Annotated in this window: 48 protein-coding genes (1 of these 48 running past the window's edge); 14 read left to right on the plus strand and 34 right to left on the minus strand. The window is 72.3% G+C overall.

What is annotated here, in order from left to right; genetic code table 11:
- The first annotated feature begins 50 nt into the window (after positions 1–50).
- A protein-coding gene (locus tag ASE25_RS22595) for an IS5 family transposase (RefSeq protein ID WP_369793443.1) occupies positions 51–966 on the plus strand; the annotation gives its coding sequence in 2 pieces (ribosomal slippage) (positions 51–400 and positions 399–966; 918 coding nt in all).
- 96 nt (positions 967–1,062) lie between these two features.
- On the opposite strand, the gene ASE25_RS00015 is transcribed toward ASE25_RS22595, so the two are convergent.
- Both ASE25_RS00015 and ASE25_RS00020 read right to left on the minus strand, forming a co-directional pair.
- Positions 1,063–4,563, minus strand: a complete 3,501-nt coding sequence (locus tag ASE25_RS00015; RefSeq protein ID WP_056821885.1) for an ATP-dependent helicase — start codon at positions 4,561–4,563, stop codon at positions 1,063–1,065.
- The gene (locus tag ASE25_RS00020) at positions 4,560–7,796 is read right to left on the minus strand and encodes an ATP-dependent DNA helicase (RefSeq protein WP_056821888.1); all 3,237 of its coding nucleotides are present in this window, start codon (positions 7,794–7,796) and stop codon (positions 4,560–4,562) included. The genes ASE25_RS00015 and ASE25_RS00020 overlap by 4 nt, the downstream gene beginning before the upstream one ends.
- Here ASE25_RS00020 and ASE25_RS22600 point away from each other — a divergent pair.
- A complete protein-coding gene (locus ASE25_RS22600; RefSeq protein WP_157623272.1) occupies positions 7,789–8,016 on the plus strand; it encodes a hypothetical protein in 228 nt (75 codons plus the stop codon). The two genes, ASE25_RS00020 and ASE25_RS22600, sit on opposite strands and share 8 nt — an antisense overlap.
- Here ASE25_RS22600 and katG read toward each other — a convergent pair.
- The 5 genes from katG to moeB form a co-directional block, all read right to left on the minus strand.
- Positions 8,009–10,192 (minus strand): catalase/peroxidase HPI, encoded by a 2,184-nt coding sequence (gene katG, locus ASE25_RS00025; protein WP_235508555.1) that lies wholly within the window; start codon positions 10,190–10,192, stop codon positions 8,009–8,011. The two genes, ASE25_RS22600 and katG, sit on opposite strands and share 8 nt — an antisense overlap.
- Positions 10,193–10,264: 72 nt before the next feature.
- Positions 10,265–10,693 (minus strand): Fur family transcriptional regulator, encoded by a 429-nt coding sequence (locus ASE25_RS00030; RefSeq protein ID WP_056770740.1) that lies wholly within the window; start codon positions 10,691–10,693, stop codon positions 10,265–10,267.
- A gap of 31 nt (positions 10,694–10,724) precedes the next feature.
- Positions 10,725–11,468, minus strand: a complete 744-nt coding sequence (locus ASE25_RS00035; protein ID WP_056821895.1) for a DUF4386 family protein — start codon at positions 11,466–11,468, stop codon at positions 10,725–10,727.
- 169 nt (positions 11,469–11,637) lie between these two features.
- Complete coding sequence (locus ASE25_RS22135; protein ID WP_082622614.1) at positions 11,638–12,378, minus strand: MGMT family protein; 741 nt, start codon at positions 12,376–12,378, stop codon at positions 11,638–11,640.
- A 10-nt stretch (positions 12,379–12,388) separates the two neighbouring features.
- A complete protein-coding gene (gene moeB, locus ASE25_RS00045) occupies positions 12,389–13,567 on the minus strand; it encodes a molybdopterin-synthase adenylyltransferase MoeB (RefSeq protein WP_056821898.1) in 1,179 nt (392 codons plus the stop codon).
- Between the two features lie 102 nt (positions 13,568–13,669).
- Here moeB and ASE25_RS00050 point away from each other — a divergent pair, with 102 nt between their 5' ends.
- From ASE25_RS00050 to ASE25_RS00065, 4 genes are all read left to right on the plus strand, one after another.
- A complete protein-coding gene (locus ASE25_RS00050) occupies positions 13,670–14,362 on the plus strand; it encodes a TetR/AcrR family transcriptional regulator (protein ID WP_056770750.1) in 693 nt (230 codons plus the stop codon).
- 56 nt (positions 14,363–14,418) lie between these two features.
- The gene (locus tag ASE25_RS00055; protein WP_026864027.1) at positions 14,419–14,640 is read left to right on the plus strand and encodes a DUF3107 domain-containing protein; all 222 of its coding nucleotides are present in this window, start codon (positions 14,419–14,421) and stop codon (positions 14,638–14,640) included.
- Positions 14,641–14,923: 283 nt separating this feature from the next.
- A complete protein-coding gene (locus tag ASE25_RS00060) occupies positions 14,924–15,196 on the plus strand; it encodes a GlsB/YeaQ/YmgE family stress response membrane protein (protein WP_056770754.1) in 273 nt (90 codons plus the stop codon).
- Between the two features lie 192 nt (positions 15,197–15,388).
- Positions 15,389–15,652 carry a GlsB/YeaQ/YmgE family stress response membrane protein gene (locus tag ASE25_RS00065; RefSeq protein ID WP_056770758.1) on the plus strand — a complete coding sequence of 88 codons (264 nt, stop codon included), beginning with the start codon at positions 15,389–15,391 and terminating at the stop codon, positions 15,650–15,652.
- 138 nt (positions 15,653–15,790) lie between these two features.
- On the opposite strand, the gene ASE25_RS00070 is transcribed toward ASE25_RS00065, so the two are convergent.
- Positions 15,791–16,519, minus strand: a complete 729-nt coding sequence (locus tag ASE25_RS00070) for a ferritin-like fold-containing protein (RefSeq protein WP_056821907.1) — start codon at positions 16,517–16,519, stop codon at positions 15,791–15,793.
- A 250-nt stretch (positions 16,520–16,769) separates the two neighbouring features.
- Here ASE25_RS00070 and ASE25_RS00075 point away from each other — a divergent pair, with 250 nt between their 5' ends.
- Both ASE25_RS00075 and ASE25_RS00080 read left to right on the plus strand, forming a co-directional pair.
- Positions 16,770–18,653 (plus strand): DEAD/DEAH box helicase, encoded by a 1,884-nt coding sequence (locus ASE25_RS00075; protein WP_056821910.1) that lies wholly within the window; start codon positions 16,770–16,772, stop codon positions 18,651–18,653.
- A 204-nt stretch (positions 18,654–18,857) separates the two neighbouring features.
- The gene (locus tag ASE25_RS00080; RefSeq protein ID WP_056770772.1) at positions 18,858–19,430 is read left to right on the plus strand and encodes a pyridoxamine 5'-phosphate oxidase family protein; all 573 of its coding nucleotides are present in this window, start codon (positions 18,858–18,860) and stop codon (positions 19,428–19,430) included.
- A gap of 108 nt (positions 19,431–19,538) precedes the next feature.
- On the opposite strand, the gene ASE25_RS00085 is transcribed toward ASE25_RS00080, so the two are convergent.
- The 10 genes from ASE25_RS00085 to ASE25_RS00130 all read right to left on the minus strand — a co-directional run bounded on the left by ASE25_RS00085 (position 19,539) and on the right by ASE25_RS00130 (position 30,705).
- Positions 19,539–20,585, minus strand: coding sequence for an NAD(P)-dependent alcohol dehydrogenase (locus ASE25_RS00085; protein ID WP_056821915.1), 1,047 nt, complete (start codon positions 20,583–20,585; stop codon positions 19,539–19,541).
- A 103-nt stretch (positions 20,586–20,688) separates the two neighbouring features.
- Complete coding sequence (locus ASE25_RS00090; RefSeq protein ID WP_056770777.1) at positions 20,689–21,483, minus strand: ParA family protein; 795 nt, start codon at positions 21,481–21,483, stop codon at positions 20,689–20,691.
- Between the two features lie 13 nt (positions 21,484–21,496).
- On the minus strand, positions 21,497–22,222 hold the full coding sequence (locus ASE25_RS00095; RefSeq protein WP_056821918.1) for an FkbM family methyltransferase: 726 nt from the start codon (positions 22,220–22,222) through the stop codon (positions 21,497–21,499).
- A 241-nt stretch (positions 22,223–22,463) separates the two neighbouring features.
- A complete protein-coding gene (locus ASE25_RS00100; RefSeq protein ID WP_056821921.1) occupies positions 22,464–23,141 on the minus strand; it encodes a maleylpyruvate isomerase N-terminal domain-containing protein in 678 nt (225 codons plus the stop codon).
- Complete coding sequence (locus tag ASE25_RS00105) at positions 23,134–24,018, minus strand: PD-(D/E)XK nuclease family protein (protein ID WP_235508477.1); 885 nt, start codon at positions 24,016–24,018, stop codon at positions 23,134–23,136. The genes ASE25_RS00100 and ASE25_RS00105 overlap by 8 nt, the downstream gene beginning before the upstream one ends.
- 55 nt (positions 24,019–24,073) lie before the next feature.
- The gene (locus ASE25_RS00110) at positions 24,074–25,012 is read right to left on the minus strand and encodes a nitronate monooxygenase family protein (protein ID WP_056770789.1); all 939 of its coding nucleotides are present in this window, start codon (positions 25,010–25,012) and stop codon (positions 24,074–24,076) included.
- Complete coding sequence (locus ASE25_RS00115) at positions 25,009–26,784, minus strand: class I adenylate-forming enzyme family protein (protein ID WP_056821925.1); 1,776 nt, start codon at positions 26,782–26,784, stop codon at positions 25,009–25,011. Before ASE25_RS00115 ends, ASE25_RS00110 begins: the two co-directional genes overlap by 4 nt.
- A gap of 115 nt (positions 26,785–26,899) precedes the next feature.
- Positions 26,900–27,904 carry a helix-turn-helix domain-containing protein gene (locus ASE25_RS00120; protein WP_056821927.1) on the minus strand — a complete coding sequence of 335 codons (1,005 nt, stop codon included), beginning with the start codon at positions 27,902–27,904 and terminating at the stop codon, positions 26,900–26,902.
- On the minus strand, positions 27,888–29,405 hold the full coding sequence (locus ASE25_RS00125) for a carotenoid oxygenase family protein (RefSeq protein ID WP_056821930.1): 1,518 nt from the start codon (positions 29,403–29,405) through the stop codon (positions 27,888–27,890). The genes ASE25_RS00120 and ASE25_RS00125 overlap by 17 nt, the downstream gene beginning before the upstream one ends.
- A 49-nt stretch (positions 29,406–29,454) precedes the next feature.
- Positions 29,455–30,705 carry an acetyl-CoA acetyltransferase gene (locus ASE25_RS00130; RefSeq protein WP_056821933.1) on the minus strand — a complete coding sequence of 417 codons (1,251 nt, stop codon included), beginning with the start codon at positions 30,703–30,705 and terminating at the stop codon, positions 29,455–29,457.
- Positions 30,706–30,875: 170 nt separating this feature from the next.
- Here ASE25_RS00130 and ASE25_RS00135 point away from each other — a divergent pair, with 170 nt between their 5' ends.
- Complete coding sequence (locus ASE25_RS00135; protein ID WP_056821941.1) at positions 30,876–32,105, plus strand: acetyl-CoA C-acyltransferase; 1,230 nt, start codon at positions 30,876–30,878, stop codon at positions 32,103–32,105.
- 20 nt (positions 32,106–32,125) lie between these two features.
- On the opposite strand, the gene ASE25_RS00140 is transcribed toward ASE25_RS00135, so the two are convergent.
- The 5 genes from ASE25_RS00140 to ASE25_RS00160 form a co-directional block, all read right to left on the minus strand.
- Positions 32,126–32,740, minus strand: a complete 615-nt coding sequence (locus ASE25_RS00140; protein ID WP_056821943.1) for a MarC family protein — start codon at positions 32,738–32,740, stop codon at positions 32,126–32,128.
- Positions 32,737–33,627, minus strand: coding sequence for a PHP domain-containing protein (locus ASE25_RS00145; protein WP_056821945.1), 891 nt, complete (start codon positions 33,625–33,627; stop codon positions 32,737–32,739). The genes ASE25_RS00140 and ASE25_RS00145 overlap by 4 nt, the downstream gene beginning before the upstream one ends.
- A gap of 147 nt (positions 33,628–33,774) precedes the next feature.
- Positions 33,775–34,728: a type IV toxin-antitoxin system AbiEi family antitoxin domain-containing protein gene (locus ASE25_RS00150; RefSeq protein WP_056821948.1), complete on the minus strand. Its 954-nt coding sequence runs from the start codon at positions 34,726–34,728 to the stop codon at positions 33,775–33,777.
- A gap of 188 nt (positions 34,729–34,916) precedes the next feature.
- Positions 34,917–35,546 carry a MaoC family dehydratase gene (locus ASE25_RS00155; protein WP_327191906.1) on the minus strand — a complete coding sequence of 210 codons (630 nt, stop codon included), beginning with the start codon at positions 35,544–35,546 and terminating at the stop codon, positions 34,917–34,919.
- Between the two features lie 29 nt (positions 35,547–35,575).
- The gene (locus ASE25_RS00160) at positions 35,576–37,120 is read right to left on the minus strand and encodes a threonine/serine exporter ThrE family protein (RefSeq protein ID WP_235508478.1); all 1,545 of its coding nucleotides are present in this window, start codon (positions 37,118–37,120) and stop codon (positions 35,576–35,578) included.
- A 135-nt stretch (positions 37,121–37,255) separates the two neighbouring features.
- Between ASE25_RS00160 and ASE25_RS00170 the strand changes: the two genes are divergently transcribed.
- A complete protein-coding gene (locus ASE25_RS00170; protein WP_056823679.1) occupies positions 37,256–38,800 on the plus strand; it encodes an aminopeptidase P family protein in 1,545 nt (514 codons plus the stop codon).
- A 98-nt stretch (positions 38,801–38,898) separates the two neighbouring features.
- On the opposite strand, the gene ASE25_RS00175 is transcribed toward ASE25_RS00170, so the two are convergent.
- The 5 genes from ASE25_RS00175 to ASE25_RS00195 form a co-directional block, all read right to left on the minus strand.
- Entirely contained in the window at positions 38,899–39,957 is a 1,059-nt protein-coding gene (locus tag ASE25_RS00175) for a hypothetical protein (protein WP_056770821.1), read from the minus strand.
- Positions 39,958–40,026: 69 nt separating this feature from the next.
- Positions 40,027–40,629, minus strand: a complete 603-nt coding sequence (locus ASE25_RS00180; protein WP_235508479.1) for a general stress protein — start codon at positions 40,627–40,629, stop codon at positions 40,027–40,029.
- Between the two features lie 40 nt (positions 40,630–40,669).
- Positions 40,670–41,869 (minus strand): acyl-CoA dehydrogenase family protein, encoded by a 1,200-nt coding sequence (locus ASE25_RS00185; protein WP_056770827.1) that lies wholly within the window; start codon positions 41,867–41,869, stop codon positions 40,670–40,672.
- Between the two features lie 139 nt (positions 41,870–42,008).
- Positions 42,009–42,884: a caspase family protein gene (locus ASE25_RS00190; RefSeq protein ID WP_056821953.1), complete on the minus strand. Its 876-nt coding sequence runs from the start codon at positions 42,882–42,884 to the stop codon at positions 42,009–42,011.
- Between the two features lie 61 nt (positions 42,885–42,945).
- Positions 42,946–46,398: a CHAT domain-containing protein gene (locus ASE25_RS00195; protein WP_056821956.1), complete on the minus strand. Its 3,453-nt coding sequence runs from the start codon at positions 46,396–46,398 to the stop codon at positions 42,946–42,948.
- A 250-nt stretch (positions 46,399–46,648) separates the two neighbouring features.
- Between ASE25_RS00195 and ASE25_RS00200 the strand changes: the two genes are divergently transcribed.
- Complete coding sequence (locus tag ASE25_RS00200; RefSeq protein WP_082622617.1) at positions 46,649–47,557, plus strand: serine protein kinase RIO; 909 nt, start codon at positions 46,649–46,651, stop codon at positions 47,555–47,557.
- 90 nt (positions 47,558–47,647) lie between these two features.
- Here ASE25_RS00200 and ASE25_RS00205 read toward each other — a convergent pair whose 3' ends face one another.
- From ASE25_RS00205 to ASE25_RS00215, 3 genes are all read right to left on the minus strand, one after another.
- Positions 47,648–48,313 (minus strand): nitroreductase family protein, encoded by a 666-nt coding sequence (locus tag ASE25_RS00205; protein WP_156415381.1) that lies wholly within the window; start codon positions 48,311–48,313, stop codon positions 47,648–47,650.
- Positions 48,314–48,424: 111 nt separating this feature from the next.
- Positions 48,425–49,834: a proline--tRNA ligase gene (gene proS, locus ASE25_RS00210; RefSeq protein ID WP_056821959.1), complete on the minus strand. Its 1,410-nt coding sequence runs from the start codon at positions 49,832–49,834 to the stop codon at positions 48,425–48,427.
- 49 nt (positions 49,835–49,883) lie between these two features.
- Positions 49,884–50,786 (minus strand): extensin family protein, encoded by a 903-nt coding sequence (locus tag ASE25_RS00215; RefSeq protein WP_056821962.1) that lies wholly within the window; start codon positions 50,784–50,786, stop codon positions 49,884–49,886.
- Between the two features lie 152 nt (positions 50,787–50,938).
- Here ASE25_RS00215 and ASE25_RS00220 point away from each other — a divergent pair, with 152 nt between their 5' ends.
- The gene (locus ASE25_RS00220) at positions 50,939–53,374 is read left to right on the plus strand and encodes an FdhF/YdeP family oxidoreductase (protein ID WP_157623275.1); all 2,436 of its coding nucleotides are present in this window, start codon (positions 50,939–50,941) and stop codon (positions 53,372–53,374) included.
- Positions 53,375–53,563: 189 nt separating this feature from the next.
- A complete protein-coding gene (locus ASE25_RS00225) occupies positions 53,564–54,349 on the plus strand; it encodes an alpha/beta hydrolase-fold protein (protein ID WP_056821966.1) in 786 nt (261 codons plus the stop codon).
- A 9-nt stretch (positions 54,350–54,358) separates the two neighbouring features.
- Here the strand turns inward: ASE25_RS00225 and ASE25_RS00230 are convergent, their stop codons facing one another.
- The 3 genes from ASE25_RS00230 to ASE25_RS00240 all read right to left on the minus strand — a co-directional run bounded on the left by ASE25_RS00230 (position 54,359) and on the right by ASE25_RS00240 (position 57,286).
- On the minus strand, positions 54,359–55,237 hold the full coding sequence (locus ASE25_RS00230) for a GNAT family N-acetyltransferase (RefSeq protein ID WP_056821968.1): 879 nt from the start codon (positions 55,235–55,237) through the stop codon (positions 54,359–54,361).
- A gap of 88 nt (positions 55,238–55,325) precedes the next feature.
- Positions 55,326–56,207 carry a CoA ester lyase gene (locus ASE25_RS00235; protein WP_157623276.1) on the minus strand — a complete coding sequence of 294 codons (882 nt, stop codon included), beginning with the start codon at positions 56,205–56,207 and terminating at the stop codon, positions 55,326–55,328.
- Positions 56,208–56,212: 5 nt separating this feature from the next.
- Positions 56,213–57,286: a CoA ester lyase gene (locus tag ASE25_RS00240; RefSeq protein ID WP_056821970.1), complete on the minus strand. Its 1,074-nt coding sequence runs from the start codon at positions 57,284–57,286 to the stop codon at positions 56,213–56,215.
- 89 nt (positions 57,287–57,375) lie between these two features.
- On the opposite strand from ASE25_RS00240, the gene ASE25_RS23105 reads away from it, so the two are divergent.
- Positions 57,376–57,671, plus strand: the start of a protein-coding gene (locus tag ASE25_RS23105; protein ID WP_200958929.1) for a hypothetical protein. The gene runs 469 nt beyond the window's last position; 296 of the gene's 765 nt are visible here — the first part of the coding sequence; the start codon lies at positions 57,376–57,378; the stop codon falls past the right edge of the window.

Below are 57,671 nucleotides of genomic sequence, written 5' to 3' on the forward strand. Positions count from 1 at the left end.
CTAGGGCGTGTCTCCTGAATGTGGGCACGGTCGGCTGTGATGGTTGATGCATGTCGCGTTCTGCCGTGCTGACCGATGCTCAGTGGGAGCTGATCGAACCGTTGATGCCGTCCTCGGATGGCAAGCGCGGCAACCGATTTCGTGACCACCGCACGATCGTGGAGGCCGTGGTGTACCGGTTCCGGACCGGGATCGCGTGGCGTGACCTGCCGGAGCGGTTCGGGCCCTGGCAGACGGTCTGGAAACGCCACCGCCGGTTCTCCGGGGACGGCACATGGGACCGGATCCACACCGCGCTGCTCGCGCACGCCGACGCGGTCGGGGAGATCGACTGGAACGTGAGCGTGGACTCCACGATCAACCGGGCCCACCAGCACGGCACGAACCTGACCCGCGTGACCCCGGCCATCGGGAGCACAGGGGGCTCTGTCGAATCACAAGAATCTGCTGCTCGAGCCGGCTGACCACGCGGTCGGCCGCTCCCGTGGCGGACTGAGCACGAAGATCCACCACCTCTGTGACGGCAACGGCCGCCCGCTCGTGCTGCTCCTGGGCCCCGGTCAAGCGAACGACTCGCCCATGTTTCCGAACCTGCTCAATGCGATTCGGGTGCCGCGCCTGGGCCCGGGACGGCCGCGGACCCGGCCCGACGCGGTGCTGGGCGACAAGGCGTACTCCTCGCGTGGCAACCGAGCTCTGCTTCGCTCGCGCGGCATCACGGCGGTCATCGCCGAACCGTCCGACCAGGTCGGGAACCGCAAACGCAAAGGGTCCAAGGGCGGCCGGCCTCCGGGCTTCGACGCTGAGGCGTACAAGGGCCGCAACGTCATCGAGCGCTCCTTCAACGTCCTCAAGCAGTGGCGCGGCCTGGCCACCAGGTACGACAAGCTCGCCCTGACCTACCGGGGCGGGGTCGTCCTCGGCGCGATTGTCACCTGGCTACGCGAACTGGGAGACACGCCCTAGNCTGGCCACCAGGTACGACAAGCTCGCCCTGACCTACCGGGGCGGGGTCGTCCTCGGCGCGATTGTCACCTGGCTACGCGAACTGGGAGACACGCCCTAGTCGGGGAGGGTGCGGAGCAGGTCGACGAGGGCGGCCTCGCCCGGGAGGTCGGGACGCACCGTGACACCTTCGCCCGCGTAGTAGAACGCCGCGTCGACGAGCGACGGGTCGACGCCGCGCAGCCGGGCGAAGGCGACGGCATACGCCGCGAGCTGGAGCGCGCGGACGGTTGCGTCGCGCCCGGTCGGCCTGGCACCCGTCTTCCAGTCGACGACCGTCCAACCGCCGTCGTCGCGAGGGAAGACGGCGTCGACCCGGCCGCGGACGGCGATCCCGTCGATGACCGTCTCGATCGACATCTCGATCTCCTCGGGGATGCGGTCGGCCCACTCGCTGGCGAGGAAGCGCTCCTTCATCCCGTCCAGGTCGCCGTCGTCGGCCGCCCCCTCGTCGGCGCTGCCCGGGAGGTCGAGCAGGTCGACGAACGCGGCGCGAGCGTAGTGCTCCTCGATCCACGCGTGGAAGGCCGTGCCCTGCCGCGCGGCGACGGCCGGCGGGCTCGGCATCGGACGGCGGAGGGACATCGCGAACGCCTCCGCGTCCCGGGCCAGCGAGACGACCGCGGACGCCGAGAGGTGGCGCGGGACGTCGACGACGGACTCATCACGAGACCGCCGGGCCGCCTGCTCGGCGAGCAGGATGCGGAGGTCGTCGACGCGCGGATCCCCTTGCGGCACGGTGGGACCCGCGTCGACGAGGGCGGCGATCCGTCGGTGCGCGTCGAGCAGGCCTGCGCGCCTCGCCCCCATCGGGTCGTGGGGCCACAGCTGTGAGATCGGGACGGCGAGGTGCGGGTTGGTCGGCGCCGACGCCTTGCCCTTGTCGTCGAGGACCGGCTCGGGGTCCGGCGCCCAGGCGGTGCGCACGACGGACCCGGGCAGGGTCTCCTCGACCTCGGTCAGGAAGCGCGACGGCACCGACAGGGTCTTCTTCGTGGCACCCCAGAGGTGGGTCGTCAGGAGCATCGAGGCGCGTGCGCGGGTCAGCGCGACGTAGGCGAGGCGCCGCTCCTCGGCCACGGCATGCCGCCCGCCGTCGAGGACGAACGCGTCGATGGCAGCGCTGAGCGCCTTGCGGTCGGGCACCCCGCGCCAGTCGAGGTGCGGCAGGCCGGCTCGGTCGCCGCGCAGGTCGTAGGGCAGCGAGTCGAGCCCGATGAGCCAGCCCTTGTCCTTGACGTCACCCGAGCAGGAGTATGCCGTGGGCTCGCTCTCGGCGACGGGCGCCACCGCGGTCGCGCCGTGCGCCGGGAAGACTCCCTCGACGAGGGTCGGGATGGCGACGACGTCCCACTCGAGCCCCTTGGCCGCGTGCACGGTCAGGACCTGGACGGCGTCGGCGTCGGACTCGGTGTGCCCGGCGTCGAGGCCGCGCTCCTGGTCGCGGGCGGCGTCGAGCCAGCTGAGGAAGCCGGACAGGGTGGGTCGATCGGCAGTCGTGGCATAGCGCGCCGCGACGTCGGCGAAGGCGTCGAGGTGCACGCGGGCGGTCGAGGCCGTGTGCTCGGGCCGCGAGAGCACCTCGATGTCGAGCCCGATGGCGACCTCGGCCTCGGCGACGAGGTCGACGAGGGGCAGCGCCGTGAGCCGACGGAGCCGCCGCACGACGTCGCCGAGGTCGTGCAGCCGGGCCAGCGCCTCGTCGCCGATGCGGGCGCCGTCGCGTCCGGTCCACCCGGCGCGAGGCAGGTCGTCGAGGGCCTCGACGAGCGTGGCGGTGTCGGCGCTGTCGGCCGCGAGGTCGGAGCCCCGGCGGTCATCGGCTGATGCCGTGCCGCCATCGGCACCCGCCACCTCCGCCACGACGCCGTCCGCCGGGGCGCCGTCGCCCGTGGGTGGCCGGCCTCCGGAGGGCCCGGATCCCGGGCTCCGCTGCGCGGCGACTGCGCCGGGGCTGCCGGCCGCCGGCTGGTCGGGTGCGGTCGAGGTGGCGGCCCCGACGCGGGGCGTTCGCCGGTGCAGCTCACGCGCCCACGCCCACAGCCCGGCCAGGTCGGCCGCGCCGAGGCGGACGACGGGCCCGGTCAGCAGGCGCATCAGCTGGTCGCCGCGGCTGGGGTCCTGCACCACCCAGAGGGCGGCGACGAGGTCGCTGACCTCGGGGGTGACGAGCAGGCCACCGAGGCCGACGACCTCGACGGGCAGCTGGTGGCGGCGCAGCGCCTCGAGGACGACGGGGAAGGTCGAGCGTCGCCGGCACAGCACGGCCGCGCTGCGGCCGGTGCGCCGGCCGCTCGGGCTGAACCAGTGCGCGGCGATCCAGGCGGCGAGGTGGTCGGCCTCCTCCTCGGCGGTCCCGAGCCGGGCCACCTCGATCGTCCCCACCCCGGCGCCCGGCCGAGGCCGCAGCGGCTGCACGTGCTCGGTCGCGAGCGGCGCGGCCACGGCGTTGGCCGCATCGAGGATGAGCGAGTCGTTGCGCCAGCTCGTCGACAGCGGCAGGACGTCGGCGGGGCCCTCGTCGCCGCCGAACTCGGACGGGAAGCGCAGCAGGGTGGTGGCGCTCGCGCCACGCCAGCCGTAGATCGACTGGTTGGGGTCGCCGACGGCGGTCAGCGCCACCCCGGGGTGGTGGAAGAGCGAGCGGAGCAGCTCGAGCTGCGCCTCGGACGTGTCCTGGAACTCGTCGAGCAGCACGGCCCGGAACCGCTCGCGCTCGATCTCGCCGACGGCCGGCACCGAACGGGTGAGCCGGGCCGCGATGGCCATCTGGTCGGCGAAGTCGAGGGACTCGCGCTCGCGCTTGAGCGCGAGGAAGGCCTCGACGATCGGCAGGACCGTGCGGCGCTCGCGCAGGACGGCGACCGCGTCTCGCGCGGCGGTGAGCGACCCACGGCCTTCGCCGTCGGGCAGGGCGTCGAGGCGCGCGAGCACGGCGTCGAGGTGGTCCATCACGTCGACGGGCGTGCGCACGTGCTCGGCCATCTCGCCGGCGAGCGCCATGACGGCCTGGATGACGGTCGCCTCGCTCTTGACGACGTCGTCCATCGGGCCGTCCCAGCGCGACACCGCCTCGGCAGCCAGCTGCCACGCCCCGGCCTCGGTGAGGATGCGGAACTCCGGCTCGATGCCCACCCGGAGGGCGTGCTCGCGGACGAGCCGGCCGGCATACGCGTGGTAGGTGGAGACGGTCGGCGTGCCGCCGAGCACCTCGGCGCCCGTGCCGTCGTCGGCGGGCGGCGTCCAGATGCCGGCCCGCTCGAGGCCTCGCAGGCGCTTGGCGATGCGCTGGGAGAGCTCGGCCGCGGCCTTGCGGGTGAAAGTCAGGCCGAGCACCTGGTCGGGGTCGACGAGGCCGTTGGCGACGAGCCACACGACGCGCGCCGCCATCGTCTCGGTCTTGCCCGAGCCCGCGCCGGCGACGACGAGCAGCGGGCGGGCACCCGCCTCGATGACGGCGGCCTGCTCGGCCGTGGGCGGCGGCATCTCGAGCGCCGTCGCGATGTCGAACGCACTGTGCGCCACCGTCGTCGCGGGGCGCGCCTCGGTCGTCGTCACAGGGCGTCTCCCTCGGGCTGGACGGGGCACGACGACCGCACCGGGCAGGTCTCGCAGGCCTTGCCCTGCGCAGCCCGGAACTCGGCCGCCCCCATCCCCTCGGCGGTCTGCTGCACGAGCGTCCGTGCCCACGTCGGGTCGTCGCTGCTCGCGAGCGGTGGCTGTGGCAGCAGGCTCGGCTTGAGCCCGGAGAGCCCTCCCTTGCCGATGAAGGCGAGCGCCGCCCCGGCACTGCGGTCTCCGAGCGCGGGGAACCCGCCTTCCTCGACGGCCACCTGGTAGGCCCCGAGCTGGCCGTGCTGGGCCAGCTCGGCCTTGGTCGGCTTGGTCTTGCCGGTCTTGAGGTCGACGATGCGCAGGCGACCCTCGGCGTCGCGCTCGATGCGGTCGACGCGCCCGGCCACGACGGCGCGCCCCACCTCGACCCGGAAGTCGGACTCGATCCCGACGCGCTCCCAGTCGCGCTCGGCGGCGGACCGGTAGGCCACGAACCGCGCCACCATGTCGTGCGCCTCCTGGTGGGTGCGGTCGGTGACCCAGCCGGGCTTGAGCCCCAGGCGTCCCCACCGTGCGTCGACCTCGTGCTTCAGCACCTCGAGCGGCGCGTCGGGCAGCTCGGCGACGATGTCGTGGACGAAGGTGCCGACGGAGGCTGCGCCGAGGGAGACGCCCTCGCCACCGACCGACGTGAGGAACCAGCGCAGCCCGCACTCGGCGAAGTAGGTGACCTTCGACGGCGACACGGGCACCGGCTCGTCGGGTCGGCGCACGGGACGCTCGCTCGTGACCGACCGGAGCGCCCACCACGAGGTCGGGTCGGCCCCGCGCACGCCCTCGCGCGCCGCGGCTGCGAGCAGGTTGAGGGCCGGCTCGGCGACGCCCGGGTCGGGGCTGACGGCCTCGCGCCTCAGCTCTCCGACGAGCCCCGGCAGGGTCATGGTGCGCGCCACCTCGGAGTGCGGGCGCACCTCGTCGGCCAGACGCGTCGTGGCAGGCGGGTCGACGAGGTCGAGGTAGACCGACGGCTGCTCGTCCTCGTTGCCGACGGCGGTGACGAGCAGCCGCTCGGTGGCGCGGGTGACGGCGACGAGGAAGAGGCGCGTCTCGTCGTAGCGCACCGCGGCCTGGGCGGCGCGGAAGCCGAGCGGCCGCTGGGCGACGACGTCGACGAGGTCCTCGGACCCGAGGACCGAGCCGCGCAGGCGCAGGTCGGGCCACACGCCCTCCTGGACCCCCGCGACGACGACGATGCGCCACTGCCGGCCGGCGGCGGTCTGCGGCGTCAGCAGCGCGACCCGGCCCCCGGACTGACCGCCGACGAGCAGGGTGTCGCCGGGGACGTCCTGACCCTGGATGTGCTCGAGGAACTTGTCGGGGCCGGCGGTCGGCAGCCGGTCGACGAACGCGCCCGCCGCGTCGAAGAGCGCGAGCACGGCGTCGAGATCGCGGTCGGCCCGCTCGCCCGACGTGCCTCCGGAGAGCGCCTGTCGCCGCCACCCGTCGGCGACCCCCGCGCCCTGCCAGATGGCCCAGAGCACGGACTCGGCCGTGACCCCGCGCGCCCACCGGCCGTCGTCGGCGACGCGCGCCGCCGCGGCGCCGGCGGCGAGCGCCGTCGCGATGCGTTCGGCGGGCCGGGCGGTCGACCCGAGCATCCGGGCGCGGGGCTGCGACTGGAGCAGCTCGGCGAGCAGCTCGTCGCTGGACCGCCCACCGCCAGAGGCGAGCTCGTCCTGTCGGAGCAGCCGTCGCAGTCGTCGCAGCCCGACGGTGTCGCTCCCCCCGACGGGGGACAGCACGAGGTCGGCGGCCCGCACGGGGTCGATGACGTGGGTGTGGCCGCGGTGCTCGGCGCGAGCGATGGCGATGCTCTCGTCGAGCAGGTGCAGCAGCGGGCGCACCGCGCTCTCGTCGCGGACCGGAGTCTCGGCGCTGCCGGCCTGGACCGGCACCCCGGCCTGCCCGAGCAGGCGACGCATCGCGTCGGCGCGGCCCGATCCGCGCACGATGACGGCCATGTCGGTCCAGGGCACGCCCTCGACGAGGTGCGCCCGGCGCAGCAGGGCCGCGACGTGAGCCGTCTCCTGGGCGGCGGAGCGCAGCAGGGCCACCTCGACGGTGCCCCGCGACGGGTCGCCGGTCGCCGACGACATCCGGCGCTGCTCGCCGCCGCCGAGCGCCCCGATGCGCCGCGAGACCCGGTCGGCCACCCCCACCATGGCCGCGCCGAGCCGGTGGGTCCGGTCAAGGACGACGGTCTCGCTCGCACCGTCACCGGCGTCGTCGATGAGGTCGAAGAGCCCGCCGACGAAGCGGGGGTCGCGCCCGCTCCCCGCGAGGTCGGTCCAGCCGTCGGCGAGGAAGCGCGGGTCGGCGCCGCGGAAGGTCTGGACGGCGACGTCGGGATCGCCGAGGAGGACCACCCGAGGGCCACCGGCGCGGGCGACGACGCGCAGCAGCCGCGCCGCTGCCGACGTCAGCTCCTGAGCGTCGTCGACGACGACGAGGCGGATGCGCTCGTGCAGCCGGTCGAGTGCCGACGGGTCGTCGTCGAGCAGCTCGGCCACCGCGGTGAGCACCCACGCGGGGTCGTAGGAGCCGTGCCGGCTGAACGAGGTGACCTGGTCGTACTCGCGCAGCACGTGCGCCGCCGCAGCCCACTCGGGCCGGTCGTGCTCGTCGGCGAGCCGAGCGAGATCGTCGGGGCCCTGCCCCAGCTCGACCGAGCGCATGAGCAGGTCGCGCAGCTCGTTGCGGAAGCCGCGGGTCGTCAGCGCCTCGCGCAGCTGCTCAGGCCATGCCGGCCCGCGCACCTCCCCCGACGCGTGCCCGGCGAGCAGGTCGCGCAGGATGACGTCCTGCTCGGGGCCGTTGAGCAGCCGGGGCGGTGGGTCGCCGCGCAGCGCCGCCTCGGCCCGGAGCACCCCGAAGCCGAAGGCCTGCCACGTCCGGGCGAGCGACTCGGTGGACGTGCCGCCGAGCCGCGCCGTGACCTGCTGGCGCAGCGCGCCGGCCGCGCTGCGGCTCGAGGTGAGCACGAGGCACGAGTCGGCCCGCAGCCCCTGACGGCGCACGGCGTCGACGACGAGCTCGACCGCGACGGTCGACGTGCCGGTGCCCGGCCCGCCGAGGACCCGCAGCACCCGGGCCGAGGAGTCGAGCGCGGCCTGCTGCCGCTCGTCGAGCCGCACCTGCGCCGGGGCGAGGGCGGGAGCTCGACGGAGGATGACCACCGGAGGATTCCATCACGCCCGACCGACACCCGCGCACGACCCGATGGCGTATGCCGTCCGCCCCGTCCCGGCGGACGCGCCCCGCTCCTGCCTCGGCGGGGCCCAGGCCCTCGGTGACGCGACCTCGACCCAGCCGCCCGCGGCGCGAGCGGGCACGCGAAGGGCCCGCGACGGCATACGCCATCCCGGGCCCCGTGCGGTGCTTCAGGCCGTCACCTGACGTCGAAGCGGTCGGCCTCCATGACCTGCGACCAGGCAGCGACGAAGTCGTGGACGAACTTCTCGGCGGCGTCGTCGCTCGCGTAGACCTCGGCGAGGGCGCGCAGCTCGGAGTTGGAGCCGAAGAGCAGGTCGACGCGGCTGCCGGTCCACGTCTGCTCGCCGGCGGCGTTCGTCGCGGTGAACGTGTCGCCGCCCTCGTTCGCAGCGGTCCACGTCGTGCCGAGCTCGAGCAGGTTGACGAAGAAGTCGTTCGTCAGCGTGCCGACGCGGTCGGTGAGGACACCGGTCGTCGAGCCACCGGTGTTGGCGCCGAGGACGCGCAGCCCGCCGACGAGGACCGTCATCTGCGGGGCCGAGAGGCCGAGCAGGTTGGCGCGGTCGACGAGGAGGTACTCGGCCGGCACGCGGCCGGGCTTGCCGACGTAGTTGCGGAAGCCGTCGTGCCTCGGCTCGAGGTAGCCGAACGACTCGACGTCGGTCTGCTCCTGCGTGGCGTCGACGCGGCCGGCGCGGAAGGGCACCTCGACCGTGACGCCGCCTGCGGCAGCGGCCTGCTCGACCGCGACGTTGCCGCCGAGGACGATGAGGTCGGCGACCGACACGGTGGCCCCGCCGCGACCGTTGAAGTCGGCCTGGATGCCCTCGAGGGCGCGCAGGACGGTCGCGAGCTCGGCCGGGTCGTTGACGTCCCAGCCGCTCTGCGGCTCGAGGCGCACGCGGGCACCGTTGGCGCCGCCGCGCTTGTCGCTGCTGCGGAAGGTCGACGCGGACGCCCACGCGGCCTTGACGAGCTGGGTGACGGTGAGGTCGGAGTCGGCGATGGCCTGCTTGAGGGTCGCGACGTCGTCGGCGCCGATCGCCTGACCGGTGGCTGCGGGCAGCGGGTCCTGCCAGAGCAGCTCCTCCTGCGGCACCTCGGGGCCGAGGTAGCGCTCCACCGGGCCCATGTCGCGGTGGGTCAGCTTGAACCACGCGCGGGCGAAGGCGTCGGCGAACTCGGCGGGGTTCTCGTGGAAGCGGCGGGAGATCTGCTCGTAGGCCGGGTCGACCCGGAGCGACAGGTCGGTCGTCAGCATCGTGGGCAGTCGCTTGGCGCCGCCCTCGTCGGGCGCCGGGATGATGGCCTCGGCGTCCTTGGCGACCCACTGGGCCGCGCCGGCGGGGCTCTGGGAGAGCTCCCACTCATGGCCGAAGAGCATGTCGAAGAAGGTGTTGTCCCACTGCGTCGGCGTGGGCGTCCACGTGACCTCGAGGCCTGAGGTGATCGCGTCCTTGCCCTTGCCCGAGCCGAAGGACTGCTTCCAGCCCAGGCCCTGCTCCTCGAGGCCGGCGGCCTCGGGCTCCTTGCCGACGTACTCCAGCGGGTCGGCCGCGCCGTGCGTCTTGCCGAAGGTGTGGCCACCGGCGATGAGGGCGACGGTCTCCTCGTCGTTCATCGCCATGCGGGCGAAGGTCTCGCGGATGTCGCGGGCCGCGGCGAGCGGGTCCGGGTTGCCGTTGGGGCCCTCGGGGTTGACGTAGATGAGGCCCATCTGGACCGCGGCGAGGGGGTTCTCGAGGTCACGGTCACCGGTGTAGCGCTCGTCGCCGAGCCACTCGGCCTCCGAGCCCCAGTAGACGTCGGCGTCAGGCTCCCAGACGTCCTCGCGTCCGCCGCCGAACCCGAACGTCTCGAAGCCCATCGTCTCGAGGGCGACGTTGCCGGTGAGGACCATGAGGTCGGCCCACGAGAGCTTCTGGCCGTACTTCTTCTTGACCGGCCACAGCAGGCGGCGGGCCTTGTCGAGGTTGCCGTTGTCGGGCCAGGAGTTGAGCGGGGCGAAGCGCTGCTGGCCGGAGCCCGCGCCGCCGCGACCGTCCTGCACGCGGTAGGTGCCCGCGCTGTGCCAGGCCATGCGGATCATGAAGGGGCCGTAGTGGCCGAAGTCGGCGGGCCACCAGTCCTGCGAGTCGGTGAGCACGGCGGCGATGTCGGCCTTGACGGCGGCGAGGTCGAGGCTGGTGAAGGCCGCGGCGTAGTCGAAGTCGTCACCGAGCGGGTTGGCGACCGCGGGGTTCTTGGAGAGGATCTTGAGGTCGAGGCGGTTGGGCCACCAGTCCTCGTTGCTCGTGCCCGCGGGGCGGGTCGACCGGTCGTGGGCCACGGGGCACTTGCTGGCCTCGGGCTCGTTCATCTCGCCGACTTCGGCGTTGGGCTGGTTGAGCTCAGACACGAGGACGTCCTTCTCTTTCTGGGGTGGGCAACTTCAGGAGGCGGCCTCGGCGGCGCACGCAGGGCAGATGCCCCAGTACGTCACCTCGGCCTCGTCGATCACGAATCCGTGAGGGTCGGATGCCGTGAGGCAGGGGGCGTGGCCGACGGCGCAGTCGACGTCGGCGATGGCACCGCACGAGCGGCACACCACGTGGTGGTGGTTGTCGCCGACACGCACCTCGTAGCGGGCGACGGAGCCCGTCGGCTGGATGCGGCGCACGAGACCGGCGTCGGTGAGGGCGCGCAGGACGTCGTAGACGGCCTGGTGGGACACGTCGCCGGCGACCTCGCGGACGCGGCGGATGACGGTGTCGGTGTCGGTGTGCGGGTGGTCGTGCAGGACCGAGAGGACGGCGACGCGCTGGCGCGTGACGCGCAGACCCGCCTCGCGCAGCTGCACCTCGACGTCGGCTCCGGTCATGTCCCGAGTCTCCCGACTTGTCTGGAACAAATCAAGTCTTGACCACTCTCTGGCGACCGAGCCGGTAGAGGTGCCAGGCCACTGCGGCCATCCAGATCGGCAGCAGGACCCCGTAGACGACGTAGAACCCCTCGACGACCGTGCGCAGCGCCTCGGCCGCGATCCCGAGCACCCCGGCGACCACCCCCAGCCAGGCCACCCAGCGAGGGAAGACCCCCCGCAGCATGACGACCGAGACGAGGAGCAGGCCCACGGTCGTCAGGGGCCCGACGACCGACGTCGTGCGGTTCTGGGCGATGAGCGTCTCGGCCGCTGTCGCGAGGGCGAGCCGACGCGCGGGCCCGGCCACGGCGAACTGGTCGCTGAGGTGGACGAGGGCCGGTGCGCCCGTCGTCGTCGTGGGGATCGTCAGGGTGAGTGCCCAGGCTCCGCCACCGATGGCCGTGCCCAGGGCGGCCAGGCTCCGGTCGAGGTGCTTGAGCGCCGGGAAGAGCGACAGGTAGACCACCGCGGCGAAGACTCCCGGGACGAGCCACAGCTGCTGCTGGACGACGTAGAGCGATCGGTGCGCGGCGATGTGGGCGAGCGTGGCCTCGCCGCCCTCGGTGGGCGCGGCCGGAGCCGCCACGGCCAGGACGATGCCGGCCGTCACCATGACGACGAAGACACCGGCGCAGACCCCACCGATCCGGTAGAGGCGGGCCCACGACGGGTCCGCCCCCGTCACCGCGGTGCTCGCGCTGCCCGGCGCCGAGGCATACGTGGACGTGACCATCGGACCGTCTCCTTGGTGACCTGGCTGACGACGTGGCGTCACCCTCGTGAGCGACCCACAGCCACGGGCCGCTCTCCCACCCTCACGCGCCGCGGCCCCGACCGGCAGGGCCGAAGGTCCCGGCAGGGGTCCCGACGTCCGGACGGGCCCGTGCGTCCGGGATCCGGCGTCAGGTGTCAGCCGCGACGACCTCGACCTCGAAGCCCTCGCCGCTCTCGAGGTAGGCGGCGTAGTGCTGCGGGCCACCGGCATACGGGTGGGTGTCGGCGAACATCAGCGTCCAGCCGCCCTCGCCGCAGGCGTCGACGAGCGCGTCGACCTCGGCGCGCGAACCGCCATGGAAGGCAAGGTGGTTCAGGCCCGCGCGGGTGCGCTCATGGCGTCCGGCGACGACGTCGGGCCCGGCCTCGACGACGACGTAGAGCGAGCCGAGCTCCCACGCCTGTCCGTGCCCCCAGTCGTCACCGAGGTGGTAGCCGAGTCGTCCGAGCAGCCAGCCCCACTCGCGCGTGGCAGCGGTGATGTCGTCGACCCAGATCTCGATGTGGTGCAGGCCGCCGCGCGGCACCGCTCCCCCGGCGGCACCGGACGCCGCCGGCGCTCCGCCGAAGTCCCAGCGCGCGCGGCCCATGTCGGCGCGGCCACCCTCGACGAGCCCGCCCACCATGGGCGTCCCCTCGGCCCGCCAGTGCTCGAGGGCCTCGTCGTCGAGCCCCTGCGGCGGCCGACCGTCGGAGCGGATGACCCGCCACCACGGCAGGTCGGACCCGTAGCGGCTCATCACGGTGCCGACCGTGCGCGGACCCATGCCGCCGAGACGCTTGGCGATGTCGCCGTAGGCGAGCACCCGCCCCTCGGGGATGGTCGCGACGAGGTCGAGCACGCGCTCGGCGAGGTCCTCCAGCGGCACGGGCGTCCTCTCAGTACTCGGGTTGGCTCGGGTCGATCTCCCGGAGGTAGGCGAGTATGCCGCCCTCGACGTTCGCGACGTCCGTGAGCCCCGCGCGGAGCGCGAGCCGCGTCGCCTCGGCCGATCGGCCACCCACCTTGCAGTGGATGAGCACCCTTCTGTCCGTGGGCAGCTCGTCGAACGCCTCCCCGGACCGGAAGCGGTCGAGGTGGATCGCGACGGCGCCGGGGATCGAGGCGATGGCCCGCTCCTCGTCACCGCGCACGTCGACGAGCAGGGGCGGCTCGTCGGCGGCGAGCTCGCCCACCATGTCGTGGACGGTGACCGTCGGCAGGTCGCCCTCGTCGTGGGCGGCGGCACCGGGCACGCCGCAGAACTCGACGTAGTCGATGAGCTCGGTGACGGTCGGCTCGTCGCCGCAGACCGGGCACTCGGGGTCGGCCCGGACCGTCAGGGTGTCCCAGGTCTGGCGCAGCGCGTCGTGGACCACGAGCCGGCCGACGAGCGGCTCGCCGATGCCGAGCAGGAGCTTGATCGCCTCGGTCGACTGGATCGACCCGATGGCGGCGCACAGGACCCCGAGCACGCCGCCCTCGGCGCAGCTCGGCACCGAGCCGGGTGGCGGCGGGTCGGGGAAGACGCAGCGGTAGCACGGCCCCTGACCGGCCCACCACACCGAGACCTGGCCATCGAAACGGAGGATCGAGCCCCACACGTGCGGCTTGCCGAGCATGACGCAGGCGTCGTTGACGAGGTAGCGGGTCGGGAAGTTGTCGGTGCCGTCGACGACGAGGTCGTAGTCGCCGATGATCCCCAGGGCGTTGGCCGAGTCGAGCGCGACGTCGTGTCGGACCACCTCGACGTGCGGGTTGACGCGGTGGACGGCGGCCTCCGCGGACTCGGTCTTGAGTCGACCGATGTCGGCGTCCGAGTGGATGACCTGGCGGTGGAGGTTCGTGAGGTCCACGACGTCGGCGTCGACGACCCCGATCGTGCCGACCCCCGCGGCGGCGAGGTAGAGCAGCGCGGGCGACCCGAGACCACCGGCACCGACGACGAGCACCCGGGCGGCCGCCAGGCGCTCCTGTCCGTCCCGGCCCACGTCGGGCAGCAGCACGTGGCGGGCGTACCTCGTCGTCTCGGCCTTGCTGAGCGCCCGACCCGTCTTGACCAGCGGATCCGTCGACATGCCCTCACCGTACTGCTCGGTATGGTGAGACGGACACGGTCGTCTGCGGGGGCGGACGCCGAGGACCGACGAGCAACGCGCCCACACCCGAAGAGGATCCGCATGGCAGACGAGACCACCCCGCCGGGCCGCGGCCAGCGGCTGCCCCGATCGGAGCGGCGCGCCCAGCTGCTCGACGCCGCTCTCGGCGTCTTCGTCGAGAACGGCTACCACGCTGCCGCGATGGACGACATCGCCGCGCGGGCCGGGGTGTCCAAGCCGGTGCTCTACCAGCACTTCCCCGGCAAGCTCGAGCTCTACCTCGCGCTCATCGACCAGCACACCGGCGAGCTCGAGCAGCTCGTTCGCGACGCCCTGGCCCTGTCGGACAACAAGGCCCGCATCAACACGATGACGCGCGCCTACTTCGACTTCGTCGGCCAGGAGGGCGCGGCGTTCCGGCTCATCTTCGAGTCCGACCTCGCCAACGAGCCCGAGGTGCGCCGCCGTCTCGACCAGATCGACCTCACGTGCGCCGAGGCGATGGCCGAGATCATCCGCAGCGAGACCTCGATGGACCAGGAGGAGGCCGTCCTCGTCGGCGTGGCCTTCGTCGGCCTGGCGCAGACGTCGGCCCGCCACTGGCTGACCCACGAGGCGACGCTCTCCAAGGAGACGGCCGTGCGCCTCACCGCTGCGCTCATCCGCCGCGGCTTCGGTGCGTTCCCGGTCGTCGGACGGGGCGACGGCCGCGGCGACGAGGGCGACAGGCCCGGCGGCGCGGCCAGGGAATCGGTCGGCACGCCGGCTCGTTAAGGTGACGACAGGACGCGGTCGACCGCGTCCACCAGAACTGAGAAAGCAGGTTTGACGTGGAGGTCCGCATCGGCGTGCAGAACGTGGCACGCGAGATCACCTTCGAGACGACCCAGAGCAGCGACGAGATCTTCGCCGCCGTCAAGGCGTCGCTCGGCTCCGAGGCCCTCGAGCTGACCGACGACAAGGGCGGTCGCATCATGGTCCCGTCCGCCTCGATCGGCTACGTGACGACGGGTGCCGAGCGCAAGTCGGGCGTCGGCTTCGGCGCTCATTGAACGCGTCCGAGGAGCACGACCCCGCCGACATTCCCGATACCGGCCACGGCGACCGCCGCGACCCGCCGGAGGACCACAGCCCGAGGACGGGCCGTCCAGGCATGACGAAGGCCGCCAACCACCACGGTCGGCGGCCTTCGTCATGCCCGCCGAGCCGGCGTCCCGACACGTCCTCCGTCGGGGTGTGGCCCGGAGCGACCATGCGGGTACAAGGTGGAGGAACGAGCCGGGATCGCCGGGTCGTCGCCGCCCGTCCTGCGGGCTCGAAGGAGGAAGCGTAGACATGATCGGAACCATCCTTGCCGCCCTCGTCGCGGGTGCGATCGTGGGACCGCTCGCCCGGCTGGTGCTCCCCGGGAAGCAGGACATGAGTGTCCTGCTCACCGTCATCCTCGGTGCCATCGGCTCCCTGATCGGCGCGTTCATCTACTACAAGGCCACCGGTGTCAACGACACCAAGGGGATCGACTGGATCTCCGGCCTGATCGGCGTCGTCGTCGCAGCCGCGCTCATCGTCGGCTACGGCATGATCACCGGCAACCGCCAGACGCGCTGATGCTTTCGGACGGGCTCCCGACCCGGGTCGCTCGTCCCCTTCGTCCCCTCGCGGGCGAATCCCCGTGGAATTGGCAGGCGCCACATCCACCACACCAGCCCCACGCGATGGGACATTGATCTCGTCGCATGTGTTGTCCGCACCCCTCGCGGACCAAGCGGTCGCCCCTGTGGCGGCCAGAAGGAGCGTCACATGATCGGAACAATCATCGGGGCCATCATCGTCGGTGCCATCATCGGTGCACTCGGCCGTCTGATCCTCCCCGGCAAGCAGAACATCTCGCTCGTCGTGACGATCCTCATCGGCATCGTCGCCAACGTCCTCGTGACGTTCGTCGTGCGCCAGCTCGGCTACTCCAACAACTCAGGCATCGCGTGGATCCCGCTGATCCTCGGCGCCATCGTGGCGGCGATCATCATCGTTCTCTACGGCCGCATGAGCCACAAGTCGGTCTGACCGACCGCACGACCGAAGGGCCCGACCGCACGCGGTCGGGCCCTTCGGCATGTCCGCCCACCGCGTGGCGTATGCCGTGTCGCCCGGTCCGAGGGACCGCGGCCTCCGTCGGTGGCCGGGAGGGCGGCATACGCCCCCTCAGGCCGACAGGCCGAGGCGCTCCATCCGGCGGGAGTGCTCGTCGGTGAGACGGGCGAACATGCGGCCGAGCTCGGCCAGGTCGGCCCCGGCGCGCCCGGGGGCCCCGACGAGGATGCTGGCCAGCGCGTCCCGCTCGACGCCGACGCGCTGGGCCTGGGTGATGGCCTCGCCGACGAGACGACGGCCCCAGAGCGCGAGCCGGCCCGCGAGGCGCGGGTCGGCGGCGATGGCCTCGCGGACGACGGTGACCGCGAAGTCGGCCTGACCGGTGTCCTCGAGGACGCTGACGACGAGCGCGCGCGTGTCCTCGTCGACGTAGCGCGAGATCTCGCGGTAGAAGTCCTGGGCGATGCCCTCGCCGACATAGGCCTTGACGAGTCCCTCGAGGAAGTCGGAGGCTGCCGTGCGCTCGTGGAAGGCGTCGACCGCCGGCACGAACGGCTCCATGGCCGACTCCGGCTCGACGCCGAGGGACTGGAGGCGCTCGGTGAGCACCGAGTAGTTCTTCAGCTCGTGGGCGGCGAGGACGGCGAGCGCCGACTTGTGATGCAACGTGGGCGCGAGATCGGCGTCCTTGGCCAGCTGGCTGAAGGCACGCAGCTCGCCGTACGCGAGCGCACCGAGCAGGTCCGTGACGGCGGCGAGGTAGCCGGGCTCGTCGGTGCTCTCCTCGCGGCTCCCATGGTCCGTGTCGACCTGGGGTCCGGGCGTCGCGTCGTCGCTCATGCGCCCAATCTAGTGAAGGAGTTCGGGCGTTCTGCCCGCATGCCGGTAGACTGGGCTTGACAACTCGGTGCCCGGTCGGCCCGATGGTTTGCCCAGATGGTGCTCGCGGAGTCCCCGCGCACCGGTGGAGCCCGCACCGCGTCCAAGCAGTGCGAGAGCCACCCACCGTCCCTGACAGTCTCCGATCGGCCCGTCACGCGCCACTGAGCTCCCGCACCGTCGGGGTGCTCGTGCCGATCGAGAGATGCCCATGACCCAGCCCCACGAGACCCCCGCCGACGCGGGGGTCGCCACGGACGCGCCCGAGCCCACCGTCGCCGAGACGGTCGCGGACACGGCTCCCGAGGCCCCCACCGAGTCGGCCGAGCCGCTCACCCCCGCGGCCGAGGAGCCGGTCGCCCCCGAACTGACCTTCGCCGACTTCGACGTCCACCCCGACATCGTCGCCTCGCTCGCCGAGCACGGGATCGTCCACCCCTTCCCCATCCAGGCGATGACGCTGCCGGTCGCCCTCGGTGGCCACGACATCATCGGCCAGGCCAAGACCGGCACCGGCAAGACCCTCGGGTTCGGCGTGCCGATCCTCAACCGCGTCCTCGCCCCCGGCGACGCCGGCTTCGACGAGCAGGCCCGTCCGGGCAAGCCGCAGGCCCTCGCCGTCGCCCCGACGCGCGAGCTCGCCGTCCAGGTCGCGAGCGATCTCGAGCGGGCGGGCCGCAAGCGCGGCGTCCGCGTCCTCACCGTCTACGGCGGCCGCGCCTACGAGCCGCAGATCGAGGCCCTCAAGAAGGGCGTCGAGGTCGTCGTCGGCACGCCCGGCCGCCTCATCGACCTGGCCAAGCAGGGTCACCTCGACCTGTCGCAGGCGCGCACCGTCGTGCTCGACGAGGCCGACGAGATGCTCGACCTCGGCTTCCTGCCGGACGTCGAGACCCTCATGTCGCTGACGCCGGCCTCGCGCCAGACGATGCTCTTCTCCGCGACGATGCCGGGAGCCATCGTGGCCCTCGCCCGTCGCTACATGTCCCAGCCGACGCACATCCGCGCGATGGGCGACGAGAACGAGAACGCCCACACGGTCAAGGCCGTCGAGCAGTTCGTCTACCGTGCGCACGCCATGGACAAGGTCGAGATGCTCTCGCGCATGCTCCAGGCCAACGGCCGAGGGCTGACGATCATCTTCAGCCGGACCAAGCGCACCGCCGCCAAGGTGTCCGACGAGCTCGTCGAGCGTGGCTTCGCGGCTGCCGCGATCCACGGTGACCTCGGGCAGGGTGCCCGCGAGCAGGCGCTGCGCGCCTTCCGCAACGGCAAGGTCGACATCCTCGTCGCCACCGACGTAGCGGCCCGCGGCATCGACGTCGAGAACGTCACGCACGTCATCAACTACCAGTGCCCCGAGGACGAGAAGACCTACCTGCACCGCATCGGCCGCACGGCCCGCGCCGGCAACACCGGTGTCGCGGTGACCTTCGTCGACTGGGACGACCTGCACCGCTGGGCGCTCATCAACAAGACGCTCGACCTCGGCATCCCCGAGCCGCAGGAGACCTACTCGAGCTCCGACCACCTCTACAGCGACCTCGACATCCCCACCGACGCCAAGGGCCGCCTGCGTCGCTCGCAGCAGAAGCTCGCGGGCCTCGGTGCCGAGGAGATCGAGGACCTCGGTGAGACGGGCAAGCGCCACGGCAAGTCCGGCGCGGGCGCCGGAGCCGGTCGCGGCGACCGTGACCGGGGTGAGCGCGGTGACCGCGGTGACCGTGGCGGCGACCGTGGGCGCTCGCGCTCCGACCGCGGCCGCGGAGACGCCGAGGCGAACGGCTCGTCCGGCTCGGCAGGCTCGTCCGACTCGTCCGACGCCGGTGAGACGCCGGCCGCCGAGGGTGGCGAGAGCCGCCCCCGCCGCAGCCGCAACCGCCGTCGCACCCGTGGCGCCGGCGCTGCAGCCGCCGGTGCCGCAGGCGAGGCCGGTGGCTCCGAGTCGTCGGCTCCTGCCGGCAACGGCCCCGACGGTGGGTCCGACGCCGCCGAGGGTGGGTCGCGTCCGCCGCGCCGTCGCCGTCGTGGCGGTGCCGGCCGCGGTGGTGCGGGTCACGGCGAGTCCGAGCCCGCGACAGCCGCTGCCGAGTGACGGCGCGACGTCGAGCCACATCGGCTGACGTCGCATCCAGCACGTGAGAGGCCCGGGCCGACACCACACGGTGTCCGCCCGGGCCTTCGCACACCCATGTGGCCGCCCGCACACCCGGTCGGGTCCACGCTGCGGTCAGCCCGGGTTGGCGTCGTGACGGGCTCCTACGCTGGGGCGAGACGCCGGCACCGAGGAGGCCCACCCATGAAGCTGCACGATCGGATCGACGAGCGCCTGCGCGCCTTCATCGAGGCGCAGCACCTCTTCTTCGTCGCGACGGCGCCGCTCGCCTCCGACGGACACGTCAACCTCTCCCCCAAGGGCCTCGACGGCACCTTCGCGGTGCTCGGCGAGCACGAGGTCGCCTACCTCGACCTCACGGGCAGCGGCTCCGAGACCGTGGCCCACCTGCGCGAGAACGGTCGCATCACCGTCATGTTCTGCGCGTTCGAGGGGCCGCCGAACATCGTGCGGCTGCACGGGACCGGTCGCTACGTGGCGCTCGGTCACAGCGAGTTCGACTCGTACCGTGGACTCTTCGCCGAACACCCCGGTGCCCGGGGAGTCGTCGTTATCGACGTCGAACGCGTCTCAGACTCGTGCGGCTATGCCGTGCCGTTCATGAGCCACGAGAGCGACCGGGACCTACTGACCCGGTGGGCGGGCAACCGGGGTGACGAGGGCCTGGCGACCTACCGTGCGACGAAGAACGCCACCTCCATCGACGGCCTCCCCGCCCTCGACCCGACGGCCACACCATCAGCCGCAGCCGACTGACGTCGCCACCCACGCCTCGAAGGGGCAGGTGACTCCGGGAACGCGGACGGCCGGGCCCTCGTGGGACCCGGCCGTACGGCCTACGCCCTCGGTGGGGCGACGGTTGGATCAGGCGTTGATCGTCGCGGTGTCGATGACGAAGCGGTAGCGCACGTCGCCGGCCACCACGCGGTCGTAGGCCGCGTCGACCTCGTCGGCCGAGATCGTCTCGACCGACGCGCCGATGCCGTGCTCGGCGCAGAAGGCCAGCATCTCGGCGGTCGCTGGGATTCCGCCGATGTTCGAGCCGGCCACGACGCGGCTGCCTCCGACGACGGCACCGGGCGCGAAGTCGTAGTTGCCCGTGGGCAGCCCGACGTTGGCGATGACACCGAGCGGGCGCAGCAGGCCGATGTAGGTCTGCATCGGCAGGTCGGCGCTCACCGTGTTGATGATGATGTCGAAGGTCCCCTTGAGGCCCTTGAGGACACCCTCGTCGCCGGTCGCGAAGTAGTGCGTCGCGCCGAGCGCCTCGCCGTCGCCCTTCTTGGCGTCGGTGCGGCTGAGCACGCTGACCTCGGCGCCCATGGCGGCGGCGAGCTTGACGGCCATGTGGCCCAGGCCGCCGAGTCCGATGACGGCGACCTTCTTGCCGGGGCCGGCGCCCCAGCGCTTCAGCGGGGACCACACGGTGATCCCGGCGCAGAGCAGCGGGGCGGCGACGTCGAGCTCGATGCCGTCGGGGATGCCGACGGCGAAGCGCTCGGAGACGACGACCTGCTGGGCGTAGCCACCCTTGGTCGGCTCGCCGTCGTAGCCCTTGCCGTTGTAGGTCATGACCGCGCCCTTGGAGCAGAACTGCTCCTCGCCGTCCTTGCAGAACTCGCACTCGCCGCACGAGTCGACCATGCAGCCGACACCGACGCGGTCGCCGACCTGGTACTTCGTGACACCGTCACCGACGGCGGACACGACACCGGCGATCTCGTGGCCGGGGACCATGGGGAAGATCGCGCTGCCCCACTCCTCGCGGACCTGGTGGATGTCGCTGTGGCAGATGCCGGCGAACTTGATGTCGATGAGGACGTCGTCGTCTCGCAGGTCGCGGTGCTCGACGGTCCGGGCCTCGAAGGTGGCTCCGGCGCTCGGTGCGACCAGTGCGGGGGTGGAAATCAAGGGGATTCTCCTTCGTGGTGGGTGGCGACGCTCTCAGGTGCAGCGCGCCCTCACCACGGTTCATTCCCCGTCGGCGGGTCCGGTCGAACGTCTGGGACCTTGCTCACAGCCTCGCGAGCAGCGAGGCGGCGACCTCGCGGTAGGCCTGCGCGCCCTTCGACGTGCGGGCCGTCGTGAGGATCGAGCGGCCGACGGCGGGTGCCTCCGCGAAGCGCACGGTCTTGGGGATCGGTGGCTCGAGGACGGGCAGGTCGTAGCGCTCCCCCACGTCGGCGAGCACCTCGCGCGCGTGGTTGCTGCGACCGTCGAAGAGGGTCGGCAGGATGCCCCACACCTCCAGGTCGCGGTTGAGGATCTTCTGCACGTCGGCGACGGTGTCGAGCAGCTGTCCGACGCCGCGGTGGCTGAGCATCTCGCAGGGCATCGGGATGATGAGGGCATCGGCGGCCGTCAGCGCGTTGAGCGTCAGCACCCCGAGGCTCGGCGAGCAGTCGAGCAGCACGACGTCGTATGCCGTGTCGGCGCCTTCGAGGGCCGAGCGCAGGACGTACTCGCGACCGGGTCGCGGCAGCAGCATGGCCTCGGCGCCCGCGAGATCGATCGCCGATGGCACGAGGTCGATGCCCTCCTCGCACGTGACGACGACGTCACCGAGCTCGGCGGAGCCGGTGAGGACGTCGTGGATCGACCGCTCGACGGTGTCGGGGTCGACGCCCAGCGAGAAGGTGAGGCAGGCCTGCGGGTCGAGGTCGACGAGGAGGACGCGCTGCCCGAGCTCGGCGAGCGCGGCGCCGATGCTCGCGACCGACGTCGTCTTGGCGACGCCGCCCTTCTGGTTGGCCAGGGCCACGACGGTCGGTGCCCTCTTCACGTCGCTGCTGCGGCTGCGGGTCCCCATGCCCGACAGTGTGTCAGGCGCGGGGGCCCGGGATGAACAAGACGTCCGTCGTGCTCCGCAGGTCGCGGACGTCCACCTCGTCGCCGTTCACCAGCGTGGTCCCGTAGCCGAGCGCTTTCAGCGCGTCGAAGGCTGCAAGCTCCTGGGGCCACTCCGGGTGCCCGGCACCCCAACCGACCTCGCAGAGGATGACCGGCAGTGGTGTCCACAGCGCGATGGACGGCAACATCCCTGCGAGCACGCGGTACTCCGCACCTTCGACGTCGATCTTGACGAGGTCGGGCACGTCCGTGATCGCGAGACCGTCGAACCGGGCGACCTCGATGTCGACGGGGATCATCGCCTTGCCGTGTGCCTTCTTCTCGACCATGGTGTTCCAGCCGAGGTTGCCGTCGCTCGAGACGAAGATCTCCAGGTGCGAGTCGGCGTCGCTCAGGCCGATGCGGTGGACCGTCGCATCGCAGGGCAGCTCGTCCGCCGTCCGGGCACAGAGCTCGGCCAGGTTGGGCACGGGCTCGAACAGGTGAGCGCGACCCGAGAAGCCGGTTCGCTCGACCAGCACCTTCGTGAAGAAGCCGACATTGGCTCCGACGTCGAAGAGGACGCCGTCGGTCGGTAGGTACGGCGCCACGGCGTCGGCCAGGGTCTCATAGGCTGCGCGTCGCTTCTCGAAGAACGCGTTGGCCCCGTCCAGGTCGACGGTCTGTGCCGTGACGGCGCCCGCTGCACCAGGTTTCACCTCTGCCGGCGGGACCGACGCCGAGGGTGCAGGACGTGCCGGCGGCCCGGGCGAGGCGGTGCGTGACCGCACCAGTCGCAACGTCCAGGCCCGGGTGGCCCTCAGGACCCCCGGCAGCCCTCCACGTGCATAGGCCCTGCGGATCGACGACAGGTCTGGCATGGCACGACAGTAACCACCTACGGGGGTCGGTGGCACTGACGCCGACATTGCCGGGTCGGGTCTCCGGCCTGCGACGAGGTCAGAAGGCCGAGATCGTTCGCGGGGCGCGCTCGGCGCGTGACAGAGCGGACACCAGGGCGCCCTGCCCGTGCCGGCGCGCGGCCAGTCGGGTCAGCAGGGCCATGACGGGCGCGAGCACCTCGTCGGACAGCGTCGGGGCGGTGAAGCCGACGCTCGCGGCGACGTCCTCACCGTGGACGACGATTTCCATCATCCGGCCGGTGAGGAAGTCGTCGCGGCGCAGCGCCCAGCCCGTCCACGGGATGAGGACGGCTCGGTCGGCCTCCTGGCCGGCGAGCACGTCGGGGAGCTCGGCCCGCGCTGCGACGACCCGCCCGAGGACGGCGTCGCGGCCGGCGTCGGCCTGCTCGTCGCTCCCGGACCGGATGGAGACGTTGACGTCGTCGTCGAGGCCGCCTGACACCCATGCCGACCGCGCGTAGTGCTCGTCGAGCAGGATGGCGTCGGTCACGGGATCGGCGCGCAGCAGGGTCAGGGCCGTGACGGGCTGGCTCGCGAGGTGGGCCACGAGGCCGCCGACGCTCCACTCGGGCAGCGCGCTCGCCTGGTGCCAGGCGGCGGCGACGTCGTCCCGGGACAGGATGGCGATGACGTGGTCGGTGGCCGCGAGGAACGCCGGCCGCAGGTCGCGCTCGGGTGCGGACCGGGTGGTGGGCTCAGCGGTGGGCTCAGGCATCGTCGCGCTCCGGTGGGGTCGTCTCGTAGCCGGCGGGCTCGAGGCCGGCCCAGTCGGACTTCTCGGGGCCCATCTGCTGGCCCTCGGGGCAGTGCGCGCGGAAGTCGCACCACGAGCAGATCGCGGAGGTGCGGGGCGCGAACCTCGTCGACTCGACGCCGAGCTCCTTGAACTCGGCGTCGGCCCGGCGCAGGTCGGAGGCGATCGACTCGGCCTCGGCGATCTTGCGCGCGAGGGACTCGTCGGTGTGCTCGTGCGCGGCGATCGTGCCGGAGGGCACGTGGTGCAGCTCGACCCGGTGGCACGGCCGGCGGAACATCCGGGAGGCTGCGACGGCATACAACGCGAGGGGCAGCGAGGTGCGCGCGTCGTCGTCGGTGGGGACCTGGCGGCCCGTCTTGTAGTCGACGACGACGAGCTCGCCCGCGCGGTCGTCGAGCCGGTCGATGCGGCCGGTGATGGCGACCTCGTCGGTCTTGAGCGAGACGCTGCGCTCGATGCCGACGGGCTGGTTGTCGCGGTCGCTGGAGCGGAGGTACTCGGTGACGGCGTCGCGGACCCGCAGCCGCCATCCGGCGGACTGCTGGGGGTCACGGAAGCCCACGTCGATCCACGACGAGCGGACGAGCTCGGCGACGCCGGCCGGCGTCCGCTGGCCCACCGGGAGGTCCCAGAAGTCGCGGAGCGCGTTGTGGGTCGCGATGCCGACCGAGGTGTGGGCGCGCTGCGGACGGGCCTGTGGGCGGGGTCGGTCGAGGTACTGCATGCGGTAGCGCCTCGGGCAGTCGAGCCACGCGAGCAGCCGCGACGGCGAGCCGGAGTAGAGCGGCGTGGGCATGCCCGCAAAGGTCGTCTGCTCAGCCGGTCCCGTCGTCACGCCGACACCCTACGACCCGCCCGCGACATCCACCCGACGACATCCCCAGCCCCGGTCAGTGGCGGCGGGAGGCGACGCGGTCGAGGCGTGCCGCGGCGGCCCGGAACTCGCGCTCGAGCTCGTCGACGACGTCGGCGACCGGGAGCACCGACCGGATGCTCTGGAGCCCCTGCCCGGCGGCCCACAGCTGCGACCACTTCTTCGCCGGTGACTCGGCCGCGTCGTAGCTGCGGACCCCGTCGTGCACGAGGTGGTCGGGGTCGAGCCCGTGAGCCCGCAGGCTCGGCCGCAGCCAGGACGCATCGGCTCCCGTGATGCCGTCGCTGACGACGAGGTCGTCGGGGCCGTGCGCGACGACCATCTGCTTGTAGTCGTCGGCGGCCCGGCTCTCCGTCGTCGCGAGGAAGCGGGTGCCCATGTAGACGAGGTCGGCACCCGCGGCCACGGCGCCGGCGACGCCGGCACCGTCCGCGATGCCCCCGCCCACGGTGACGAGACCGTCGAAGAGGTCGCGCACGGCGGAGACGAAGGCGAAGGGCGACAGGTGCCCGGTGTGTCCCCCGGCCCCGGCGCTGATGCAGGCGAGGCCGTCGACGCCCGCCGCGATCGCCTTGCGGGCGAGGACGAGGTCGATGACGTCGGCCACGACGAGCCCGCCGTACGCCTTGACCGTGTCGATGACCGGACGCGGCGAGCCGAGCGCGGTGATGACGACGGGCGGTCGGTGCGCCGCGACGAGGGCGAGGTCGTCGGCCAGGCGCGTGTTGCTCCGGTGCGTGACGAGGTTGACCGACCACGGTGCCTGACCCGAGCCCGAGGCGATCGCTCCGAGCCACTCGTCGAGCTGCTCGGGCGTGCGGCAGTTCTGCGTCGGGAAAGCGCCGAGGATGCCCGCCCGGGCCGCCGCGACGACGAGCTCGGGCCCCGAGACGAGGAACATCGGCGCCGCCACGACGGGGAGCCGCAGCGCCGCGAGCAGCTCCTGCGGCGTCACCCGCTCGCCCCCGGCGTCCCGGCTCCGCCACCGTCGGGGAGGTCGCGGACCGCGGGCGCGTCAGGTTGCCGCAGGAGCCGCTTGAGCACCTTGCCGACGGGGTTGCGGGGGAGCTCGTCGCGCACCTCGAGCCGCTCGGGCAGCTTGAACGAGGCGATGCTCCGCTCACGCAGCCACCCGACGAGCTCGTCGAGCGTCAGGCTCGTGCCCGGGCGCAGCACGACGACGGCCGCGACACGCTCGCCGAGCCGCTCGTCCGGGTCGCCGATGACGGCGACGTCGGCGACGGCCGGGTGGTCGGCGATGAGTCCCTCGAGCTCGGCCGGGGCGATGTTCATGCCGCCGCGGATCACCTGGTCGCGGGCCCGGTCGAGGTAGCGGAGGAACTGTCCGTGGTCCCCCGCGATCTCGAAGAGGTCCCCGGTGCGCAGGTAGCCGCGGTCGTCGAAGGGGCTCTGCAGCTCCTCGCCGTGGAGGTATCCGGCGAAGACGCTCGGCCCGCTGATGTGCAGCTCACCCGGGTGGCCGGGCTCGGTGACGTCCTCGCCCGTGACGATGTCGACGAGCCGGGTGTCGGTCCACTCCCCGGCCCGGGTCGACCACGTGACCCCCGGCGCGCCGAACCGCGGGAAGAACTGCGCGCGGTCGTCGGGGTCGGGGAAGTCAACAGGACTCGACAGCAGGCCGATCCCCTCGTTGGACCCGAAGAAGTTGATGACGCTGATGCCGTGCCGCTCCTGCCAGCCGCGCACCATCGCGGGCTGCAGCGGCGCCGAGCCGGAGCCGATGCGGGTCAGGCTGCTGACGTCGACGGTCGCCATCAGCGCCTCGTTGCCGAGCAGCATCCACAGCAGCGCCGGAGGCGCGCACGTGTAGGTGGCGCGCTCGACGGCGACCTGACCGAGGAACGTCGGCAGGTCGAAGGGGTGGTGCTGCACGAGGACGCAGCCCGTGAGCAGCCACGGCAGGAACATCCCGCTGATGCCGGCCATGTTGATCATCGGGAAGGGGTTGAGCAGCACGTCGTCGACCGTCACCTGCGGCGCCTCGGTGGTCGCGACCCCGACGGCGAGCCAGTCCATGTGACAGCGCGGGACGCCCTTGGGCGCGCTCTCGGTGCCCGACGTCCAGCAGATCGTCACGGCGTCGTTGGCCTCGTTGGGGTCGGCGGCGGCGCGTGCCTCGACCGCCTCGCGATCAGCGTCCGTGCCCGGGCCCGGGTGCCAGACGCGGACGCCGATGGGCACATCGGCCGTCTCCTCCTCGGGGCCGTAGGCGATGACGGCCCGCACCGACTCCACCCCACCGAGCGCAGTCGCCGCGTCCACGGCCAGGGCCCGGTCACCGAACCGGGCACTGCCGAGGTATGCCGTCACGCCGGCCCTCGCGCACATGGCGGCCACCTCACGCTCGCGCAGCTGCACGGGCAACGGCGACACGACGACGCCGAGGCGCCAGGCGGCGAGGTAGACCTCGACGAGCTCGACCGAGTTGGCGAGCTGGACCGCGACCACGTCACCTCGGACGAGCCCGAGCGACATCAGCCGCGCGGCGAGGGCCGTGACCTCGTCGTCGAGCTCGCGCCACGTCAGCCGTCGCGGCGCCGAGCCGAGCAGCGCCTCGCGGTTGGCGGGGTCGACGACGGCGAGGGCGTCCCCGCGGGCGCGCACCCGCTCGGCGAAGAGCCCGTCGAGGGTGTCCTCGCCCCACCAGCCCCTGGCCCGGTAGTCGGCGACCTTCTCCGGCGCGTGCAGTCCCCGTGCGTTCGCCATGGCTCGGCGCTCCTTCGTGGTTCGGCGTGAGGTGGTCACTGCGAGCTGTACGTGTACGTGTGCCTCAGCTGCGTTGCTGCTGCGGGTCTTTCGTCTCGGGAGTGGCTGCCCGCCTCTAGCGGTCGGACCGGCGGTGCGCGCGTGGCACGACCTCGATGTCGCTGCCGTGGAGGTCGGCCGAGCACTGGTCACAGGCGAGCGCGACGGCGAGCGGAGCCCCGCACGGCACGTGCTGCTGCACGAGCGCGGGACCCTCCTCGGCGGCATACCAGTGGTGCGCCCAGTCGATGGCCACGGCGACGACCGGGTAGAAGGCGTGGCCCTTGTCGGTGAGGTGGTACTCGGCGCGGCCGTCGGCACCGCCCGTCCGGCGCCCCCTGGCCTCGAGCACGCCGATGTCGCAGAAGGCGCGGAGCCGCTCGGCGACGAGGCTCGGCGGCGCGCCGAGGGCCTCCTCGAAGTCACCGAAGCGCGTCAGCCCCCGGAGGGAGGCGCCGATGAGGGCGGAGGACCACCGGTTGCCGAAGATCGCCATCGTCTCGGGAAAGAGTCCCGCGGAGGACCGGTCCACACGGGGGTCGGAGCGACGCCGCGTCGTCGACTCCGGGACGGACCGCTCCCACGAGCCGCTCGGCCCCCACTCGGCGTGGACGTCGCCGGAGCGCACGACCTCGCGGCAGCCCGTGCACGTCAGGACCGGTGCGAAGTTCTGGCCGCAGAGCGCGTGGCGCATCGCCGGGAGCGTCGCGGCGTGCCGCGGCACCCATCGCCGCTCCCAGTCCCAGATCGCGATGGTGACCGGCCACAGCCCACGGCCGCGCTGGGTGAGGACGTACTCGGCCCGGACGGGGCGCTCCTGGTAGACGACACGGCGCAGCAGGCCCTCGCGCTCCATCGTCGCGAGGCGGGAGGTGAGGACCGCGTTGGAGATGGCGACCTCGTCGAGGAACTGGCCGTAGCGGGTCGTGCCGCGCAGCGCCCGCTGGAGGATGAGGAGGGTCCACTCGTCGCCGAGCAGCCCGAGCATGCGTCCGATGGCGTTCGTCGACCCGGGATCGAGCCGGGTGGGCACCGTGCCGGGGTCGACGTCGTCGACCACCGGCTCAGAGACCGATCGCATCCGCTGCCGTGTCCGCCGTGCTCCACCGTCGCAGCTCGGCACCCGGGGCCCAGGTCGAGTGGGTGCCACTCGAGATCCGCTCGGGCAGCCGGAGCTTGCAGACCGGCCCGTCGGAGACCCGGGCCGCGTCGAACACGACGCAGTAGGAGGCGTCGTCGTTCATGTCGGTCGTCAGGGTCACGAGGTAGCCGTCGTCCTCGCCGGCGCTCCCGACGCGCGGCGCCATCGCGGTCTCGCTGCCGAAGACGTTGTCCCCGAAGGAGTATCGCTCCTCCGTGCCCGAGTGGAGGTCGTGCTTGACGAGGCCGTCGAAGAGGAACCATGCGGGCTTGCCGGTCGCGGCGTAGGCGTACCGGTACTTCCCACCGGCGTACGAGCCGTTCATCATGCCGAACTCGGTGATGCTGTCGGAGAGCGGCGACTCGGTGACGAGGCCGGTGCGGAGGTTGAGCCGCCAGCGGTGCAGGCGTGCCTGCATGCGGTCGAGGGCGAGGAAGCGGAAGGCCCGCTCCCACCGGTTGCCCATGCCGTTGTCCTGCGGCTCGGGGTCGCCCTGGAAGAAGCCGTCTAGGACGATCTCGTCGCCGTCCTCGTACGCGTTGACGAAGTGCAGGACGTACGTCGGGTCGGCCTCGAACCACCGGATGTCGCTCGTCTTCCCGCGCCGCGGGATGACGGCGAAGCGGCTCGGCATGTCACGGTGGAAGCGCGCGACGTGTGCGCCCTTGGCGAGGGCCTCCGGCTCCCAGAAGAGCGGGAAGTCGTTGAGCACGACGTAGTTCTCGGTGAAGGCCATGTCGTGCGGCAGCCGCGGCCCGGGCAGCGGGACGTCGACGTAGTGGACGAGGTCGTCCGCCTCGTCGACGACGCCGTAGTGCATGTACGGCGCCTCCTTGCTGTAGTTGAAGAAGAGGAGCTCGCCGGTGCGGTCGTCGACCTTCGGGTGCGCTGAGACGCCCCAGTCGAAGGGAAAGCGGCCGTTCCACGTCGCCTTGCCGAGGGTCTCGGCCGACGTCGGGTCGACGCGGTAGAGGTCGCCGCACTGGTAGAAGCTCGTGAGGGCCGTGCCGCGGTGGACGATGACGTCGGTCGACGACGCGTCCTTCATCTGGCGGCGGGCGCCCCAGCCGTCCTCACGGAGCGAGAGGTAGGGCGGTTCGGCCAGACCGGCCCACAGCGACTGTCCTGCCTCCTGCTCGGCGAGGAAGCCGTCAGTGCGCACGAACCGGTTGCGGTAGAAGGCTTTTCCGTCACGGAAGCCGACGACGTGGACCATCCCGTCGCCGTCGAACGGGTGGTAGTGCTTGAGCGAGGGGTGGACGGGGTTCTCCGTGTTGCGGAGGTAGACCCCGTCGAGGTCGGTGGGCACCTCACCCTCGACGACGTCGAGGTCGTCCGCCCTCCACTCGGTCGTCTGCGGCTGCCACGGGCCCGTGCGGTAGGGATGGTCGTCGTCCGCGGGCAGGGTCGACAGCATCCGACCGACGATGTCGACATCCATCCGGGTCTCCTTGGCTCTCAGTGGTTTCCGTGGTTCGGGGAGTTCGCGTTCAGTCGGCGACGGCGCCGACGACGAGGCTGACGGTGGTGGCGGTGCTGCCACCGAAGTTGAGAGTGCCGAAGGTGCGGGCACCCTCGACCTGGTAGTCGCCGGCAGTCCCGCTGACCTGCTTGGCCGCGTCGACGAGCATGCGGATGCCGCTGGCCCCCACCGGGTGGCCGCCGCCGATGAGCCCACCGCTCGGGTTGATGGGCAGGCGACCACCCAGGGCGATCGAGCCGTCCTCGACGGCCTTCCACGACTCCCCCGGACCGGTGAGCCCGATGTGGTCGATGGCGAGGTACTCGGTCGGGGTGAAGCAGTCGTGCACCTCGAAGCCGTCGAGGTCCTCGAGGGTGACGTGGGACCGGTCGAACGCGTCGGTCACAGCCCGGCGCACGTGCGGCAGGACGTAGAGCTCGTCGCGGTCACGGTCGAGCTTCTGCCGGAGCCCGAGGCCGACGGTGCGGTGGCCCCATCCCTCGATGCGCGCGACGGGTCGTCGCCCCGGGTGGTCGCGCAGCCACGCGTCGGAGACGAGGACCACCCCGGCGGCGCCGTCGGTGACCTGGCTGCAGTCGTAGCGGCGGATCCGGCCCTCGACGACGGGGTTTCGCGTGTCGTCGGTGGCGTCGGGGCCGGTGAGGTCCAGGACGTCCCAGCCGCGGGTCTGGGCGTGGGGGTTGCGTCGGGCGTTCGCGAGGTTGAGAGCCGCGATGGCGCGCAGGTGGGCCTCGTCGAGGCCGTGCCGCCGGTCGTACTCGTCGGCGATGGCGCTGAAGACGTGGGGCCACATGAAGCGAGCGCCCTCACCGTCGTGCCCCACCCAGGCGGCCGCGCCGAGGTGCGTGGCCGCCTCGTCGCCGGGCACGGTCTTCTCGAGCTCGACGCCGAGCACGAGGGCACAGTCGTAGTGCCCTGCCCGGAGGTCGGCCATGGCGGCGAGCAGCGCCACCCCGCCCGACGCGCACGCGGCCTCGTGCCGGGCGGCCGGAACGCCCCACAGGTCGGGCCGGACCGTCGCGGGCATGGCCCCGAGGTGGCCCTGACCGGTGAAGAGCTGGCCGAAGGCGTTGCCGACGTGGATGACCTCGACCTCGGCCGCGCCGGAGCGGCTCGCCTCGAGGGTGCGGTCGACGATCTCGCCCACGAGGTCGGAGACGTCTCGCCCCTCACGGGTCAGGTGGCGCGCGAAGTCCGTCTGCGAGCCACCGAGCACCCAGACCCCCGTCGGGGAGGTGCTCGAGCTGCCGCCCGTCATGTCCGCCTCCGCTCCCGACGCCGCCGTCGGTGCCCAGCCTTGCCCTTCTCCGGGCACGGTACTACAACTAGCAGAGTGACTCGCCGGGTGCGACGCGGCCGTTCCGGGTCCGGGCCGGGCGACCAGGAGCGGCAGGTCTCGTGAGCTCGGCAGGACCGAACGGAGGACGCATGGACGACGACGACGACGCGTACGTCCTCGATGTCGTCCGCACCCCGCGCGGGCGCGCGTCCGCGCGCGGGTCGCTGCACGGCCTCACCGCCGTCGACCTCGTCGTGCACCTCCAACGGGCCCTCGTCGAACGCACCGGGATCGACCCGGAGCGCGTCGACGACGTGACGCTGGGCTGCGCGACCCAGGTCGACGAGCAGGGCGCCGACCTCGCCCGCACGGCCACCCTCGTCGCCGGCTGGGGCACCTCCGTGCCGGGTGTCACGCTCAACCGCTTCTGCGCATCCGGCATCGACGCCGTCGGCCAGACTGCGGCCCGGGTCCGCGCCGGCGACCTCTCGCTCGCCGTTGCCGGGGGCGTCGAGAGCGTGTCGCGCGTGCCGATGTTCGCCGACCGCGGCGCGCTGTATGCCGACCCCACCCTCGTGCGCCGTCTCGGCTCGGTCCACATGGGCATCGCTGCAGACCTCAACGCGACGCTCGAGGGCTTCACCCGCGAGCAGCTCGACGCGTATGCCCTCGAGACGCAGGCCAAGGCGACCCGGGCACGCGTGATGGGTGCCTTCGCCCGGTCGCTCGTCCCGGTACCGGCCGACGACCGCGGCCCCGGCCTCGACCACGACGAGCTCGTCCGGCCCGGCACGACCGCCGAGTCGCTCGCGGCGCTGCCGCCTGCCTTCGCGGAGCTGGGGTCGGACGGCCAGGACGACATCGCGCTCGCGGCGGCGCACGGCATACGCCCCCTCGACCGGATCGAGCACCTGCACACGGTGGGCACCTCCCCCGCCGTCGCGGACGCCGCAGCGCTGCTGCTCGTCGGTTCGGCGCGAGCCGCCCGGGCCTCGGGCCTCGCGCCGCGGGCGCGGATCGTCTCGGCCGCGTCGACGGCGGTGGACCCCGTCGTCATGCTCACCGCCGGGCAGTCGGCCGTCGAGCAGGTGCTCGCGAGGGCCGGCCTGTCTCCCAGCGACATCGACGTCTTCGAGTTCGCCGAGGCCTTCTCGGCGCTGTGCCTCCGCTTCCGCCGCGACCTCGACGCTGGGCCGGACCGGATGAACCCGGACGGCGGCACCATGGCGATGGGTCACGCCTTCGGGGCGACGGGCGCGATCCTCGTCGGCCAGTGCGTCGAGGCGCTCGAGCGCCGTGGCGGGCGCTGGGGCGTCGCGGCCGTCAGCGGTGCCGCCGGCCTCGGCACGGCCGTGCTCGTCGAGCGCGTCGACGGTTGAGCGGCCCGGCGCTTCGGCCGTCAGCCCTCGCCGTTGACGAACGCCCGCACCGAGTCGGCGACCATCTGCACGGCGATCGCCGACAGCAGCAGCCCGGCGATGCGGGTGAGCAGCATCGTGCCGCTCTCACGCAGCAGTCGGCGCACCTGCCCGGCGAAGCGGAGCACGAGGTAGACGACGAGCATCGCCCCGACGAGGGCGGAGCCGACGGCGACGTACGCCCCGGTCGTGTCCGAGCCCTGCACCGCGAGCATCGTCGCGACGATGGCGCCCGGACCCGCGAGGAGCGGCGTCCCGAGCGGCACGAGGGCCACGTTGACGCCGGCGTCGGCGAGCGAGTCGGACTCCTTGCCGGTCAGCAGCTCGAGCGCGACGAGGAGCAGGAGCAGGCCGCCGGCCCCCTGGAGCGCGGCGATCGAGATGTGGAGGTAGTCGAGGATGCTCTTGCCGAAGAGCGCGAACATCCCGATGACGAAGACGGCGACGAGCGAGGCACGCCGCGCCGCGACGTGGCGCTGCACCTTCGTCAGTGACCCGGTCAGGGCGAGGAAGACCGGCACCGCGCCGGGTGGGTCGAGGATGACGACCAGGGTGATGAAGGTGCTGAGGAAGACGGTCGTGTCGAGGACGCTCACGGCCTGACGACCTCCGTGGCCCTGCTCGAGGCCGCCTCGATCGCGTCGAGCACCTCGAGGGACGTCGTGTTCTCGGCGAGACGGTTGCGCTTGCCCTCGCCGTGGTAGTCGCTCGAGCCCGTGAGGAGCAGCCCGAGCCGGTCGGCGAGCGCCGTCGCCCGGGCGACCTCCTCGGGACCGTGGTCGCGGTGGTGCGCCTCGAGCCCCACGAGCCCGGCCTCGCGCATCCGCGCGACGAGGGCGTCGTCGAGGTCGCCCGACCGGGTCCGCGTGAAGGGGTGCGCGATGACCGGCACCCCGCCCGCTGCGCGCACGAGCTCGACCGCCCGTACCGGGTCGGGCGCGTAGTGGCCGACGTAGTAGGGCGAGTCGTCGCCGAGCCACGAGCGGAACGCCTCGTCGCGGTGGCGGATCGTGCCGTTGGCGATGAGGGCGTCGGCGATGTGGGGGCGTCCCGGGGTGGCGCCGGGGCCGACCTGCGCGAGCACCTCGTCGTAGCCCAGGGGTATGCCGTCCGCCGCCATGAGCGCGACCATCCGCTCGAGACGCGTCGAGCGGGAGTCGCGGGCGCGGGCGAGCTCGTCCCGGAGCGGCCGGTCGTCGGCGTCGGGGAGGTAACCGAGCAGGTGGATCGAGGAGTGGCGCCAGGCGCACGAGATCTCGATGCCGCGCACGAGCGTCACACCGTGGACGCGGGCGGCGTCGGCGGCCTCGGCCCAGCCGCCGACCGTGTCGTGGTCGGTGATGGCGAGGACGTCGACGCCGGCCGTGGCTGCAGCGGCGACGAGCTCGGTCGGCGTCTCCGTGCCGTCGCTGACCGCCGAGTGGGCATGCAGGTCGATGACCGGGCGTGGGTGCCCTGCACTGTCGGTCCCGGTCGGAGTCACGCCCCCAAGCGTAGGGGCGCGCCGTGCCCACCCTGCCGTGCCCACCCCCGCCGCCCCTCCCCGCAACACACCGTGCAGGTCACAACCCACCGGGATCGGATCACGGTGGGTTGTGACTTGCACGGTGTGTTGCACCAGTCAGCAGGGTCAGGCCGGGCGTGGGGCTAGGGGGGCGACGAGCGCACTGGCGGAGCGCACCCGGGCACCGATGAGCCCCGGGCGGGCCAGCTCGCTCCAGATGACGCGCTCGACGGGGTGGCCCAGCCGCCGGATCGCGTCCTCACGTCGCTTCTCGAGCCAGACGACCTCCTCCGGCCCGGCCGAGCCGTCCTCGGCGTCACGCTGGCGCGCGTACTTCACCTGCCCGTCGAACTCGAGGACAACTCCGTCCACGACCAGGTCGACACGCGCGATGAAATGGCCACCGGAGTCACGCAGGACCACTTGGCTCTCGGGGGTGAAACCGAGGCGACGCAGCGCCAGACGAGTTCGGGACTCGCCCACGGACTCGCTCCTGCCGTCCATGAGCAACACGGCCTCCAGGGCCCGCCGGCGCCCTTGGTGCGGGGAGATGAGCGCCACCTCGGTGACCAGATCCGCCTCGGTGACCAGACCTCGACGCAGAGCCGCATCCCCCGCCACGACGGCACAGTCCTGGCCCATCGTCAGGGCCGTCCGAACGAGTGCCCGCGCAGGCGAGACACTCGGAGTGTCCGCGACCGGAGCTAGGACGACGCCGTCGTCCGGATGGAGCCACACTGCCCCGCGGCGCACGCCCTGGACCGTGTCGGTCACCAGGTCGATTCGTGCTGCGTCGTGTCCCCAGAGCGGCAGCCCGAGCACGGCGAGGGCCGCGTGGTGGCTCAACGCGTCACCCGGTCTGGACCTCGCTACCGCGAGACACCCGAGCCGGTAGCGCTCGTCGGGCGACGCGTGCTGCCAGACGGTCGCCTGGACGTAGGCGCCTCGCCGCACCCGAACCAGCTCGCGCGCACGGAGTGCCCGGTGCAGGCAGGCATTGGTGACCCCTGCGGCCAGGGCCTCGTGGGCGGCGAACATCCCGCCTTGGCGGCCGGCCAGAGCCTCGAGTCGTGTGTCCATGGGAGCAGGCTCTGGGGCATACGGCCAGGTTCTCGTAGTCGCGACGGCACCTGTGGACAGAGGGGTCGTCGGCGCGCCGGCTGTGGACGGCCACAACGCACCGAGTAGGTCACAACCCACCGGGATCGGATCGCGGTGAGTTGTGACCTACTCGGTGTGTTGCGGGAGAGGGCTGGTCGCGCCGTGGGTCAGGGCTGCGGAGCCGCCTCGGAGGTGGCGTCGCGGCCCGGCCAGTTCTTGTCGGGGACGGGGACCGGTCGGCCGGGCTGCTCGCCGCCGCGGGCCTCGAGGTAGTTCTCCTTGGGCACCATGACCTTGCGCCGGAAGATGCACACGACGGTGCCGTCCTGCTTGTAGCCGATCGTCTCGACGTGGACGACGCCGCGGTCGTCCTTCGAGGTCGACTCCCACTTGTCGAGGACCGTCGTCTCGCCGTAGATCGTGTCGCCGTGGAAGGTCGGCGCGACGTGCCGCAGCGACTCGATCTCGAGGTTGGCGATGGCCTTGCCCGACACGTCCGGCACCGACATGCCGAGGAGCAGCGAGTAGACGTAGTTGCCGACGACGACGTTCTGCCCGAACTGCGTCGACCCCGCGGCGTAGTGGGTGTCGAGGTGGAGCGGGTGGTGGTTCATCGTCAGCAGGCAGAAGAGGTGGTCGTCGTACTCCGTGACCGTCTTGCCGGGCCAGTGCCGGTAGACCGCACCGACCTCGAACTCCTCGTAGCTGCGTCCGAACTGCATTCCCGCTCCTCGTCGAAGGTGGTCACCCGGCCCCGCTGGGACGAGCGGCTCCCAGCCTGCCGGAGCGGGCGGCATACGCCCATGGTCGTATGCCGTGTGCTTGCTCACGCCTGCGCGTCGGCGTCGCTCGTGGCAGCGAGGTCGCTCGTCTCGGAGAGCACCGGCGCGGTGCTGCCGGACGCGTCGGGGTCGGGGTCGGCGGGGAGGGTCGCGCCGGCGGCGGGACGCGGCCGCACGCCCTGGCTCTTGGCGACGAGCAGGCTCGCGAAGTAGGTGCCGAGCGAGACGCCCGCGGCGAGCCCGAGGCCGAGCCCGAAGGCCAGCAGGAGCGTCGGCACGCCGACCGCGAACCCGTTGCCGTCGGGGTTCGTGACGATCTGCGAGATGCCCTCGTAGGCCATCCGGCCCGGCAGCAGCGGCACGATCGCGGCCGTCGTGACGGCGAGCGCAGAGATGGTCAGGTGCCGGGCGACGAGCCGGGCCGCGAAGCCGATGACGAGCGCGGCCGTCGCCGACGCGCTCACAGCGCCGAGCTGCAGCAGCCGCTCCCCCAGCGCGAGGACGGCCCAGCCGAGGCCGCCCGCGACCCCGGCCACGGCGACCGCACGGCCGCTGGCGTAGGACATGACGGCGAACGAGACGGCGATGATGACGGCGCAGACGACCTGCACGACGACGTCGTCGCTGAGCAGGGTCTGCGAGCTGATCGCGATCGGGTAGTCGAGCCGGTTGCCGAGGGAGAGCACGACGGAGATGCCGACCGCGATGCCGAGCGAGAGCACGATCACCTCGAAAGCCCGCGCGCCGGCCGTGACGTAATAGCCCTCGAGGGCATCCTCGGCGGCGCCGACGACCGACAGTCCCGAGAGCAGCAGCACGATGCCGGACGCGACGACGAGCGAGGGTGACACGTCGCCGACGAAGGTCATCCCGGCCGACTGGGCCGCGACGACGAGGGTCGCCACCGCGGTCGGGATGGCCGCGCCGACGCACTGCGCGAAGAAGGCCGCGACGCCTGCGCCGGTGAGCCAGCTGAGGACCCGCCCGACGACGGTCGCGGTGAGGAAGCTGAGCAGGATGATGAACGGCCCTGCGCCCACGAGGCCGGCGGCACCCGCCGCGAGCGCGCCCCCGGCGACGGTGACGAGCCAGCGGCGGTAGGGGTGTGGGGCCGTGATGACCGAGTCGAAGCGCACCCGGGCCTCGTCGACGGGCACCGGGTCCTGTGAGAGGTCGACGATGAGCCCGCGGAGGCGCTCGAGCCGCGTGTAGTCCTGCACGCGGAACCGCACGATGCGCATCACGGTGATCGGGTCGGCGTTCGGGCCGCGGTGGTAGGAGACGGTGACCGACGTGTAGGTGACGTCGACGTGGACCGAGCTGAGGCCGTACGCCTTGGTCAGGGTGAGCACGGTCGCCGTGACGTCCGCGGCGGCCGCTCCGGTGGCGATCATCGCGACGCCGGCGCGCATGGCGAGGTCGATGACGGCCTGGGCGGTCACCGAGTCGACCCCGTCCGGCGTCGTCCAGATGGGGATCTCGTCGGTCGGCGGCCCGCTCGGTCTCATGGCCCGCCGGGTGCTCGCCCTCAGCGAGGGCAGGCTCCGGTGGGCGGTGGTCGGCCGGGCGGGTCGGTCGGTGCGGGCCACCCCCAGACCGTATGCCACCGCCCCGGACCCGCAGGTACCCCACCGGGGTGCCCGGCGGGAGCGGGACGGGCCGTACGCGGGCGCGGTGAAAGCTGGTTCGGCGGTCCCCGTGCCGCGTGGCACCATGGCGGGGTGATGAGTGAAGAGCAGAAGACCTCTCCGAGCCGCAAGCGCCCGACGACCGACGAGTTCCGGGCCTTCGTCGCGACAGGGTGGGCGCCGCGCGACACCGGGGTGACCCCCCGGGCCGAGGTCGCCGACCACGCAGCCCGTCGCCGTGACGCCGTCAGCGCCGCCTTCCCCGGTGAGCGCCTCGTCGTCCCGGCCGGCGGCCTCAAGGTGCGCAGCAACGACTGCGACTACGTCTTCCGTCCACACAGCGCCTTCGCCCACCTGACGGGCCTCGGCAGCGACCGCGAGCCCGACGCCGTGCTCGTGCTCGAGCCGCGCGCCTCCGCCGACGGCGAGGCCGGCGACGGGCACGAGGCCGTCCTCTACTTCCGCCCGCTCGCCGACCGCGACACCGAGGAGTTCTTCGGCGACTCGCGCTACGGCGAGTTCTGGGTCGGGGCCCGCCCCACCCTCGCCGACATCGAGTCCGAGCTCGGCGTCACGGCCCGCCACATCGACGAGTTCGGTGAGGCCGTCGGCAAGGACGCCGGCCAGGTGACGATCCGCGTCGTGCGCGACGCCGACGCCGAGGTCGCGACCCGCGTCGACAAGGCCCGCGCCGCCGCGGCCGAGACGCAGGAGTCCGCCGAGGCCGAGACCCGCGTCGACCGCCAGCGCGAGGCCGACGAGCAGCTCGCCGCGTTCCTCTCGACGCTCCGCTTCGTCAAGGACGAGTGGGAGGTCGAGCAGATGCGCGACGCCGTCGACGGCACCCACAAGGGTTTCGACGCCGTCATCGCCGACCTGCCCGAGGCGGTCCGCCGCGGCCGCGGCGAGCGCTGGGTCGAGGGCGTCTTCGGCCTGCACGCCCGCCACCACGGCAACGGTGTCGGCTACGACTCCATCTGCGCCAGCGGCGACCACGCCAACACGCTGCACTGGATCAAGAACACCGGCGACATCAAGGACGGCGACCTGCTGCTCCTCGACGCCGGCGTCGAGGTCGACTCGCTCTTCACCGCCGACATCACCCGCACCCTGCCGGTCAGTGGCACCTTCACCGACGCGCAGCGCAAGATCTACGACGCCGTGTACGCCGCCCAGGAGGCCGGCATCGCGGCCTGCAAGCCGGGCAACACGTTCAGCGACGTCCACGCAGCGGCCATCCGCGTCATCGCCGAGCACCTCCACGAGTGGGGCCTGCTCCCCGAGGGCGTCGACGTCGAGGGCACGCTCGACGCCGACCACGGTCAGCACCACCGCCGCTGGATGGTGCACGGCACGAGCCACCACCTCGGCATCGACGTGCACGACTGTGCCCTCGCGACCCGCGAGGAGTACTCCGACGCCGAGCTGAAGCCGGGCATGGTCCTCACCGTCGAGCCGGGCCTCTACTTCAAGGCCGACGACGAGCTCGTCCCCGACGAGTTCCGCGGCAACGGCGTGCGCATCGAGGACGACATCCTCATCACCGAGGACGGCTGCGAGAACCTCTCGGCCGCGATGCCGCGCAGCTCCGACGAGGTCGAGCGGTGGATCGCCCGCATCTGGGACGGCGCCGAGGCCTGAGCGACTGACCGACCCTCCCCCACCTGACCGAACGCGGCTTCGGTCTCGAGCTCCGCGGCAGCACACCGCTGTCGAGACGGAACGCCGCGTTCGGTGGGTCAGGGCGACGTCGACGACACCGAGCCGTTCAGGTCGGGGCCCGGGATGCGCGGGCTCCACTGCTCGACGAGCTCGACGAGCGAGGACGCGTCGGCGGACTCGAGGTTCGAGCCGAGCACGGCCGGTGCGCAGTCCGGGTCGATGGTGAGGCGCACGGGCGGCCCCACGGCATACGTGAGCAGGAGCGTGAACCGCCCGTTGCTCGGGTCGTCCGGGCGCTGGCACGTCTGCCCCGTCGGCTTCGTCGGCAGGGCGCGCAGCGCTGCGACGACCTCGGCCGACTTCGCGGCGTCCAGCTGCGCCACCTTCACCGTGCCGTCTGCCGCGTCACGGCACACGGTCGCCGTCGGGTTGCCCTCCGGGGCCAGGCTCCGGTCGTCGCCGAGGCGTCCCCACGACGCCCGGTTGCACGCGGCGACCCCGGCGGACGGAGGGGTGCGCGTGCCGAACATCTGGTCGAGCACGACCGCCGGGCCGGGCCCCGACCGGAAGTCGCCGTTCGTCGACGTCGAGCAGGCGTTGGCGTCGGCCAGCGCGCCGACCCACACGATCGCGTCACCGTAGGCGGCCCCGACGACGTATGCCGTCTCGTTGCCGGCCATGAGCGTGCACACCCGCTGGGCCCCGGTGTCGCGCGGCGACCACGTCAGAGCCTCCACCAGTGCCGCCCGTTGTGCGTCGCTCGCGACGGTGCGCTTGGCCAGGCGGAACGGGGCCGAGACCGGCTTCATGATGTCGGCGGCCGGGTACCCACAGACGACGAGCGAGGTCGGGTCGCGGTCGGGCAGGAGCCGACCCGTGGCGTCCACGCCCTGCGGCTTCTGCGGCACGGGCACGGGCTTGTCGAGGGCCGCGGTGTCGATGGACTCGGGGCACCGCAGACCCCCGTCAGCCTCGACGGGCTGGCTGGTGACGGGCCGCACCGGGCCGGCGGCGAGCGACGTCTCCCCCGGCTGGGGCGCAGTGGCGCTGCCGCACGCGACGAGCGCCACGGCGGCGGCGACGCCGGTCACGAGGACGCGGCCGACGGCATACGGGCGGGGCCTTCGGGACTGCATCGGGCGCTCCTTCGTCGGGGATCCGTCACCGGGAAGGACACCTGGGCGAGCGCATTCGTTGCAGCTGCCTCAGCCGGCGGGAGGCGGCGGACCCGGATGGTCCGGGCTCGACGGCTGCGTCGGCGGCGAGGTCGGAGTGACCGGGGCGATGCCGATGCCCTCCCGGACGCCGACGTCGATGCCCGCGTCGGCGAGGATCTGGCGACCCTGCTGGGCGAACTTGTGCTCGCAGAAGACCTCGTAGCGGGTCGCGACGACCTGGCTGACCGACGAGAAGTCGCGTGCACCGCGGGTGAAGGCGTAGCCGACGACCGACCAGATGAGGCCGAACACGGCGCCGTAGAGGGCGGTGTAGAGCAGCAGGGTCAACGGGTTCGAGGGGCGGGAGAAGAGCGAGAGGATCAGGCCCACGAAGAGCCCGAGCCACACGCCGGAGAGCAGACCGCCGAGAGCCACACGTCCCCACGTGAGGCGCGCGGTCACCCGCTCCATCTGCTTGAGGTCGGTGCCGACGATGAGGCAGTTCTCGACCGGGAACTGGTTGTCGGACAGCGTGTCGACGGCCTTCTGCGCGTCGACGTACTGCTCGAACACACCCAGCGACATGGGGTACTCGAGGGAGAGTGTCGCGAATCCCTGGCGTCCCCCCGGACCCTTCGGTTGCAGGCTCATGCGTCCATCCTCGCATCCCCGCCGCGGTGGAGAGGGGCCCTCAGGCCTTGAGCTTGTAGTCCTCGACGAGGCGGCGGCCGATGATCATCCGCTGGATGTCGGCCGTGCCCTCGCCGATGAGCAGCATCGGCGCCTCGCGGTAGAGGCGCTCGATCTCGTACTCCTTGGAGTAGCCGTAGCCGCCGTGGATGCGGAAGCTGTCCTCGACGACCTGCGAGCAGTACTCGGACGCAAGGTACTTCGCCATGCCGGCCTCGAGGTCGTTGCGCTGGCCGGAGTCCTTCTTGCGGGCGGCCTTGACCATCATCTCGTGCGCGGCCTCGACCTTGACGGCCATGTCGGCGAGGCGGAAGAGCACGGCCTGGTGGTCGACGATCTTCTTGCCGAAGGTCTCGCGCTGCTGGGCGTAGGAGATGCCGAGCTCGAAAGCCCTTCTCGCGACACCACATCCGCGAGCAGCGACGTTGACACGGCCGACCTCGACGCCGTCCATCATCTGGTAGAAGCCCTTGCCCGGCTCGCCGCCGAGGATCTGCGCGTCGGTCGTGCGGTGCCCGTCGAAGATGAGCTCGGTCGTGTCGACGCCCTTGTAGCCCATCTTGTCGATCTTGCCGGGCACCGTGACGCCCTGGGCGGTCTCGCCGAAGCCCGACTCCTTGTCGACGAGGAAGGTCGTCATGTTCTTGTAGACGGAGTCGGCGCCCGTGTCGGTCTTGACGAGGACGGCGACGAGGTTGGCGGAGCCGCCGTTGGTCAGCCACATCTTCTGTCCTGTGATCGACCACTCGCCGTCGTCGCCCTTGACGGCCTTGGTCTTGATGGCGGCCACGTCCGAACCGCAGCCCGGCTCGCTCATCGAGAACGCACCCCGGATCTCGCCCGTCGCCATCTTCGGCAGGTAGTGCTGCTTCTGCTCCTCGGTCCCGTGCTGGAGCACCATGTACGCGACGATGAAGTGGGTGTTGATGATGCCGCTGACACTCATCCAGCCGCGCGCGATCTCCTCGACGCAGAGGGCGTAGGTCAGCAGGGACTCGCCCAGGCCGCCGTACTCCTCGGGGATCATCAGCCCGAAGATCCCCATCTCCTTCATTCCGTCGACGATCGCCTGGGGGTACTCGTCCTGGTGCTCGAGCTCCATGGCGACGGGGATGATCTGCTCGTCGACGAACTCACGGACGAGCTTGATCAGCTCGGTCTGCTCCTCGGTGAGGCCGTCGGTCTGCTGCAGTCGGGACATGCTCGGATCGCCACCTTGCGTCTGGGCTCTCGGACAACTGCGACCGAGTATGCCGTCGCGCCGGGCACGCGGTCAGTGCGCCCGCGTGTGAGTGTCGACACCTGTGTCCTCGGTCACCGGAGTTCGTCGGAGCCACCAGCTACCAGAGCTGGCCGAAGGCGACCTTCTTGGCCTTGACCGGGCCCTCGAGCGTCGAGCGCTGGCTGAAGTCGCCGTCCTTGAGCCCGGCCGTCACGGTGCGGAGCAGCTCGGTGCGGGTCGCCGTCGGGCTCGCCTTCATGGCCTTGAGGAAGAGGTAGGTGAAGGCCCCGTTGGAGCGGCCGTCGAACGTCGCGTCGGACGCCGTCTGGTTGGGCTTGCACGCCGCGAAGAGGACGGGCTTCGAGGCCGTGGCGCGGCTCTTCGTCAGCTCCACGAGCGCCTTGCGGTCGACGGTGCGCACCGGGGTGACGGCACGGATGGACCTTGTCTGCTCGAGCCCTCTGGGAGTCGGCGGCGGCAGGTAGCGCGGCCTGCGGCCGAGCAGCTGGGCCTGGAGGATCTCGTCGAGGTCCTTGAGGCCGGTGCCGCTGTGGCACGTGTCGAGCAGCACCTCGAGCAGGACGCCGGCGGGCACGCGGGTGAAGAGGTCGCGCAGCTCGTCGTCGACGATGACGGTGTCGCGGTCCCACTGGTCGCCCTTCTGGCGGATGTCGTGGCACGCGAAGGCCTCGTCGAGGCCGTCCGGCTCGTCGTCGCCACCGGGCTCGTTGGGCACCTGCGTGCCGTGGCTGGAGAAGGTGAAGATGAGGTGGTCACCGGCCTTCGCGGTGTCGACGAGCGTCGTCAGCGCCGCCATGACGGCCTTCTTCGTCGCGCCGGCATCGGTGAGCACCGTCGTCGCGCGCGCGGTGAAGCCGAGGGGCCGCAGCGCCTTGGCGATGTCGTTCGCGTCGTTGACGCAGCCGTTGAGCCAGCTCGTCTGCGGCAGCGACTCGAACTCGTTGATCCCCACGCACAGAGCCCTGCTTGCCATGGCCGTTCCTTCCTTCTCGGAACCCCTCGGTTGAGCGGGTTCGACTGGGGTGTATGCCTTTTCACACTGTCTCGAGGACCGCGTCGGGTCTCGCGTACACGACATAGGCGAGCCACGTCGGGTCGTCCGCGTCCCGCGCGGCCGCCCGGGCGAGCGCGCTCGCCCGGGACATCTGGGTGCCCTTGAGCAGCTCCTCGTAGAGCGTCTCGACGAAGACCCGCGCCGGCTCCTCCTGGACCGACCACAGGCACGACACGAAGGCCGAGGCGCCGGCGTCGAGGAACGCCTTGGCGAAACCGCCCACCGTCGTGAAGAGCTCGCCGGACCGTCCGGTCTGACAGGCGTTGAGGACCACGATCGGGCCGACGCTGTCGGGGCCCGTCCAGTCGAGGTTCTGGGACACGTCGGTCGAGCTGAGGTACTGCTCACGAACGCTGGTGCCGCGCCGCTGGCCCTTGAGCAGCACCTTCGCCTCGGCGATGTCGTCGGTACGTGCCGCCCCGTGGCCCGAGAAGTGGAGCAGGTCGAAGCCGCCGCCGCGCAGGAGACGCTCGACGCCGCTCGGGGTCGCCGTCACGGCCTTGGCGCCGAACCGGTCCTTGAGGTAGCCGGCCTCGGCGACACCGACGTCGTTCTTGAACATCGGGTTGGCGTAGACGGGACAGATCGACCGTGCGTGGCCCCGGCGCACGCGGACGGCCCGGGGCGGGAAGCTGCCGAGCTGCCAGCGCACGAGCCCGCCGGACGCGAGGAAGCGTGGCGTGGTGCCGCGCTTGCCGCGGGCGGGCTTGAGGTGAACGAGCTCCCACGGCACGAACGGCTCGTCCGTGTAGACGATGAGGTCGTGCACGAGCTCGCGGTGCTCCCAGAGGTAGGCCTGCATGTCCTCGGGGAAGAACTGGTCGAAGAGCATGGTGCCGGTGTTCTGCAGCTGCGACATCCTCTGGCGCGGCGTCAGGTCGGGGTCCTTGATGACCCGCTCCACCTCGGCGATCCGGTCGCGCACGAACTCGTCGCGCCCGAGGATCGGTGCCGACTCGAAGACCCGCTCGGCCTCGCCCGGCACGAGCCGGAGCGCATAGCTGTAGACGCGCTCGCCCGTGACGCGACGACTCTCGACGATGTCGAGACAGGGCAGGCCGTCGAGCTCTGGGGCGTCGATCCCGGTGTGGACCGTGGCGGTGACGGGCGTCGGGGCGACCATCCCCGCAGCGGCTGCGGTCGACTCCAGGGTGACCGTGGCGACGGGCACCCAGCCCTGTCGTAGGACGACGGAGACGCGGACGGGCCCGGGCGCCAGGGCACGTACCCGGAAGGTCAGCTCGCTGGCCCAGTCGCCGCTCGGCAGGCCGAAGACCTTGGCGTCGGTCTCGAGGACCTGCACGTTGTCCTTGGCGTAGACCTGCACACTGATCGGGCGCTCCGCGTCGACGTGGACCGTCCTCGAGACGTGGACCGTGCCCTCCGTCGGTGCCAGCGTCTGCCGTGCCAGCCGAACCCGCACCGTGGCGTCGGCACCCGGGGACACCGTGGAGGGCATCTCCGCCGCGAGCTCGGCCTCCGTCGTGCCCTCGAGAGGGCTCGTCGGTCCAGTGCTCGGGGGCCTCTCGCGGTCACGGCGCGTCGCCTGCTTCGCCGTCGTCTTCGTCGCCCTCTTCGACGTCGCCCTCGTCGGCGTCGCCTTCCGGACGCCCGTCCTCACCGGCGGCTCCGCCCGCGGGCCGGGTGATGGTCTCGCAGGCGGGCGTGCGGTCGTGCCGGGAGGCCTGGTCGCGGACGGCGGACGGGCGGCCGTCGGGGGCCGGGCGGCGGTGGTCGGCGCCTCCACCTCGGCCATCTCGAGTCCACGCTCGTCACCACCACCGTCGGCGCCGAGCACCGGCCCCGCGGTCATCCACTCGGGCAGGTGCGCCTCCGCGTCGGACGCGCCGAGCCCGAGCGGCAGCCACTGCGAGATCGCGCCGATGACGGAGAGCTGCGAGAAGTAGTTGACGTGGTACACGACGTCGTTGGTGCCGAGCGCGAACGTGTCGCGCACGTAGCCGCCGGTCGGCGGGCCGATCGCCGACATCGAGTCGGTGTCGACGACGAGGTCGTTGCGCCCCTTGAAGATCCCGTCGACGAAGCCCTCGGCGAGACGGACGGCGAGCTCGCGGGGGAACTCGGGCGGGTTGTGGTGGTCGTCGAAGAGCGACACGTGGAAGTCGGACGAGACGACGTACCAGCTCGTCCCGGGCCGGGGCTGGCCGGGCTGGTCCTCGTTGAGGCTCGTGACGAAGGGCCCGTCGGGCGTCATGGCGGCGAGGCCGGGCACGCCGTCGTCGCCGGCGGCGTACGACACGAGGTACTTCACGAGCGCGCCGACGCCACGGACGACACCGCTGACGACGGCCGCGAAGGGGGCCCCGCCGGGCACGAGGGAGAGACCGGCGGCGGTCACCAAGACGAGGTTCGTGTAGAGGTCGACGAGGTCGTGCCAGCGCTCTGGGTCGGCGAGGTGGGTGCCGCCGTTGGTGGAGGCCACGAAGACGATGGAGTCGACCGCGACGCGCAGTCCGGCACCCGGCAGCACCGACTCGACGAACGACCGCGTGACCAGCCCGCCGCGGCTGTGCGTGATGACGTCGAGGACGAGCTCGCCGTCGTGGGGCGCGAGCAGGGCGAGCAGGTCGCGGGCGTTGCGCTCCGGGTCGACGCTGAGCGTGCGGTGGTCGAAGCCGATGACGGCGTCGTACGCGGACACGAGGGTGTCGACGAAGCCCTCCGCGCCGGGCGTGACGGCGAGAGCTCCGAAGGCACTGGTGGTCGACGAGAACGTGCCGTGGACGAGGAGCAGAACCCGTGCCGCGCGGTCGGTGGGGAGGCCCACCTCCGCGAGCGAGCCGACGGGCTTCCACGCGTCGAGCGCTCCCCCCGTGACGTGGACGAGCCCGGTGCGCACGCCTGACTCGAGTCGCTCGACGACCTTGCCGACGATGACGGGCGCGGCGAAGCGCAGCACGATCGCCTGGAGGACGCCGTGGGCGAGGTCGCCGAGCAGCCCACGGTCAGCCGGTCCTGCGCCCGGCCCGTCGAGGCCCCGTGACCGCGGTCGCGGACGGCGCGCGCGCTGCGGCTGCACCGACAGGGCGAAGGACACGGTGCGGGGGCCGGGGTCGATCGACCGCGTGCGCTCGGCGGCATCGACCGGCAGGTGCCACGAGTAGACCCCGTCGCGCTCGAGCAGGACGACGGCGTCGTTGCCGGCCGGCACGTCGACGTCGAGCTTCACGGTGCCCGCCCTGTTGGCCGGCGCGGGACCACCCAGGTCGCGAGATCGCTGTGGTGTCAGGTCGATCCGGTCGACGACGACGAAGTCGTCGGTGCGCAGGGCCTCGACGAGGGCGGCCCGCTCGGCCGCCCGCCGGTCTCCTGACGGCAGGTCCCGGTCGGTGCGGTCGGTCGCGGCGGACGCGTCGTAGCCGCGGGGCGCGCGCACGCGCACCGCTCCCCCGCCGAAGGACGCGGACGGCATACCTGGGCTCCCTCCGAGACGTCTCCCCTGCTCCTTGCCACGGTAGAGGTGAACGGGGGGCTCGGTGATACAGATCGCGGCAAACGCTCGAAGCCACGCGGAATCAATTCCGTTGCGCGGGACCCACTGGATGCGCCAGTCTCTTCGCGAGCGCAGTGGCACACGGCCACACGCCAGACCCCAAGGAGGGTGACATGACCATCACGGCCCCGGGCATGCCTGCCCACATCTCTTCTTCCTTGGAGTTCTCTTGTCATTCAACGCTTTTCACGACGACGACCTCGCGGTCGTCGACACCAGACTGACCGCTCGGCGCACCCTCGGCCTCGAGGACGAGCAGTACGCGGTCGACACCGACCCCGACGGCCCTCCCGAAGGTGACCGGTGGTCGAGCTGGGACGGAGCCACGCACGGCCCGAAGCCCCGCCCCGACTGGGTCATCACCGACCTCGGCGCCGTCGAGGCCGACCTCGGGGTGCTCAAGACCGGCAAGGAGGCCGACGTCCACCTCGTCCGACGGTGGGTGCCCGGCTCCGCCGACCGGGACGTGCTCATGGCCGGCAAGCGGTACCGGTCGAGCAAGCACCGCATGTTCCACCGCGACTCCGGCTACCTCGAGGGCCGGCGGGTGCGGAAGTCGCGCGAGACGCGGGCCATTCGGACCCGCACCGCGTTCGGCAAGGAGCTGATCAGCGGCCTGTGGGCGTTCGCCGAGTTCGAGACGCTGGTCCGCCTCTGGCACGAGGGGCTGCCGGTGCCCTACCCGGTGCAGATGTCCGACGACGAGATGCTGATGGAGTTCATCGGCACCCCCGACGGGCAGGCCGCGCCGCGGCTGGCGCAGGTGCGTCCGGACCCGGACCTGCTGCCCGTGCTGTTCGAGCAGCTGCGTGAGGCGATGCTGCGGCTCGCCGAGCTCGGCTGGGCGCACGGCGACCTCTCCCCGTACAACGTGCTGCTCGAGGGCGAGGGGGACGACGCGCGGCTCGTCCTCATCGACTGGCCGCAGGTCGTCGACGTCATCGGCAACCCGCACGGCCCGGAGTTCCTCGAACGCGACACCCACAACATGTGTGACTGGTTCACCCGTCGTGGGTATGCGGTCGACGAGGGCCTGCTCTTCGGTGACCTCATCGCGGCGGCGACGTCGCGGTGGTAGCGACGCTCGTCGTCACACCGATGGGCCACAGACCAGATGGAGGCCACCCGTTCGTGGGGTGGCCTCCATCGTCTGTGCGGGCGCTCTCGGTCAGTCGGTGAGGAAGTCCGCCGGGTGGCCGAACTTCCCGGAGTGGACGAAGGCCTCGAGCGGCAGGCGGGACCGCGGCAGCCGCGCCCGGGCCAGCACCCAGTCCGGCATCTCGCCGTCGTCGTCCGGGCCGGCGGGCAGTCCGAGCGCGATGCCCGTCGTGACCGCCCAGTGCGGCGGCACGGCGAACCGCTCGGTCGCCGCACCGTGGTCGAAGCCGCCGAACTGACGCACCTGCAGGCCCATCGAGCGAGCCTGCACGGTGATGTGGGCGACCGCCTGCCCGAGGTCGAACATCGCGTAGTCGCTGTAGGCGAGCTCGTGGTCCTCGTCGGTCGCGACCTGGTGCAGCGTCAGGATGATCGCCGAGGCGGACGGCGCCCACACCTGGTTGGCTGACGAGAGGACCTCGACCATGGCGGCGTGCGTGTCGTCGCCGCGCAGGCCGACGAGGAAGCCCCAGGGCTGCGAGTTGCCGGCCGACGGCGACCATCGCGCGGCCTCCAGGATCGCGCGCAGGGCGTCGGGGCCGAGCACGTGCGAGCGGTCGTAGACCATGACGCTCTCGCGGTCGCGTAGCAGGGGCGTCAGCGTCTCCGGCTGCGCCGTGGGTGCCATCTGAACCACGGGCGTATGCCGTCCGCCGACCACCGTCTCGTCACTCACGTCTCGATCGCCGTCCTCACGCACTCGTCAACCATGCCGCAGCCCGGCGTCTTCCCGGCCCGGGTGTGGGCGGCACCACGCCGGTGGCCGACGGATCGGCGACGTGCCATGTCAGTAGGCGCGGCCGACGACGGCGAGCACGCCGGCGTCGGACTCCGAGGTCGGCACGGTGCCGTCGGGCATCGTCAGGCACCGGACCGTCACGGCCGACTCCGCGAGCAGCGACTCTCCCTCCTCACCGAGGGTCGACCACGGGATGGTGGCCCAGCCGGTGCGGGCCGCCTCGGCGGCCTCCTCGAGGGTGCTCACGGCGGCGGTGTTCGTGTCGCGGTGGGCGAGCGCGGCGGCATACAGCGCGTCGTGGTCCTCGTCGAGCGCGGCGGTCACCGTGTCGACGACGCCGCCGAGCGGCACCGACGACTTGCCACCGGCGATGCGTCGGGCGACGGTGACGGAGCCCTCGGCGAGGTCGCGGGGACCGACCTCGACCCGCAGCGGGATGCCCTTGAGCTCGGCGTCGACGGCGCGACGTCCGAACGGCGTGTCGACACGGGCGTCGAGCTCGGCCCGCACCCCGCGCGCGAGGAGGTCGGCGACGACCTGACGCGCTGCCTCGACCACGCCCTCGCCGTCCTTGACGACCATGACGAGCGCCTGGACGGGAGCGAGTCTCGGCGGCACCCGCAGACCGTGGTCGTCACCGTGGCCCATGATGAGGCCGCCGAGCATGCGGGTCGAGCTGCCCCACGACGTCGTCCAGCACGTCTCCTGGCGGCCCTGCTCGGACAGGTAGGTGATGTCGAAGGCCTTGGCGAAGTTCTGGCCGAGCTCGTGGCTCGTGCCCATCTGCAGGGCCTTGCCGTCGCGCATCATCCCTTCCAGTGCAAGGGTGTTCGTCGCACCGGCGAAACGCTCGCGCTTCGTCTTGCGACCGAGGACGACGGGCATGGCGAGCATCTCGCGCATGAACGGCGCGTAGACCTCCTCGTGGATCCGCTTCGCGTAGAGGCGCGCGTCCTCCTCGGTGGCGTGCGCCGTGTGGCCCTCCTGCCAGAGGAACTCGCTCGTGCGCAGGAAGATCCGGGGGCGCAGCTCCCACCGCACGACGTTGGCCCACTGGTTGAGCAGCAGCGGCAGGTCGCGGTAGCTCTGCGTCCACTTCGCCATGTACTCACCGATGACCGTCTCGGAGGTCGGGCGCACGACGACCTTCTCCTCGAGCTCCTTGCCCCCGGCGTGGGTCACGACCGCGAGCTCGGGGCTGAAGCCCTCGACGTGCTCGGCCTCGCGGCTGAGGTAGGACTCCGGGATGAAGAGCGGGAAGTAGGCGTTGCGTGCGCCGGCCTCCTTGATGCGCCGGTCCATGTCGGCCTGCATCCGCTCCCAGATCGCGTAGCCGTACGGTCGGATGACCATGGTGCCGCGCACCGGACCGTTGTCGGCGAGCTCCGCCTTGGCGACGATGTCCTGGTACCACCGGGGGAAGTCCTCGGACTGGGGTGTGAGCACGGTCTTGGCCATGGCCCCGATCCTATGAGCGGCCCCGGGGGCGCCGTCACGTCGATTCCGCCTAGGCCCGCTCCATCGTGGCGACCATGAAGGCCTGCCAGGCCTCTCTGCTGTCGCCGAGCTCCCCCGGGCTGCCGGCCTGCTCGAGGATGCGGGTGGTCGCCTCCCGGGTCACGTCGTCGAAGTCGCCGGTGATCTCCACGTCGGTGCGACCCCAGACGTGCCGGCACATCGCCTGGACGGCCTGCACCTGGGCGTCGGAACGGCGGATGAGGCGCGGACGCTCCGGCCCGAACCGGCCGAGGTCGACGTGGATGTGGTTGCTGTGCGCCGCGTCGAAGAGGTAGGTCAGGACGTCGGCGAACTCGTGGTGCAGTCCGGCGGCCGTGCGCCAGTAGAGCGCGAGGCGACGACGCAGCTCGGGCGCCGGTGCGTCACGCCACAGGTCGTAGCGCAGGCTCGTCAGGTCGCGGCCGTCGGCGCGCAGCCGCGCGATGTCGATGGCCTCCCCGGAGCTGTGCCACGACGTCGCCGAGCCGCGGACCCAGGCCCCGTAGGAGCGCACCTCGTCGGGCACCTGCCCGACGTGGCGCCGGTGCAGGGCCAGCCACCGGTCGAGGCGCGCCCCGAACGGCTCGGTGACGTAGTACGTCGCGGGACGGGCCGTCACCTCGTAGACGTAGGCCGCGGCCCCGATGCGCCGCCGCGCCTGCAGGGCCGAGCGGTCGACCGGCTGCGGGTCGATGCGCAGCTCCGGCGGCGGCGGCTCACCCAGGCCCGCCAGCTGCGGGAGGGACGCGAGGCCGGGACCGCGCGACACGGCATACGCCCCTCCGGCGGCAACGGCACCCACCGCGCCGAGCGTGAGCAGGCGGCGGCGGGTCAGTCCGCTCTGACCGGATCGCGGCGCTTCCGGGTCGGGGGGCCGGGCTGCCGGCTCCCCCGTCCGCGTCTGCTCGCCCATGCCTGGTCCAACGTGCGAGGTGGCCGGAGGTATCCCGCAGGGGACGAGGGCGATGGGGCAGACTCACAGGAAACTGCCAGTCCTGCATGGTGACGTGCAAGGACGAACGGGGAACGAGTCTTGTGACAACCGATCCGACGAGGGGTTAGACCATGTCCGAGCACCGGCGCCGCACCATGATCCCGATCGTGCCCGTGCGGCCGACAGCGGCTCCAACCCACGACGTCGACCCCACCCAGGTCGACCGGGGCAAGATCAAGTCCAAGGCAGCCGGCCTCACCGCCATCGCCGTCACGGCGCAGCGCGGCATGGAGCAGATGGGCGCCCGCCGGTCGTTCGCGACCCTCCGGCGGATCAACCAGGCCGACGGCTTCGACTGCATGGGCTGCGCGTGGCCCGACCCGCACCCGGAGGAGCGCAGCTTCGCCGAGTTCTGCGAGAACGGCGCCAAGGCCGTCGCCGAGGAAGCGACGCTGCGGCGGGTCGACCCGTCGTTCTTCGCCGAGCACCCCGTCGCCGAGCTGTCCGGCTGGACCGACTACCTCCTCGGCCAGCAGGGACGCATCACGCACCCGATGGTGCTGCGCGAGGGCGGCACCCACTACGAGCCGATCTCGTGGGACGACGCGTACGCCCTCATCGCCGAGCGGCTGCGCGGGCTCGCGTCGCCCGACGAGGCGGTCTTCTACACGAGCGGCCGCGCCTCCAACGAGGCGGCGTTCGCCTACCAGCTCTTCGCCCGGGCCTTCGGCACGAACAACCTCCCCGACTGCTCCAACATGTGCCACGAGTCGACGTCGGTCGCGCTGGCCGAGGTCATCGGCATCGGCAAGGGCTCGGTGAGCCTCGACGACATCCACGAGGCCGAGCTCATCCTCATCGCCGGACAGAACCCCGGCACCAACCACCCGCGCATGCTCACCGCCCTCGAGATCGCCAAGCGCGCCGGGGCGAAGATCGTCGCCGTCAACCCGCTGCCGGAGACCGGCCTGCGCGGCTTCGACAACCCGCAGAAGGTCCGCGGCATCGTCGGCGTCGGCACCGAGCTCGCCGACGAGTTCCTGCCGATCCGGCTCGGCGGCGACCTGGCCCTCTTCCAGGCGATCGGCTCGCTCCTCGTGGCCCGGCACGACGCCGGCGAGGACGTCTTCGACACCGACTTCATCGAGCGCCACACCGAGGGTTTCGACGCGTGGGCCGCGCACGTGCGCGAGCTCGACTGGGACCTCGTCGACGAGGCCACCTCGCTCGACCGCGCCCAGATCGAGCGGGTCGCCGAGCTCTTCGCCCGGTCGCGCAAGACGGTGCTCTGCTGGGCCATGGGTGTCACGCAGCACCGCCACGCCGTCGCGACGATCAAGGAGATGGCCAACGTCGCCCTCGTCCAGGGCAACATCGGCAAGCCCGGCGCCGGCCTGTGCCCCGTGCGCGGGCACTCGAACGTCCAGGGCGACCGCACCATGGGCATCTGGGAGAAGCTGCCACCCCACTTCGGCGACGCGCTCGAGGCCGAGTTCGGCATCGAGGCGCCGCGCGAGCGCGGCCTCGACGTCGTCAACTCGATCCGCGCCATGCGCGACGGCGAGGCGAAGGTGCTCGTCGGGCTCGGCGGCAACTTCGCCGCGGCGACGCCCGACACCGAGGTGACCCACGACGCCCTCCGGTCGGTCGACCTCGTCGTCAACATCTCGACCAAGCTCAACCGCTCGCACGTCGTCGTCGGTCACACCTCCCTCATCCTGCCGACGCTGGGGCGCACCGAGCGTGACGAGCAGCGCAGCGGTCTGCAGGGCGTGACCGTCGAGGACAGCATGTCGAGCGTGCACCTCTCGCACGGCCGCCTCGAGCCCGCCGGCCCGCAGCTGCGCTCCGAGGTCTCGATCATCAGCGGGATCGCCGCGGCGACGCTCGCCGGACGGGGTGCCGCGGGCGAGATCGACTGGACCGCCATGGCCGACGACTACTCCGTGATCCGGCGCCACATCGAGCGCGTCGTGCCCGGCTGCGAGGCCTACGACGAGAAGGTGCACCGCCCCGGGGGCTTCGTGCTGCCGCACCCGCCGCGCGACTCGCGGACGTTCGAGACGCCGTCGAAGAAGGCCGTCCTCACGGTCAGCCCGCTGCAGATGGTGTCCGCGCCCGAGGGCCACCTCGTGCTCCAGTCACTGCGCAGCCACGACCAGTTCAACACGACGATCTACGGCCACGACGACCGTTACCGGGGCATCTCCGGCGGGCGCGAGATCGTCATGGTGCATCCCGACGACCTCGCCGCCCTGGGGTTCTCCGACGGTGACCACGTCGACGTCGTCGCACCCTGGCCCGACGGCACCCAGCGGGTCGTGCGCGACTTCCGCGTCGTCTCCTACCCCACGGTGCGGGGCTGCGTCGCCGCCTACTACCCCGAGGTCAACCCGCTCGTGGCCCTCGAGTCGACGGCCGTGGGCAGCAACTGCCCGGTGTCCAAGGCAGTCACCGTGCGCCTCGTGCCGGCCGGGCAGGCTCCGCCGCACTCGGCCAGCGACGACCTCCAGGCCGGCGACGACTCCGAGAAGCGCAGCGAGGTCAAGCCGCACCACCTGAGCTGACCCGAACGCCCCGACGGGCGCTGCCGCCCCACGAGCGCATCGCCGCCCCGACCCCACCCGGTCGGGGCGGCGTCGGGGTCGTGCCGGGTGCCGGCGGCACCTGCCGGATGCGCCCCGCGCGCGTATGCCGGGTGCCTCCCGGCGCGCGTCGCCCCGTCGCGTGGGCCGCCTGAGTCCTACGCTCCCCGCATGTCTTCCGACACCGGCCCGTCTCGACGCGTCGTCCTGCTCGGCGCGCTCGGTCTGGCGACGGCGACGACCGGGGTCGGCGGCTGCTCCGCCACCGACGGGCCGACCCTCAGCGACGGTGTGCTGTCGGACCGCTTCGGTGTCGAGGCCCCACGCTGGCGGATGGCCGTACCCCGCGCAGGCCGATCCCGGGGGCTCGTCGTGGCGCTGCACGGTTTCGGAGGGGGCGCCGACGACGCGTTCAACCTCGGTTTCGGCGATGCCGTCGAGCCCTCCAGGATGGCGCTGGTCTCCGTCGACGGGGGCAACAGCTACTGGCACCCACGCCGCGACGGCAGCGACACCGGGGCGATGGTCCGTGACGAGCTCGTGCCGATGGCGCTGGAGGCCGCCGGGCTGCCGGCGGCCTCGCCGGTCGTCCTGCTCGGGTGGTCGATGGGCGGCTTCGGTGCGCTTCTCATCGCGAGCGAGCTCGGGCGTTCTCGCGTCAGCGGCGTCGTCGCCGCGAGCGCAGCACTGTGGCGGAAGGGCAGCGAGACGCCCGCCCGGGCCTACGACGGGCGGGCCGACTTCGACCGGCACTCGATCTTCAACCGGCTGGACCGGCTGCGGGGCATTCCGGTGAGGCTCGACTGCGGCGTGTCCGACCCGTTCATCGCCGCGAACCGCGTTCTGGCCCAGCGCCTTCCGGGCACCGAGGCCCACTTCACCACGGGAGGCCACGACGACGGCTTCTGGAGCGGCAACGTCAGCGCGGAGATGACGTGGGCCGCCGCCCGGTCCTGACGCCCCGGCTCAGGCAGCGCGGTGCAGGTCGTGGGCGTCCGGCAGGCGGCGGAAGCCGGCCGAGACGTAGGCGGCGACACCACCGACGTTGGCGCTCGGGGTGCAGACCAGGGAGCTCGAGGCGCCCAGCTCCCGCAGGGCGGCCGCGCACGCGAGGGTGATCGCGCGCCCGTGGCCGCGGCCTCGGTGGTCGCGGTGCGCCCCCAGCGGCTCGATGAGACCGGGTCGCCCCGGGCCAGCCGACCACGCCGTGGCGGTTGCCACCGCGGCTCCGGACTCGTCGTAGGCGACGAGGCACCTCGCGTCGACGTAGGCAGGCCCGGACGCCATCTCCCGCCACCGCTCCTCGCTGAACGTCGAGGTCTCGAACGACGCGCGCTGGACCGCCACCCGGTCACGGAGCCGCTCCGGCGCCGGGTCCGCCCCGACGACCTCCACCCGCAGTCCGCTGTCCTCGACGGGCTCGGTCAGGTCACGGACGAGCGGCGTCCACGGCTCGCCGTCGGCCCATCCGTCGCCCGCGAGGCGGACGCGGAAGGCATCACCGAAACGCGCCTCGACCGAGGCCTCCCCGGCGGGGAGCACGCCACGCTCGGGGCGCGACACGTCGGAGAGCAGCTGCTGCGCCAGCTCGTCGTCGTCACCGGCCTCCGGCGCGATCGCCATCCGGAGCACGCGCGGGTCGTCGAGGAACCCCACGGCTAAGAGGCGCCCGTCGCGGCTCCACGTGCGAACGGCCGCCGCGGTCGCGTCGGCGCCGAAGCTCCAGTTCCAGCCGAGGTCGCCGGGGTGCAGCTGGACCGGCGTCCCGTCCTGCTGCCACTCGCGCATCTCGTGCACGGCCTCGACGAGGCCCTGGACTCCCGGCGCGCTCAGCTCGATCGACATGCCCCGATCCAACACCGTCCACGGGCGAGCACACACCTCGTTTTGCGACGGCACCGTGCCCTGCGGCGAGCGATGTCGACGGTGTCGGTCAGGACAGCGCGGCGATGACCTCGGCGGTCATGAGGACCTTGTGGGCGGTGTCGACGTGCAGGCTCTCGATGAGCCTCCCGTCGAGGGTGACGACGCCCTTGCCCTCGGCCTGGGCGGTCTCGAAGGCGGCGATGACGGCCCGCGCCTGCTCGACCTGCTCGGCGCTCGGCGCGAAGACGTCGTTGCACGCCTCCACCTGCCCCGGGTGGATCAGGGTCTTGCCGTCGAAGCCCATCTCCCGGCCCTGGCGCGCCTCGGCGAGGAAGCCGTCGGAGTCCTTGACGTCGTTGTAGACGCCGTCGACGACGGCCACGCCGGCGGCCCTTGCCGCGAGGACCGCGAGCTGGAGCGAGGTCTGGATCGCAGCCCGCCCGGGCGCGAAGCTCGCGCCGAGCTCCTTGTAGAGGTCGTTCGTGCCGAGCACGAGACAGGCAAGACGGTCGGACGCGCGCGCGATGTCCTCGGCGTGCAGCACGGCCACCGGCGTCTCGACCATCGCCCAGAGCCGCGTGTGCTCCGGAGCGCCGGCGGCCTCCATCGCGCTTACGAGGCCGCGCACCTCGTCGGCCGAGCCGACCTTGGGCACGACGATCGCGTCAGGTCCCGCCGCGGCCGCCGCCGCGAGGTCGGCGTCGTGCCACTGCGACCCCAGGCCGTTGACCCGGATCGTCAGCTCACGCCGGCCGTACTCTCCGGACTGCACTGCGGCGCATGCCTTCTCGCGCGCCGTCTCCTTCGCATCGGGGGCGACGGCGTCCTCGAGGTCGAGGATGAGGGCATCGACGGGAAGGGTCTTCGCCTTCTCCAGTGCGCGCTCGTTGGAGCTCGGCATGTAGAGCACCGAGCGTCGGGGGCGGTATGCGTCGGGCTCGACGGGCACGGCAGTCAGCCTTCCTGCGGGGCGGGCTCGGCGGCATACAGCTCGGCGAGCGCGGGGTCGGTCTGCGAGAGACGCTCGGCGAGCTCGACGATGACGAGACACTGCTTGAGGCTGGCGTCGTCCTCCATCTTCCCGTCGAGCATGACGGCACCCGTGCCGTCGCCCATCGCGGCGACGACGCGTCGCGCGTGCAGGACGTCCTCGGCCGACGGGCTGAAGACGCGTTTGGCGATCTCGATCTGCACCGGGTGCAGCGACCACGTGCCGACGCAGCCGAGGAGGAAGGCGTTGCGGAACTGGTCCTCGCACGCGACGACGTCCTGGATGTCGCCGAACGGTCCGTAGTATGGGTAGATCCCGTGCATCGCGCACGCATCGACCATGCGGGCGATCGTGTAGTGCCAGAGGTCCTGCTGCGCCGTCGCGCGCGCTCCCGTGATGTCACCGTCGACGGGGTCGGTGCGCACGAGGTAGCCGGGGTGCCCGCCGCCGACGCGGGTCGTCTTCATGCGTCGGTCGGCCGCGAGGTCGGCCGGTCCCAGCGACAGGCCCTGCATGCGCGGCGAGGCGCCACAGATCTCCTCGACGTTGACCATGCCGCGCGCCGTCTCGAGGATCGCGTGCACGAGGATCGGACGGGTCAGGCCCGCTTTCGCCTCGAGCTGGGCGAGGAGGCGGTCGACGTAGTGGATGTCCTCGGCGCCCTGCACCTTCGGCACCATGACGACGTCGAGCTTGTCGCCGATCTCCGTGACGAGGGTCGTGAGGTCGTCGAGCGCCCACGGGCTGTCGAGCGCGTTGATGCGCGTCCAGAGCTGGGTGTTCTCACCGAAGTCGGTGGCCTTCGCGATCTCGACGAGGCCGGCCCGGGCCGCCTCCTTGCGGTCGGCCTTGACGGCGTCCTCGAGGTTGCCGAGGAGGACGTCGACGGTGCCGACGAGACCCGGCACCTTCGCGGCCATCTTCGGGTTGCTCGGGTCGAAGAAGTGGATGACCCGGGACGGGCGGGCCGGCACCTGCGTCAGGGGCGTCGGCGCCCCCACCGCGAGCGGCCGGAAGAAGTCCTTGGCGCTGCGCATGGGCGTCAACGTAGCAACGGGCGGACGGCCCGCGTTATGACGACAGTCACGCGCGCCGCCGATGAGGGCGGGATCACTAAGGTGGCGGTGTGACCGAGCGCGCGACCGAGCCTGTGACCGAGCAGGGCGCAGGGACGAGCCCCGAGAAGGGCACGGGGACGGGCACCGAACAGGTGCCCTCCGCGCCCACGGCGCCGCGCACGGGGCCGTCCACGCAGTCCGACCCGCAGGCCGACCCGCAGTCCGCCGCGGCCGCCGCCTCCGCGACCGCCCTGCTCGGCGAGGCGATGGCGAAGTCCGGTCTGCTCTGGATCGAGGTCGCCGACGACCGCACGTGGCCGGCCTGGCACGTGTGGGACGACGGGGCTGCCCTCGTCGTGAGCGG

It is taken from the genome of Terrabacter sp. Root85, assembly GCF_001429185.1.
Taxonomy (GTDB): Bacteria; Actinomycetota; Actinomycetes; order Actinomycetales; family Dermatophilaceae; genus Terrabacter.

Excerpts from the sequence above, each read along its gene's own strand:
- ASE25_RS22600 (WP_157623272.1), top strand. The coding sequence starts at position 7,789 with ATGACCACCGGAGGATTCCATCACGCCCGACCGACACCCGCGCACGAC.
- katG (WP_235508555.1), bottom strand. The coding sequence starts at position 10,192 with ATGAACGAGCCCGAGGCCAGCAAGTGCCCCGTGGCCCACGACCGGTCG.
- ASE25_RS00030 (WP_056770740.1), bottom strand. The coding sequence starts at position 10,693 with ATGACCGGAGCCGACGTCGAGGTGCAGCTGCGCGAGGCGGGTCTGCGC.
- ASE25_RS00035 (WP_056821895.1), bottom strand. The coding sequence starts at position 11,468 with ATGGTCACGTCCACGTATGCCTCGGCGCCGGGCAGCGCGAGCACCGCG.
- moeB (WP_056821898.1), bottom strand. The coding sequence starts at position 13,567 with ATGTCGACGGATCCGCTGGTCAAGACGGGTCGGGCGCTCAGCAAGGCC.
- ASE25_RS00050 (WP_056770750.1), top strand. The coding sequence starts at position 13,670 with ATGGCAGACGAGACCACCCCGCCGGGCCGCGGCCAGCGGCTGCCCCGA.
- ASE25_RS00060 (WP_056770754.1), top strand. The coding sequence starts at position 14,924 with ATGATCGGAACCATCCTTGCCGCCCTCGTCGCGGGTGCGATCGTGGGA.
- ASE25_RS00065 (WP_056770758.1), top strand. The coding sequence starts at position 15,389 with ATGATCGGAACAATCATCGGGGCCATCATCGTCGGTGCCATCATCGGT.
- ASE25_RS00070 (WP_056821907.1), bottom strand. The coding sequence starts at position 16,519 with ATGAGCGACGACGCGACGCCCGGACCCCAGGTCGACACGGACCATGGG.
- ASE25_RS00075 (WP_056821910.1), top strand. The coding sequence starts at position 16,770 with ATGACCCAGCCCCACGAGACCCCCGCCGACGCGGGGGTCGCCACGGAC.
- ASE25_RS00080 (WP_056770772.1), top strand. The coding sequence starts at position 18,858 with ATGAAGCTGCACGATCGGATCGACGAGCGCCTGCGCGCCTTCATCGAG.
- ASE25_RS00090 (WP_056770777.1), bottom strand. The coding sequence starts at position 21,483 with ATGGGGACCCGCAGCCGCAGCAGCGACGTGAAGAGGGCACCGACCGTC.
- ASE25_RS00100 (WP_056821921.1), bottom strand. The coding sequence starts at position 23,141 with ATGCCTGAGCCCACCGCTGAGCCCACCACCCGGTCCGCACCCGAGCGC.
- ASE25_RS00115 (WP_056821925.1), bottom strand. The coding sequence starts at position 26,784 with ATGGCGAACGCACGGGGACTGCACGCGCCGGAGAAGGTCGCCGACTAC.
- ASE25_RS00120 (WP_056821927.1), bottom strand. The coding sequence starts at position 27,904 with ATGCGATCGGTCTCTGAGCCGGTGGTCGACGACGTCGACCCCGGCACG.
- ASE25_RS00125 (WP_056821930.1), bottom strand. The coding sequence starts at position 29,405 with ATGGATGTCGACATCGTCGGTCGGATGCTGTCGACCCTGCCCGCGGAC.
- ASE25_RS00130 (WP_056821933.1), bottom strand. The coding sequence starts at position 30,705 with ATGACGGGCGGCAGCTCGAGCACCTCCCCGACGGGGGTCTGGGTGCTC.
- ASE25_RS00135 (WP_056821941.1), top strand. The coding sequence starts at position 30,876 with ATGGACGACGACGACGACGCGTACGTCCTCGATGTCGTCCGCACCCCG.
- ASE25_RS00150 (WP_056821948.1), bottom strand. The coding sequence starts at position 34,728 with ATGGACACACGACTCGAGGCTCTGGCCGGCCGCCAAGGCGGGATGTTC.
- ASE25_RS00155 (WP_327191906.1), bottom strand. The coding sequence starts at position 35,546 with ATGCCGCCCGCTCCGGCAGGCTGGGAGCCGCTCGTCCCAGCGGGGCCG.
- ASE25_RS00170 (WP_056823679.1), top strand. The coding sequence starts at position 37,256 with ATGAGTGAAGAGCAGAAGACCTCTCCGAGCCGCAAGCGCCCGACGACC.
- ASE25_RS00175 (WP_056770821.1), bottom strand. The coding sequence starts at position 39,957 with ATGCAGTCCCGAAGGCCCCGCCCGTATGCCGTCGGCCGCGTCCTCGTG.
- ASE25_RS00180 (WP_235508479.1), bottom strand. The coding sequence starts at position 40,629 with ATGAGCCTGCAACCGAAGGGTCCGGGGGGACGCCAGGGATTCGCGACA.
- ASE25_RS00185 (WP_056770827.1), bottom strand. The coding sequence starts at position 41,869 with ATGTCCCGACTGCAGCAGACCGACGGCCTCACCGAGGAGCAGACCGAG.
- ASE25_RS00190 (WP_056821953.1), bottom strand. The coding sequence starts at position 42,884 with ATGGCAAGCAGGGCTCTGTGCGTGGGGATCAACGAGTTCGAGTCGCTG.
- ASE25_RS00195 (WP_056821956.1), bottom strand. The coding sequence starts at position 46,398 with ATGCCGTCCGCGTCCTTCGGCGGGGGAGCGGTGCGCGTGCGCGCGCCC.
- proS (WP_056821959.1), bottom strand. The coding sequence starts at position 49,834 with ATGGCCAAGACCGTGCTCACACCCCAGTCCGAGGACTTCCCCCGGTGG.
- ASE25_RS00215 (WP_056821962.1), bottom strand. The coding sequence starts at position 50,786 with ATGGGCGAGCAGACGCGGACGGGGGAGCCGGCAGCCCGGCCCCCCGAC.
- ASE25_RS00220 (WP_157623275.1), top strand. The coding sequence starts at position 50,939 with ATGTCCGAGCACCGGCGCCGCACCATGATCCCGATCGTGCCCGTGCGG.
- ASE25_RS00225 (WP_056821966.1), top strand. The coding sequence starts at position 53,564 with ATGTCTTCCGACACCGGCCCGTCTCGACGCGTCGTCCTGCTCGGCGCG.
- ASE25_RS00230 (WP_056821968.1), bottom strand. The coding sequence starts at position 55,237 with ATGTCGATCGAGCTGAGCGCGCCGGGAGTCCAGGGCCTCGTCGAGGCC.
- ASE25_RS00240 (WP_056821970.1), bottom strand. The coding sequence starts at position 57,286 with ATGCGCAGCGCCAAGGACTTCTTCCGGCCGCTCGCGGTGGGGGCGCCG.